The 54,794-nt window shown below is 67.9% G+C and carries 57 protein-coding genes (2 of these 57 running past the window's edge); 19 read left to right on the forward strand and 38 right to left on the reverse strand.

The genetic code is table 11. The features are described from left to right. Together ACVCL9_RS06870 and ACVCL9_RS06875 are read left to right on the forward strand one after the other, a co-directional pair. On the forward strand, positions 1–2,053 hold the 3' portion of the coding sequence (locus tag ACVCL9_RS06870; RefSeq protein WP_447098656.1) for a transferrin receptor-like dimerization domain-containing protein. The gene continues 254 nt to the left of window position 1, outside the view; the window shows 2,053 of its 2,307 coding nt (coding positions 255–2,307); its start codon lies beyond the left edge, outside the window; its stop codon occupies positions 2,051–2,053. A gap of 79 nt (positions 2,054–2,132) precedes the next feature. Then, on the forward strand, positions 2,133–3,176 hold the full coding sequence (locus ACVCL9_RS06875) for a tellurite resistance/C4-dicarboxylate transporter family protein (RefSeq protein WP_447098655.1): 1,044 nt from the start codon (positions 2,133–2,135) through the stop codon (positions 3,174–3,176). 18 nt (positions 3,177–3,194) lie between these two features. Here the strand turns inward: ACVCL9_RS06875 and ACVCL9_RS06880 are convergent, their stop codons facing one another. The 11 genes from ACVCL9_RS06880 to ACVCL9_RS06930 form a co-directional block, all read right to left on the reverse strand. Then, positions 3,195–4,457, reverse strand: coding sequence for a glutamate-5-semialdehyde dehydrogenase (locus tag ACVCL9_RS06880; RefSeq protein ID WP_447098654.1), 1,263 nt, complete (start codon positions 4,455–4,457; stop codon positions 3,195–3,197). Further along, complete coding sequence (proB, locus tag ACVCL9_RS06885) at positions 4,454–5,641, reverse strand: glutamate 5-kinase (protein WP_447098653.1); 1,188 nt, start codon at positions 5,639–5,641, stop codon at positions 4,454–4,456. The genes ACVCL9_RS06880 and proB overlap by 4 nt, the downstream gene beginning before the upstream one ends. 15 nt (positions 5,642–5,656) lie before the next feature. Next, positions 5,657–6,952 (reverse strand): argininosuccinate lyase, encoded by a 1,296-nt coding sequence (gene argH, locus ACVCL9_RS06890; RefSeq protein WP_447098652.1) that lies wholly within the window; start codon positions 6,950–6,952, stop codon positions 5,657–5,659. A 108-nt stretch (positions 6,953–7,060) separates the two neighbouring features. After that, positions 7,061–8,023, reverse strand: a complete 963-nt coding sequence (argC, locus tag ACVCL9_RS06895; RefSeq protein WP_447098651.1) for an N-acetyl-gamma-glutamyl-phosphate reductase — start codon at positions 8,021–8,023, stop codon at positions 7,061–7,063. 3 nt (positions 8,024–8,026) lie between these two features. Further along, positions 8,027–9,346, reverse strand: coding sequence for an acetylglutamate kinase (locus ACVCL9_RS06900; RefSeq protein ID WP_447098650.1), 1,320 nt, complete (start codon positions 9,344–9,346; stop codon positions 8,027–8,029). 16 nt (positions 9,347–9,362) lie between these two features. After that, complete coding sequence (locus tag ACVCL9_RS06905; RefSeq protein ID WP_447098649.1) at positions 9,363–10,496, reverse strand: acetylornithine deacetylase; 1,134 nt, start codon at positions 10,494–10,496, stop codon at positions 9,363–9,365. Further along, on the reverse strand, positions 10,493–11,686 hold the full coding sequence (locus ACVCL9_RS06910; protein WP_447098648.1) for an argininosuccinate synthase: 1,194 nt from the start codon (positions 11,684–11,686) through the stop codon (positions 10,493–10,495). The genes ACVCL9_RS06905 and ACVCL9_RS06910 overlap by 4 nt, the downstream gene beginning before the upstream one ends. Positions 11,687–11,714: 28 nt before the next feature. Continuing rightward, positions 11,715–12,188: an OsmC family protein gene (locus tag ACVCL9_RS06915; protein ID WP_377306531.1), complete on the reverse strand. Its 474-nt coding sequence runs from the start codon at positions 12,186–12,188 to the stop codon at positions 11,715–11,717. Further along, the gene (locus ACVCL9_RS06920; protein WP_447098647.1) at positions 12,185–12,808 is read right to left on the reverse strand and encodes an FMN-binding negative transcriptional regulator; all 624 of its coding nucleotides are present in this window, start codon (positions 12,806–12,808) and stop codon (positions 12,185–12,187) included. Before ACVCL9_RS06920 ends, ACVCL9_RS06915 begins: the two co-directional genes overlap by 4 nt. Positions 12,809–12,814: 6 nt before the next feature. Beyond that, entirely contained in the window at positions 12,815–13,822 is a 1,008-nt protein-coding gene (locus ACVCL9_RS06925; RefSeq protein ID WP_447098646.1) for an N-acetylornithine carbamoyltransferase, read from the reverse strand. Between the two features lie 393 nt (positions 13,823–14,215). Continuing rightward, on the reverse strand, positions 14,216–14,740 hold the full coding sequence (locus ACVCL9_RS06930) for a glycine zipper 2TM domain-containing protein (RefSeq protein WP_395119164.1): 525 nt from the start codon (positions 14,738–14,740) through the stop codon (positions 14,216–14,218). Between the two features lie 250 nt (positions 14,741–14,990). On the opposite strand from ACVCL9_RS06930, the gene cysS reads away from it, so the two are divergent. Both cysS and ACVCL9_RS06940 read left to right on the forward strand, forming a co-directional pair. After that, complete coding sequence (cysS, locus tag ACVCL9_RS06935) at positions 14,991–16,364, forward strand: cysteine--tRNA ligase (protein ID WP_447098645.1); 1,374 nt, start codon at positions 14,991–14,993, stop codon at positions 16,362–16,364. A 55-nt stretch (positions 16,365–16,419) separates the two neighbouring features. Then, positions 16,420–16,854 carry a SufE family protein gene (locus ACVCL9_RS06940; RefSeq protein ID WP_447098644.1) on the forward strand — a complete coding sequence of 145 codons (435 nt, stop codon included), beginning with the start codon at positions 16,420–16,422 and terminating at the stop codon, positions 16,852–16,854. Positions 16,855–17,009: 155 nt separating this feature from the next. Here ACVCL9_RS06940 and dksA read toward each other — a convergent pair whose 3' ends face one another. Further along, positions 17,010–18,188 carry an RNA polymerase-binding protein DksA gene (dksA, locus tag ACVCL9_RS06945; RefSeq protein WP_447098643.1) on the reverse strand — a complete coding sequence of 393 codons (1,179 nt, stop codon included), beginning with the start codon at positions 18,186–18,188 and terminating at the stop codon, positions 17,010–17,012. 92 nt (positions 18,189–18,280) lie between these two features. Here dksA and yidD point away from each other — a divergent pair, with 92 nt between their 5' ends. After that, entirely contained in the window at positions 18,281–18,592 is a 312-nt protein-coding gene (yidD, locus tag ACVCL9_RS06950; RefSeq protein WP_447099444.1) for a membrane protein insertion efficiency factor YidD, read from the forward strand. A 12-nt stretch (positions 18,593–18,604) separates the two neighbouring features. On the opposite strand, the gene folE2 is transcribed toward yidD, so the two are convergent. The 7 genes from folE2 to efp form a co-directional block, all read right to left on the reverse strand. Next, positions 18,605–19,552: a GTP cyclohydrolase FolE2 gene (folE2, locus tag ACVCL9_RS06955; RefSeq protein WP_447098642.1), complete on the reverse strand. Its 948-nt coding sequence runs from the start codon at positions 19,550–19,552 to the stop codon at positions 18,605–18,607. A 113-nt stretch (positions 19,553–19,665) separates the two neighbouring features. Beyond that, a complete protein-coding gene (locus ACVCL9_RS06960) occupies positions 19,666–20,520 on the reverse strand; it encodes a phytoene synthase (RefSeq protein ID WP_447098641.1) in 855 nt (284 codons plus the stop codon). Further along, positions 20,517–21,200 (reverse strand): phosphoglycolate phosphatase, encoded by a 684-nt coding sequence (gene gph, locus ACVCL9_RS06965; RefSeq protein WP_447098640.1) that lies wholly within the window; start codon positions 21,198–21,200, stop codon positions 20,517–20,519. Before gph ends, ACVCL9_RS06960 begins: the two co-directional genes overlap by 4 nt. Beyond that, the gene (gene ubiG / locus ACVCL9_RS06970) at positions 21,197–21,901 is read right to left on the reverse strand and encodes a bifunctional 2-polyprenyl-6-hydroxyphenol methylase/3-demethylubiquinol 3-O-methyltransferase UbiG (RefSeq protein WP_447098639.1); all 705 of its coding nucleotides are present in this window, start codon (positions 21,899–21,901) and stop codon (positions 21,197–21,199) included. The genes gph and ubiG overlap by 4 nt, the downstream gene beginning before the upstream one ends. Positions 21,902–21,993: 92 nt before the next feature. Beyond that, positions 21,994–22,248 carry a YciI family protein gene (locus ACVCL9_RS06975; protein WP_395119180.1) on the reverse strand — a complete coding sequence of 85 codons (255 nt, stop codon included), beginning with the start codon at positions 22,246–22,248 and terminating at the stop codon, positions 21,994–21,996. Positions 22,249–22,262: 14 nt separating this feature from the next. After that, positions 22,263–23,594, reverse strand: a complete 1,332-nt coding sequence (locus ACVCL9_RS06980) for a TRZ/ATZ family hydrolase (RefSeq protein ID WP_447098638.1) — start codon at positions 23,592–23,594, stop codon at positions 22,263–22,265. A gap of 218 nt (positions 23,595–23,812) precedes the next feature. Then, positions 23,813–24,391, reverse strand: a complete 579-nt coding sequence (gene efp / locus ACVCL9_RS06985) for an elongation factor P (RefSeq protein ID WP_136258394.1) — start codon at positions 24,389–24,391, stop codon at positions 23,813–23,815. 89 nt (positions 24,392–24,480) lie between these two features. Here efp and epmB point away from each other — a divergent pair, with 89 nt between their 5' ends. Both epmB and ACVCL9_RS06995 read left to right on the forward strand, forming a co-directional pair. After that, complete coding sequence (gene epmB, locus ACVCL9_RS06990) at positions 24,481–25,491, forward strand: EF-P beta-lysylation protein EpmB (protein ID WP_395119184.1); 1,011 nt, start codon at positions 24,481–24,483, stop codon at positions 25,489–25,491. Between the two features lie 133 nt (positions 25,492–25,624). Further along, a complete protein-coding gene (locus ACVCL9_RS06995) occupies positions 25,625–27,667 on the forward strand; it encodes an EAL domain-containing protein (RefSeq protein WP_395119186.1) in 2,043 nt (680 codons plus the stop codon). 138 nt (positions 27,668–27,805) lie between these two features. On the opposite strand, the gene rplS is transcribed toward ACVCL9_RS06995, so the two are convergent. From rplS to ffh, 5 genes are all read right to left on the reverse strand, one after another. Then, entirely contained in the window at positions 27,806–28,201 is a 396-nt protein-coding gene (gene rplS / locus ACVCL9_RS07000; protein ID WP_395119188.1) for a 50S ribosomal protein L19, read from the reverse strand. Between the two features lie 44 nt (positions 28,202–28,245). After that, the gene (gene trmD / locus ACVCL9_RS07005; protein WP_447098637.1) at positions 28,246–29,019 is read right to left on the reverse strand and encodes a tRNA (guanosine(37)-N1)-methyltransferase TrmD; all 774 of its coding nucleotides are present in this window, start codon (positions 29,017–29,019) and stop codon (positions 28,246–28,248) included. Positions 29,020–29,052: 33 nt separating this feature from the next. Then, positions 29,053–29,568 carry a ribosome maturation factor RimM gene (gene rimM / locus ACVCL9_RS07010; protein WP_447098636.1) on the reverse strand — a complete coding sequence of 172 codons (516 nt, stop codon included), beginning with the start codon at positions 29,566–29,568 and terminating at the stop codon, positions 29,053–29,055. A 2-nt stretch (positions 29,569–29,570) separates the two neighbouring features. Next, complete coding sequence (gene rpsP, locus ACVCL9_RS07015) at positions 29,571–29,828, reverse strand: 30S ribosomal protein S16 (protein WP_395119195.1); 258 nt, start codon at positions 29,826–29,828, stop codon at positions 29,571–29,573. A gap of 195 nt (positions 29,829–30,023) precedes the next feature. Next, the gene (ffh, locus tag ACVCL9_RS07020) at positions 30,024–31,403 is read right to left on the reverse strand and encodes a signal recognition particle protein (RefSeq protein ID WP_395121407.1); all 1,380 of its coding nucleotides are present in this window, start codon (positions 31,401–31,403) and stop codon (positions 30,024–30,026) included. A gap of 96 nt (positions 31,404–31,499) precedes the next feature. On the opposite strand from ffh, the gene ACVCL9_RS07025 reads away from it, so the two are divergent. Further along, entirely contained in the window at positions 31,500–32,300 is an 801-nt protein-coding gene (locus tag ACVCL9_RS07025; RefSeq protein WP_395119197.1) for a cytochrome C assembly family protein, read from the forward strand. 18 nt (positions 32,301–32,318) lie between these two features. On the opposite strand, the gene radA is transcribed toward ACVCL9_RS07025, so the two are convergent. From radA to ACVCL9_RS07060, 7 genes are all read right to left on the reverse strand, one after another. Then, complete coding sequence (gene radA, locus ACVCL9_RS07030; RefSeq protein WP_447098635.1) at positions 32,319–33,704, reverse strand: DNA repair protein RadA; 1,386 nt, start codon at positions 33,702–33,704, stop codon at positions 32,319–32,321. Between the two features lie 87 nt (positions 33,705–33,791). Further along, the gene (gene alr / locus ACVCL9_RS07035; protein WP_447098634.1) at positions 33,792–34,880 is read right to left on the reverse strand and encodes an alanine racemase; all 1,089 of its coding nucleotides are present in this window, start codon (positions 34,878–34,880) and stop codon (positions 33,792–33,794) included. A 158-nt stretch (positions 34,881–35,038) separates the two neighbouring features. Then, positions 35,039–36,433, reverse strand: a complete 1,395-nt coding sequence (locus tag ACVCL9_RS07040) for a replicative DNA helicase (protein WP_395119203.1) — start codon at positions 36,431–36,433, stop codon at positions 35,039–35,041. A 278-nt stretch (positions 36,434–36,711) separates the two neighbouring features. Then, a complete protein-coding gene (rplI, locus tag ACVCL9_RS07045) occupies positions 36,712–37,161 on the reverse strand; it encodes a 50S ribosomal protein L9 (RefSeq protein ID WP_395119205.1) in 450 nt (149 codons plus the stop codon). A 162-nt stretch (positions 37,162–37,323) separates the two neighbouring features. Then, a complete protein-coding gene (rpsR, locus tag ACVCL9_RS07050; protein WP_007081973.1) occupies positions 37,324–37,554 on the reverse strand; it encodes a 30S ribosomal protein S18 in 231 nt (76 codons plus the stop codon). 15 nt (positions 37,555–37,569) lie between these two features. Beyond that, positions 37,570–37,995, reverse strand: coding sequence for a 30S ribosomal protein S6 (gene rpsF / locus ACVCL9_RS07055; protein ID WP_395119207.1), 426 nt, complete (start codon positions 37,993–37,995; stop codon positions 37,570–37,572). A 171-nt stretch (positions 37,996–38,166) separates the two neighbouring features. Further along, complete coding sequence (locus ACVCL9_RS07060) at positions 38,167–38,493, reverse strand: HesB/IscA family protein (RefSeq protein WP_136258380.1); 327 nt, start codon at positions 38,491–38,493, stop codon at positions 38,167–38,169. A 148-nt stretch (positions 38,494–38,641) separates the two neighbouring features. Here ACVCL9_RS07060 and asnS point away from each other — a divergent pair, with 148 nt between their 5' ends. The 7 genes from asnS to ACVCL9_RS07095 all read left to right on the forward strand — a co-directional run bounded on the left by asnS (position 38,642) and on the right by ACVCL9_RS07095 (position 44,699). Further along, on the forward strand, positions 38,642–40,042 hold the full coding sequence (asnS, locus tag ACVCL9_RS07065; RefSeq protein ID WP_395119211.1) for an asparagine--tRNA ligase: 1,401 nt from the start codon (positions 38,642–38,644) through the stop codon (positions 40,040–40,042). 5 nt (positions 40,043–40,047) lie between these two features. After that, the gene (locus tag ACVCL9_RS07070; RefSeq protein WP_395119213.1) at positions 40,048–40,848 is read left to right on the forward strand and encodes a hypothetical protein; all 801 of its coding nucleotides are present in this window, start codon (positions 40,048–40,050) and stop codon (positions 40,846–40,848) included. After that, the gene (locus tag ACVCL9_RS07075; RefSeq protein ID WP_395119215.1) at positions 40,845–41,156 is read left to right on the forward strand and encodes a hypothetical protein; all 312 of its coding nucleotides are present in this window, start codon (positions 40,845–40,847) and stop codon (positions 41,154–41,156) included. Before ACVCL9_RS07070 ends, ACVCL9_RS07075 begins: the two co-directional genes overlap by 4 nt. Positions 41,157–41,178: 22 nt before the next feature. Continuing rightward, a complete protein-coding gene (locus ACVCL9_RS07080) occupies positions 41,179–41,967 on the forward strand; it encodes an SDR family oxidoreductase (protein WP_447098633.1) in 789 nt (262 codons plus the stop codon). A gap of 113 nt (positions 41,968–42,080) precedes the next feature. Beyond that, the gene (locus ACVCL9_RS07085) at positions 42,081–43,559 is read left to right on the forward strand and encodes an aldehyde dehydrogenase (RefSeq protein WP_447098632.1); all 1,479 of its coding nucleotides are present in this window, start codon (positions 42,081–42,083) and stop codon (positions 43,557–43,559) included. Between the two features lie 37 nt (positions 43,560–43,596). Then, on the forward strand, positions 43,597–44,262 hold the full coding sequence (gene can, locus ACVCL9_RS07090; RefSeq protein ID WP_395119221.1) for a carbonate dehydratase: 666 nt from the start codon (positions 43,597–43,599) through the stop codon (positions 44,260–44,262). Then, complete coding sequence (locus tag ACVCL9_RS07095) at positions 44,259–44,699, forward strand: RidA family protein (protein WP_395119223.1); 441 nt, start codon at positions 44,259–44,261, stop codon at positions 44,697–44,699. Before can ends, ACVCL9_RS07095 begins: the two co-directional genes overlap by 4 nt. A gap of 45 nt (positions 44,700–44,744) precedes the next feature. On the opposite strand, the gene ACVCL9_RS07100 is transcribed toward ACVCL9_RS07095, so the two are convergent. From ACVCL9_RS07100 to ACVCL9_RS07115, 4 genes are all read right to left on the reverse strand, one after another. After that, the gene (locus tag ACVCL9_RS07100) at positions 44,745–44,987 is read right to left on the reverse strand and encodes a hypothetical protein (RefSeq protein ID WP_447098631.1); all 243 of its coding nucleotides are present in this window, start codon (positions 44,985–44,987) and stop codon (positions 44,745–44,747) included. 187 nt (positions 44,988–45,174) lie between these two features. Further along, positions 45,175–45,954 (reverse strand): N-formylglutamate deformylase, encoded by a 780-nt coding sequence (hutG, locus tag ACVCL9_RS07105; RefSeq protein WP_447098630.1) that lies wholly within the window; start codon positions 45,952–45,954, stop codon positions 45,175–45,177. A 96-nt stretch (positions 45,955–46,050) separates the two neighbouring features. Next, positions 46,051–47,400 carry a glutathione-disulfide reductase gene (gorA, locus tag ACVCL9_RS07110; protein WP_447098629.1) on the reverse strand — a complete coding sequence of 450 codons (1,350 nt, stop codon included), beginning with the start codon at positions 47,398–47,400 and terminating at the stop codon, positions 46,051–46,053. Positions 47,401–47,451: 51 nt separating this feature from the next. Next, complete coding sequence (locus ACVCL9_RS07115; protein ID WP_447098628.1) at positions 47,452–48,711, reverse strand: NAD(P)/FAD-dependent oxidoreductase; 1,260 nt, start codon at positions 48,709–48,711, stop codon at positions 47,452–47,454. Positions 48,712–48,883: 172 nt separating this feature from the next. Here ACVCL9_RS07115 and ACVCL9_RS07120 point away from each other — a divergent pair, with 172 nt between their 5' ends. After that, positions 48,884–49,408 (forward strand): C40 family peptidase, encoded by a 525-nt coding sequence (locus tag ACVCL9_RS07120; RefSeq protein WP_395121408.1) that lies wholly within the window; start codon positions 48,884–48,886, stop codon positions 49,406–49,408. 249 nt (positions 49,409–49,657) lie between these two features. Here ACVCL9_RS07120 and ACVCL9_RS07125 read toward each other — a convergent pair whose 3' ends face one another. Together ACVCL9_RS07125 and ACVCL9_RS07130 are read right to left on the reverse strand one after the other, a co-directional pair. After that, complete coding sequence (locus ACVCL9_RS07125; RefSeq protein WP_395121409.1) at positions 49,658–50,143, reverse strand: FKBP-type peptidyl-prolyl cis-trans isomerase; 486 nt, start codon at positions 50,141–50,143, stop codon at positions 49,658–49,660. A 37-nt stretch (positions 50,144–50,180) separates the two neighbouring features. Beyond that, positions 50,181–51,413, reverse strand: coding sequence for an MFS transporter (locus ACVCL9_RS07130; protein WP_447098627.1), 1,233 nt, complete (start codon positions 51,411–51,413; stop codon positions 50,181–50,183). A gap of 129 nt (positions 51,414–51,542) precedes the next feature. Between ACVCL9_RS07130 and ACVCL9_RS07135 the strand changes: the two genes are divergently transcribed. After that, a complete protein-coding gene (locus tag ACVCL9_RS07135) occupies positions 51,543–52,199 on the forward strand; it encodes a class I SAM-dependent methyltransferase (protein ID WP_447098626.1) in 657 nt (218 codons plus the stop codon). Positions 52,200–52,345: 146 nt separating this feature from the next. Then, positions 52,346–53,674 carry a DEAD/DEAH box helicase gene (locus ACVCL9_RS07140; protein WP_395119237.1) on the forward strand — a complete coding sequence of 443 codons (1,329 nt, stop codon included), beginning with the start codon at positions 52,346–52,348 and terminating at the stop codon, positions 53,672–53,674. Positions 53,675–53,776: 102 nt separating this feature from the next. On the opposite strand, the gene fghA is transcribed toward ACVCL9_RS07140, so the two are convergent. Continuing rightward, the gene (gene fghA, locus ACVCL9_RS07145) at positions 53,777–54,622 is read right to left on the reverse strand and encodes an S-formylglutathione hydrolase (RefSeq protein WP_447098625.1); all 846 of its coding nucleotides are present in this window, start codon (positions 54,620–54,622) and stop codon (positions 53,777–53,779) included. 158 nt (positions 54,623–54,780) lie between these two features. Here fghA and ACVCL9_RS07150 point away from each other — a divergent pair, with 158 nt between their 5' ends. Continuing rightward, positions 54,781–54,794, forward strand: the 5' end (the start) of a protein-coding gene (locus ACVCL9_RS07150; protein ID WP_447098624.1) for a DEAD/DEAH box helicase. It continues 1,852 nt past the right edge of the window; 14 of the gene's 1,866 nt are visible here — the first part of the coding sequence; the start codon lies at positions 54,781–54,783; the stop codon falls past the right edge of the window.

Genomic DNA, 54,794 nt, shown 5'->3' on the forward strand with positions numbered 1-54,794 from the left:
GTTCATGCTGGAGAAGTTCCGCGCCTGGGGCTGGGATGCGCACATCGAGACGTTCGAGGTGTTGTATCCGACGCCGAAGAAAGTCGCGCTGGAACTGCTCGGGCCGCAGCCGTTCACCGCCACCCTGCACGAGCCGCCGGTCGCCGGCGATGCCACTTCGGCGCTGCCCGGCGCGCTGCCGCCATACAACGTCTACGGCGGCGACGGCGATGTCACCGCACCACTGGTCTACGCCAACTACGGCATGCCGGACGACTACAAGGAGCTGGTGCGCCGCGGCATCGACGTGCGCGGCAAGATCGTTATCACCCGCTACGGCGGCGGCTGGCGCGGGCTCAAGCCGAAGCTGGCGCAGGAGCATGGCGCGGTCGGCTGCCTGATCTACTCCGACCCGCACGATGACGGCTACGCCCAGGGCGACACCTGGCCCGAAGGCGGCTGGCGCCCGCCCGAAGGCGTGCAGCGCGGCTCGGTCGCCGACATGCAGCAATATCCCGGCGATCCGCTGACCCCCGGCATCGGCTCCACGCCCGGCGCCAAGCGGCTGGCGATCAAGGACGCGAAGACCCTGCTGAAGATTCCGGTGCTGCCGATCTCCTACGCCGACGCCACGCCGCTGCTGAAGTCGCTGGGCGGCCCGGTGGCACCCGCAGCCTGGCGCGGCGCACTGCCGCTGACCTACCACGTGGGCCCGAGCACGGCCAAGGCGCACCTGACCGTGCTGTCGGACTGGAACCGCAAGCCGATCTACGACGTGATCGCGAAGATCGAGGGCGCCCGCGCGCCGGACCAGTGGATCATCCGCGGCAACCACCACGACGGCTGGGTGTTCGGCGCATGGGACCCGCTGGCCGGCAACGTAGCCCTGATGGCCGAGGCCAAGGCCATCGGCGGCCTGCTCAAGCAGGGTTGGCGGCCGCAGCGCACCCTGGTCTACGCCAGCTGGGACGGCGAGGAACCGGGCCTGCTCGGTTCCACCGAATGGGCCGAGGCGCACGCGAAGGAGCTGCAGGCCAAGGCCGTGCTCTACATCAACTCGGATACCAACGGCCGCGGCTTCCTCGGCGCCGGCGGCAGCCATTCGCTGCAGCATCTGGTCAACCAGGTCGCCGACGGCGTGACCGATCCGGAAACCCGCGTGAGCGTGGGCAAGCGCTGGCGGGCGCACCTGATGATCGAAGGCAGCGATCCCAAGGCGAAACCCGAAGCCAAGGCCAATGCCAAGGCGGCAGCCAGCGGCGGCGATTTGCCGATCGAGGCACTGGGCTCCGGCTCCGATTACAGCCCGTTCCTGGAACATCTCGGCATCGCCTCGCTCGACCTGGGCTTCGGCGGCGAGGACGACAATGCCGGCATCTATCACTCGCGCTACGACTCGTTCGACCATTACGCCCGCTTCGGCGATCCCACCTTCGAGTACGGCGTGGCGCTGGCCAAGGTGGCCGGCCACATCGTGTTGCGCAGCGCCGATGCCGATGTGCTGCCGCTGCGCTTCGGCGATTTCAGCCAGACCCTGGGCCGCTACGTCGGCGAACTGCACAAGCTGATCGAGAAGACGCGCAAGGCAACGGCGCAACAGCACCAGTTGCTCGACGCGCATGCCTACGCGCTGGACAGCGACCCGACCCGGCCGCTGCTGCCGCCGGCGCGCGACTCCGATGTGCCGGCGATCGAGCTGGCCCCGCTGGACCGCGCCGCCAGCCAGCTGGAGCAGAGCGCGCAGGCGTTCCAGGCCGCCTACGCGCGGCAGGCCGCCGACGGCTTTGCCCTGCCCGCCGCGCGGCTGCGCCAGATCAACCGGCAGATGGGCCGGATGGAACAGGCGCTGACCGATGCCGACGGCCTGCCCGGCCGGCCGTGGTTCCGGCACTTCATCTACGCCCCAGGCATGCTCACCGGCTACGGCGTCAAGACGGTTCCCGGCGTGCGTGAGGCGATCGAGGCACGGCGCTGGGACGAGGCGAACCGCTATGCAACGATCACTGCGCAGGTGCTTGACCACTACCGCGCCCAACTCGACCAGCTGACCCGTTTGCTGACCCCGTCGAGCTGACCGGCGCAAACCACGGCGAATCCAAGGATGGATCGCCCGCCGGCCGTCACCCGGACGGCCGCTCGCCGGAGCCAGGACGATGATGCCGAGCCGCACCCTTCCATCGAGCATCCGCAAGCTGGACCCCGGCGCGTTCGCGCTGGTGATGGCCACCGGCATCGTCTCCATCGATGCCGGCCAGCACGGCATGCCCGTGCTGGCACGTGCGCTGTTCGTGCTGAACGCGGTGGCCTTCGTGCTGCTGCTGGCGCTGAACGCGCTGCGCCTCGTGCATGCCCGGCGCGAGGTGCTGGACGACTTCACCAACCCGGCGCGGGGCGCGGGCTTTCTCACCTTCGTCGCGGCCAGCGGTGTGCTGGCCAGCCAGTGCGTGCTGGTGGTTCCGCTGCCGCATTGGGCCGTCGCGTTGACCGTGCTCGGCGCGGTCGGCTGGGGCTGCCTGTCGTACTTGCTGCTGCTCGCCGTGATCACCGGCCAGCGCAAGCCCGGCTTCCGGCGCAGCATCAATGGCGGCTGGCTGGTGGCGGTGGTGTCGACGCAGGCGCTGGCAGTGGCGCTCACCCTGCTGGTGGCGCACGGTCATGCGGCGCCCATGCTCGGCTGGCTGTTCGCCGCGCTGTGCCTGTACCTGGTCGGTGCGGCGCTGTACCTGATCCTGATCACGCTGATCTTCTACCGCCTGCTGTTCCTGCCGCTGCCGGCCAGCGGCTTCACGCCGCCGTACTGGATCAACATGGGCGCGCTGGCGATCACCACGCTGGCCGGCAGCCTGCTGGTGCTGCATGCGCCGGCGCAACCGTCGCTCGGTGCGCTGGTGCCCTTCGTCAAGGGCTTCACCCTGTTCTTCTGGGCCAGCGCCACCTGGTGGATTCCGCTGCTGGCGATCCTCGAGCTGTGGCGCCACGGCATGCGCCACGTGCGCCTGCGCTACGCGGTGGACGACTGGGACATCGTGTTTCCGCTGGGCATGTACACGGTCGGCACGAATGCGCTGGCACAGGCACTGGACCTGGATCTGCTGCAGCCGGTGTCCGACCTCGGCGTCTACATCAGCCTGCTGGCCTGGCTGCTGGTGGCGGCCGGTGCACTGCGGCACTGGCGGCGCGCCTTCGTGCGGGGCTGAGGCGCACGATGCGCGCCTTCACCGGCGGCTTTCGGCGTGCCGCACCTGGCCGTCGCCGCGCAGCACGAAGCGTTCGATGGTCAGCGCCTCGGCGCCCATCGGCCCGTAGGCGTGTAGCCGCGTGGTGGAGATGCCGATCTCGGCGCCGAGGCCGAGTTCACCGCCGTCGCTGAAACGGGAGGAGGCGTTGACCATCACCACGGCGGAACGGATCGCCTGCACGAAGCGTTGCGCGGCGGTTTCGTCGGCGGTGGCGATGACTTCGGTGTGGTCGGAGCCGTAGCGGCGGATGTGGGCGATGGCGTCGTCGAGGTCGTCCACCACGCGCACGGCGAGGATCAGGTCGAGGAACTCGGCGGCGTAGTCGTCGTCGGTCGCCGCGCGCATGTCGGGCACCAGGGCGCGGCTGCGCTCGTCGCCGCGCAGCTCGACGCCGCGCTCGCACAGTGCCTGCGTTGCGCGTGGCAAGAACGCTTCGGCGACGTCGCGATGCACCAGCAACGTCTCCAGCGCGTTGCACACGCCGGGGCGCGAGGTCTTGCCGTCGAGCAGCAGGTCCAACGCCAGGTCGAGGTCGGCGGCGCGATCCACGTACAGGTGACAGACGCCCTTGTAGTGCTTGATCACCGGCACGCGCGCGTGTTCGGCGACGAAACGGATCAGGCCTTCGCCGCCGCGCGGGATGGCCAGGTCGACGATGTCGACCAGCTGCAGCAGTTCGACCATCGTCTCGCGGCGCAGGTCGTCGACGAGGGTCACGGCGGCGGTCGGCACGCCGTGCGCCTCCAGTGCCGACTTCAGCGCCGCGGCGATCGCGGTGTTGGAATGGATCGCCTCGGAGCCGCCGCGCAGGATCACCGCGTTGCCGGCCATCAGGCACAGCGCGGCGGCGTCGGCGGTGACGTTCGGACGCGCCTCGTAGATCATCGCGATCACGCCGAGCGGGATGCGCACGCGCTCCACCGACAGCCCGTTCGGCCGTGTCTCGCGGCGCGTCGTCACGCCGACCGGATCGGGCAGCTCGGCGACGTCGCGCAGCGCGTTGGCGATGCCGGCCACGCGTGCCTGGTCCAGCCGCAGGCGGTCGAGCATGGCGCCCTGCACGCCTTTCGCCGCGGTCTGGCGCATGTCTTCGGCGTTGGCGGCCAGCACCGCGGCGGACTGCGCTTCCAGCGCCGCAGCCATGTCGCGCAGCAGCGCGCGCTTCGCCTCGCTGCCCAGCGCCGCAACGACTTGGGCGGCGTCACGGCAAGCCAGGGCCTGTTCGCGGATCGTGCTCATGTGCTGATCTCCTGCCCGGACGCAACCGGGCGACTCATGCCGACGAGGTCGTCGCGATGCACCACCTCGTCGCCGTAGCTGTAGCCGAGCACGCCGTCGATCTCGCGGCTGTGCCGGCCGGCCAGACGGCGCACTTCGGCGGCGCCGTACTGGCTGAGTCCGCGCGCGACGGCGGCACCGTCCGCGTCGACGATCTCCACCAGGTCGCCGCGGTGGAACTCGCCGTCGGCGCCAAGCACGCCACCCGGCAGCAGCGAGACGCGCCCGCCGGCCAGCGCCTTCACCGCACCGGCGTCGATACGGATGCGGCCCGGCGCGGCGGGTGCGTGGCGCAGCCAGTACTTGCGCGCCTGCAGTCGCGTTGAAGCCGCGGCGATCAGCGTGCCGCGCAACTGCCCGCGCTGCAGTGCCTGCACGGTGGCCGCCTCGCGCCCGCTGAACAAGGCCGTGGGGATGCCGGCGGCGGCAGCTTTCGCCGCGGCCTGCAGCTTGGTGCGCATGCCGCCGGTGCCGGCCGCGCTGCCGCTGTCGCCGGCCATCGCGACGATCTCCGGGGTCAGCGCGGCCACCTGCGCGATCGGCACGGCCGCGGGATCGCGCCGCGGGTCGGCGCTGTACAGCGCATCGACGTCGGAGGCGATCAGCAGCAGGTCGGCGTCGACCAGCGCGGCCACGATGGCGGCAAGGTTGTCGTTGTCGCCGAGCTTCAGTTCATCCACCGACACGGTGTCGTTCTCGTTGACCACCGGCAGCACGCCGAGCTGCAGCAACTCGCGCAACGTGGCGCGCGCGTTGAGGTAGCGGCGGCGGTTGCGCAGGTCGTCGTGGGTCAGCAGCACCTGCGCCACCGGCCGCGCGGACAGCGATTGCCACAGCGCGACCATCGGCGCCTGCCCCAGCGCGGCCAGCGCCTGCCGCGCGGCGAGGCCGCCGATGTCGCGCGCATGCTGGCGCAGCAGCGCGCGCCCGGCCGCCACCGCGCCGGAGGACACCAGTACCACTTCTCGGCCTTCGGCATGGCTGGCGGCAACGAAACCGGCCAGCGCTTCGGCATGACGCGGGGTGAGGCCGCCGCCGTCGGCGGCAAGCAGGTTGCTGCCCACTTTCAGCACGGCGCGGCGCCAGGAGGGCAATGCCTGCGCGGGCAGGCCGGTGTGCGTGTTCCCCGTGTCGATCGCCGCCATGCCCGTGCCTCCGCTTCAGTCGTCGAGCGCACGCAATCGCGCGTGCAGTTCATCCAGTCGCAGGTCGTTGCCGGCGCCCGGCGAGACGCGCGCGGCGAGGCTGCCTTCGGGCGTGCGCCCCTGCCCCGCGGATGCCGCGGTTTCCGCCGCCGCGCGATACGCGTCGCGGAACGGCACGCCGGCGGCGGCCTGCTCGATCGCCACGTCGGTGGCGTACATCGCCGGCTCGATCGCCGCGCGCATCGCGGCTTCGTTCCACGCGAACCGCGCCAGCAGGTCGGGTACCAGTTCCAGCGCCATCAGGCCATGGCGCACGCCATGGAAGATCGAGCCCTTGGAGAACTGCAGGTCGCGCTGGTAGCCGGACGGCAGCGACAGCAGCTGTTCGATCTCGGTGCGCGCGGCGGCCACGCTGGCGTAGCTGGCGCGCAGCAGTTCGATCACGTCGGGGTTGCGCTTGTTCGGCATGATCGAGCTGCCGGTGGTGTACTCGGCCGGCAATTTGACGAAGTCGAATTCGGCGGTGGTGAACAGCGACAGGTCCCACGCCATCCTTCGCAGGTCGAGCAGCGCACCGCCGATCGCCTCCAGCGCGGCCATCTCGAACTTGCCGCGCGACAGCTGCGCGTAGATCGGCGATATCTGCATGCGCGCGAAGCCGAGCGCCCGGGTGGTGTACTCGCGATCGAGTTTCATGTTCACGCCGTAGCCGGCGGCGGTGCCGAGCGGGTTCGCGTCGATCAGCGTCATCGTCTGCCGCGCGCGCAGCGCATTGTCGATGAAGCCCTCGGCGAAGCCGGCAAACCACATCGCGGTGGACGACACCACCGCACGCTGCAGGTGGGTGTAGCCGGGCATCGGCACGGCTTCTTGCGACGCGCGCTCAAGGCAGGCCTCGGCGATCGCACGGCAATGCGCCTCCAGCGCGGCCAGCTTGTCCTTCAGCCACAGCCGGGTGGCGACCAGGATCTGGTCGTTGCGGCTGCGCCCGGTGTGCACGCGGCGGCCGGCGTCGCCGAGGCGTTCGGTGAGGCGGGCCTCGATCGCCGAATGGCCGTCCTCGTAGCGCTCGTCCAGCACAAAGGCGCCGCTGGTGAAGTCACCGGCCAGCGCATCCAGTTCGCGCTTCAGCGCGGCGGCTTCGTCGGCGTTGACCACGCCGATGTTGGCCAGCCCTTCCACGTGCGCCTTGCTGGCGGCGATGTCGTGCAGGAAGAACTCGCGGTCCAGCAGCACGTCGTCGCCGGCGAGGAACTGCATGATCTTCGCGTCGATCCGGATGCCGGCTTTTTGCCAGAGGGGTTGGGTCATGGGAGCCAGAAGTGAGTTGAGAGGAGTGAGGAGTGAGAGAGATCAAGAGCAGAGGGGGCGGGAGCGCCGGGAGTGTGAGCTTTTCTCTCACTCCTCACTCCTCTTCCCTCACTCCTGCTCCACTGGAATCGCGGTGTATTCGTCCACGCCGAGCGCGCGGTTGATGTTCTGCATCGCCTGCGTCGCGGCGCCTTTCAGCAGGTTGTCCAGCGTGGCCACGATCACCACGCGCTTGCCGTCGGCCGATACCGCGAAGCCGCCGACCTCGGCATGGTGGCGGTGCGCGATGCGGCTGACCCACGGCGCCTCGTCGGTCACGACGGCCAGCTTCTCGCTGTCGTAGGCGGCATGGAAACGCTGCAGCACGTCATCGCGTTTCAGCGGGCGGGTGAGATACAGGTTGGTGGTGACGGTGAGCCCGCGGAAGTGCGGCGCCACGTGCGGCATGAACTCCACTGGCACGCCGAGCCGGAACGAGGCTTCCTTCTCGTGCATGTGGCCGGTGAGCGCGTACGGCATCAGGTTGTCGCGCAGCTTGCCCGGATCGTTCTTGTCCGACGGCGTGGTACCGGCGCCGGAGTAGCCGGAGACGCCGAAGCACACCGGTGGCGCGGCCAGCAGGTCCTTCAGCGGCGCGATGGAGAGCTGCATGGCTGTGGCGTAACAGCCGGGGTTGCTGATGCGCTTCTCGCCCCGCCACTTGTCGCGGGTGAGTTCCGGCAGGCCGTAGTACCACGACGGATCGAAGCGGTAGTCGGCGGAAAGGTCGAGGATCAACGTGTCCGGCTTCGCCGCGTCGATCGCCTCGACGAACGGCGCCGCCTTGCCGTTCGGCAGCGCCAGGATCACCACGTCGGCGCCCTGCGCCACCACCGCGGCCGGGTCCAGGCTGGCGTAGCGCAGTTCGCCGGCGAAACCGTCGACGTGATCGGCCACTCGCTGGCCGTCCAGCTCACGCGAGGAAACGAAGGCCAGTTGCAGAAGCGGGTGCGCCGCGATCAAGCGGATCAGTTCCATGCCGGTGTGGCCACGCGCGCCGACGATGCCTACCGTTTTCCTGTTCGTGTCCATGACTCAATCCACCAGTGTCGGCCGGCGTTGCGCGCAATGCGCCACGCAGCGGGAAATCGTGTCGAGATTGTCGATGCCGTACCAGAACACCTTCCAGCGCGGCTGTTTGATGCAGCCGTCCGACTCGGCGTAGTAGAAGATGTTGACCTGATTGTGGTGGCGCGAACGCCAGAACAGCCGCGGATTCTCTTCGCGCATCACCTGCCACACCGCGCGGCCGAGACCTTCGCCCTGCGCGTCGTCGAGCACGGCGAACTTGTCGAGATACGGCAAGCCGACCTCCTCGACCAGGATCATGGCGGCACGGTAGTTCTCGCTGACGTAGATGCGGAACGGCCGCGTGCGCTCGAAGTAGTCCGGCACCAGGCGGCGGCCGAAGCTGGACTCGATCAGCGTGCGCATGCGCGCGCGGTCCACGCCGTCCCAGGAGTCGAAGCGCAGCACCTTCTCGCCGCGTCGCACGAGGGTGCCGGAACCCTTGTGGGTGAACAGCTCCTTGGCCAGTTCGGACGGGCGGGTGATCGACACCGACGAGGTCAGCGGCAGGTCGGCCAGCAGGTCGGCGATCTGCTCGATCTTCAGGCGCATGCCACCGTTGATCCAAGGCTGCGCCATCAAGTGATCGAACTCGGTGCTCAGATTGATCGAATCGATCACTTTGCCGTGCTCGTCGAGCAGGCCTCCCGTGCCGGTGAGGAACACGATCTTGTACGGCTGCAGCACGCGCACCAGTTCGTTCGCGGCGAAGTCGGCGTTGACGTTGAGGATCTGCCCTTCGTCGGTTTCGCCCAGGCTGGCGATCACCGGGATGGAGTTCGCGCGCAGGCTGGCCTCGATCGGCGCCAGGTTGATGCTGCGGACCTTGCCGACCAGACCGTAGGTATCGCGGTCCAGGTAGTCGGCCATGAACACGCCCGTCGCCACCGAGGTGGCGCGCGTATCCATCGACTGCAGTGCCTCGACCAGTTTCAGGTTCTGCTGCTGGAACACGCGGCGCACGATGCCGAGCGCCTTGGGCGAGGTCACGCGCAGACCGTCGATGGTGTGCTTCTCGATGCCGGCGGCAGCCAGTTCCTCGTCCAACTGCGGACCGGCGCCGTGCAGCACGATCGGGGTCAACCCCACCTGCTGCAGGAAAGTCAGCGACGAGGCCAGATCGGCCAGCTCGTCGCGCAGCACCGCGCCGCCGACCTTCACCACGGCAAAGCGCTTGGCGTCCACCTCGGAGAAGCGCTTCAGGTACTGTTGGATTTCCTTCGCGCTGCCCATGCTGGAGAGCAGGCGCACGATGGTCTTGCGGGTGTTGTGCCTAGCCGTGTCCATTGTTTGTTCCTTGCGCTCATCCATGATCGCGGGGGTCAAAAACCGGCCGTCCCTGGCCGGACTTCTCAACGATTCGATAAACCGTTTGCGCATAGTGTTCGAGTTGATCCAGCGCGACCCACTCGTCGGCGCTGTGCGCCTGGGCGATGTCGCCGGGGCCGTAGACGAAGGCGGTATAGCCTGCGGCGGAGAACAGCGCCGCTTCGGTCCAGAAGTCCACCGCGTTGCCAACCGGGATGCCCAGCTCGTCGGCCACGTCGCGCGCGACCAGCCGGTTCGCCTCGGCGTTGGCGGTATCGCCGGCCGGCAGCGAGGCGCCACGAAAAGTCTCGGCGAACTCCACCGGCGGCGGTTCCACCAGATTGCGGAATCGGATCAGCAGGTGATCCGGATTCATCGTGGGCAAGGCGCGAAAGCCGAAGCGCACTTCCGCCGTCGGCGCGATCATGTTCGCCTTGATGCCGCCCTCGATGCGGCCAATGTTGAAACGCAGGCCGGTGAGGCCGCCGAAGCGCTCGTGCGACTGCGCCGCCACGAAATCCAGCGCCGCGTTGCCCCAGCGCACGGCTTGGTGCAGCGCGCTGTCGCCCGGCTTCTGCTCGCCCGAGGCATGCCCGGCCTGGCCGGCGAAGCGCATCAGCACCGACTGGATGCCGCGATGCGCCAGCACCGCCTCGCCCTTCGTGGGTTCGGCCACGATCACCGCGTCGTAGGCATGCGGTTCGCGCAGGAAGCCGGCGATGCAGCGCGCGTCGTTCGCCTCCTCGTCGGTGGTGAACAGCAGAGCCAGGTCGCCGTGACTGGCATTCGCCACCGCCAGCAGCGCCGCCGCCGCCCCCTTGATGTCGCACGCGCCCAGGCCGATCGCGCGATCGGCAGTGACCCGCAACGCGTGCGGATCGGCCGTCCACGCCGGCGAGTCCGGCACGGTGTCCAGGTGCACGTTGAACAGGACCTTCGGCTCGCCGCGCACCGCGTGCAGGGCCACCGCGCCGGCACCGAAGTCGTTCACCGTCACGTCGAAGCCGGGCAGCTGCGCGCGCAGGTAGTCGAAGATGCCGCCGGTATCGATCGCGCGCGGCGGGTTGCGCGTGTCGAAACCGACCAGCGCCGCCAGGTGCTTCAGCGTGGCATCGAGCAAGGCGCTCATCCGCGATTGACCTCGGCCCACAGCGTGCTGCTCATGCCGAACAGCTTGATGAAACCCTCGGCCTCCTCCACGCCCCAGTCGGCCGACTGCGCATAGGTGGCGCCCTTGGCGTTGAGGATGTGATTCGACTCCACCGCCACCGCGCCGACGCTGCCGCCGTTCGTCTCCAGCGTCACCGTGCCGTTGACGGTGGACTGGCTGGACGCCAGGAACGCCTCCAGGTCGGTCTTCAGCGGGTCGTGGAAGAAGCCCTCGTAGACCAGCTCCACCCACTTGCGCGCCACTTCCGGCTTGAAGCGGTTCTGCTGCTTGCTGAGCACGGCTTCCTCCAGCGCGCGGTGCGCGGCGAGCAGCGCGGTCAGGCCCGGCGCCTCGAAGATGATGCGGCCCTTCAGGCCGATCGTGGTGTCGCCGGTGTACAGGCCGCGGCCCACGCCGTACTGCGCAAACAGGCCGTTGAGCTTCGCCAGCATGGCGTGCCCTGCAATCGCCTCGCCGTCCAGCGTCACCGCCTCGCCGTTGACGAAGCCGATCTTCACCCGCAGCGGTTTGGACGGCCATTCGGCGCGCGGCTTGCACCAGCCCACCGCGCCGGCGCCGGGCGCCTGCCACCGGTCGATCTCGCCGCCGGACATGGTCAGGCCGAGCAGGTTCTCGTTGATGGTGTACGCCTGCTGCTTGGCGCGCACGCCGAAGCCGCGGTCTTCCAGGTACTTCTGCTCGTAGGCGCGCGTCTGCGTGTGTTCCTTCTGGATCTCGCGGATCGGCGCCACGATCTGGTAGTCGCCCAGCGCCTTCACCGCCAGGTCGAAACGCACCTGGTCGTTGCCCATGCCGGTGCAGCCATGCGCGATCGCCTTCGTGCCCAGTTCGGCGGCGCGCTTCAGCGCGGCCTCGACGATCAGGTAGCGGTCGGACACCAGCAGCGGGTACTGGCCCTGGTAACCCTCGCCCGCCCACACGAACGGCTTGACGAAGCCCGCCCAGATCGCCGGGCCGCCATCGACCGTGACGTGGCTGGCCACGCCCAGCTCCTTCGCGCGGTTCTCGATGAAGGCGCGCTCTTCGGCGTCGACACCACCGGTATCGGCAAACACGGTGTGCACGGCCCAGCCACGCTCCTGCAGGTAAGGCACGCAGAAGCTGGTGTCGAGGCCGCCGGAAAAGGCGAGGACGATGTCTTTGCTCATGGCTTGCAGATCCTGGAAAGAAGGGTGGTCAGGCGGATTCGACGACGACGCGCGGCTCGCAGCGCACCGGGAAATTCACGGAATTGGCGATGAAGCAGGCGTGATGCGCCGCCTCGTGCGCGGCCTCGGCCTTGGCCGGGTCGCTGGCGGCAGTGATGGTCACCGTGGGGCGCAGCACCACTTCGACGAAACGGCCGCCATCGCCTTCGGTGGCCATCGTGCCTTCGGCAGCGTCGCTGTACGCCGTCACCACCACGCCGGCCACGGTGGCCATGTGCAGATACGACAGCATGTGGCAGGTCGACAATGCCGTGACCAGCATGTCCTCGGGATTGTGCTTCGCGGCATCGCCGCGGAAGGTGGGGTCGGACGAACCGGCGATCGCCGGCTTGCCGTCGATGCGGATGACGTGGTCGCGGCTGTAGTTGCGGTAGCCGTCCGTGCCGCTGCCGAGGTTGCCCGTCCATTCCACGGCAACGCGATAGTGATGCTGATGGTTCACGGTTTCGATTCCTCTTGTCGGGACATCCATGCGGCCAGTTCCGCGTCGCTATCGCCGTCGCGCTCGCGCAGCCCGGCGATCACGCCCGCACGGTTGCGCGCGGGATGGTTCTGGCTCAGCTTGAACTTGCCTTCGATGCGATCGATCGAGACTTCGAGGCCGACGATCGCGCGCAGCGAGGTCTCGATATGGTCGTCCGGCGCGTCGCTGATCTTCCATGGCTGCGGCTGGCCCGCTTCATGGTGATCGGTCAAGGTTTCCAGCAGACGACGCAGCCACGTCGCGTCGTCGATCACGCGCAGCCGGCCGTGCACGTGCACCACCGCGTAGTTCCAGGTCGGCACCTCGCGCCCGGTCTCGTGCTTGCTGGGATACCAGTTCGGGCTGATGTAGCCGTCCGGACCCTGGAACACCAGCAGCACCTCGGCGCCGTCCAGTCGCGCCAACTCGTTGCCGCGGGCGACATGGCCGTGCAGCACCTCGCCGACGAGTTCGAACGGCAGGTGATTGGCCGTCAATCCGTCGGCCGCGCGGGTCACCAGCGTGGCGAACGGGTATGCGCGAATCAGCCCGTGCAGGGATTCGACGCGGCTTTCCACAAAATGCTTCGGCGTATACATGGCGGCTCAACCCTGGCCGATCAACGACGCCATCACCGCCTTCTGCACGTGCAGGCGGTTCTCGGCCTCGTCGATGGCGATGCAGGCGGGCGAATCCATCACCGCGTCGGTGGCCTTGATGTTCCGGCGCAGCGGCAGGCAGTGGCTGAACAGGCCGTGGTTGGTGAGCGCCATCTTCGCCTCGTCGACGATGAAGTGCCTGTTCGCTTCGCGCACAGGCTTCTCCTCTTCCCAGCGACCGAAGAACGGCAGCGCGCCCCAGCTCTTGGCGTAGACCACGTCGGCCCCGGTGTAGGCTTCCTCGATGTCATGGCTGACCTTCAGCGAGCCGCCGTTCTGTTCGGCGTTCAGACGGCCAAACGCCATGTAGCGCTCGTCCAGCACGTAGTCGGGCGTCGGGCAAAGCAGGGTCACGTCCATGCCCAGCTTGGTCGCGATCAGCAGCGCCGAATTCGCCACCGCGGTGTTCAGCGGCTTCGGGTGATAGGTCCAGGTCAGCACGTACTTCCTGTTCTGCAGGTCGCCCAGGTGCTCCTTCAGCGCAAGCGCGTGGGCCAGTTCTTGGCAGGGATGGGTGATCGTCTCCATGTTGATCACCGGCACCGTGGCGTAGTGCGCAAACGCCTTGATCACCTTGTTCTGGCGATCCACCGCCCAGTCCTGGAATTTCGGGAACGCGCGCACCGCGATCAGGTCGACGTAACGCGACAGCACCCGCGCCACCTCGGCGATGTGCTCCTCGGTATCGCCGTCCATCACGCTGCCAACCTCGAACTCGATCGGCCACGCGTCCTTGCCCGGCGCCAGCACGATCGCGTGGCCACCCAACTGGAACGCGCCCAGCTCGAAGCTGGTGCGGGTGCGCATCGAGGGATTGAAGAACAGCAATGCGATCGACTTGCCGGCGAGCTGCTGGCCGCGCGGCGAGCGCTTGAACGCGGAGGCCTGTTCCAGCAGCGCGTCGATCTCGGCGCGGCTGTAATCCTGGGTGGTCAAGAAATGCCGAATGGTCATGAAGTCGATGCCTTATTGAAGAGTCCGGCCATGGATGGCCGGGGTGTTGCGGATGGATCCGCGTGAAATAAACACAAAAAACCCGGCACAAGGGCCGGGTTTGTCGTCGATGCACAAGAAACGCGTGCGACTGCCTACCCGGCCGGATGTCGAGTCATCGGTCGGCGCGCACGCGACGTCATGCCAGCGGCCGCGCGGGCGCTGGTAAGTACGGTGGCGGTATAGACGGCTGAAGACATGCGATGTTCCGGGTGGTCGGCGGCTATCATGGCGAGAATTTCGCTGCCATGCAACAAAAATCTGCGCCAGGTCAGTGCCTGTCCGGCAAGTATCGGCGTCTGAAAAAAATCGCCGCCCGAGAGGGGCGGCGGGATGGATGAGCGGAAGTCGGGATCAATCCACCGGGGTGACGGAAACCCGCACGCGCAGGCGCTCGCCCGGATCGTAGTCCAGCCGCGACATGTAGACCTCGCCGCGATAGCGATATTCCACGTCGTAGCCGATGATCCGGCGCTGCTCGCTGACCGTGTTCACCTCGCGGCACTGGGTCTGCGTGCTCTCGTAATCGCGACCGCGCGTGCTGCGGTTGCCGATCGCGCCACCGGCCACGGCACCGGCGACCGTCGCCGCCTTGCGCCCGTCGCCCTTGCCCACGGTGTTGCCCAGCACGCCACCGATCACCGCGCCCAGCACCGTGCCGGCGGTGCTGTTGCCGCCCTCGTGGCGCACCACCTGCTGGTCGTAGCACTCCTGCCGCGGCACGTTGGTGCGCGTCACGCCATGCACCGGGTCGGCGCGCAGCACGTCGGCCCAGCCGTAGTGGGCATTGCCGTCATCGTTGGGGTACGGCGCATTCTGCGCGTGCGCGCCGGCTGCCATCATGGCCAGCACCAACGCGGAAACCCATAGCTTGACCATGACCTGCTCCCGTGATGCACGTTCCACGCCACGCGCGGACTGGCAGCATTGCAGCAAATTCACTATGAATACACGCTTAGGCCGGACCGGCCTGTTCAGCCGTGGCGACCGTTTGCCGCAAGGCCGACGGCATCACGGATCGCCGGGTCCGGCCAGGAGCGGGCGATCCGCCGGGCACGAGCGGCATCGTCGCTTGTTAAGATGCGCAACCTGCCCCGCCCGACCGCCGACTCCCTCGCGGATGTGACCGATGCCGATTTCGCTCTACAACAGCCTGACGCGCCGCACCGAACCGTTTGTTCCGCTGGATCCCGCGCGCGTCACGATGTACCTGTGCGGACCGACGGTCTACAACTACGTGCACATCGGCAACGCGCGCGGGCCGGTGGTGTTCGACGTGCTGGCGCGGCTGCTGCGGCGGCACTACCCGCAGGTGGTGTATGCCCGCAACATCACCGACGTCGAGGACAAGATCAATGCCGCGGCATTGGCCGAAGGCGTGCCGATCTCGATCATCACCGAGCGCTACGCGCGCGCCTATCGCGAGGACATGGCCGGGCTGGGCATTGCGCCGCCAGACCTGGAGCCGCACGCCACCGCGCACATCGGCGCGATCATCGCCATGAACGAGGCGCTGATCGCCGGCGGCCACGCGTACGCGGCCGAAGGCCATGTACTGTTCGACGTCGGCTCGTACCCCGACTACGGCGCGCTCTCCGGCCGCGACACCGAAGAGTTGATCGCCGGCGCACGCGTGGAAATCGCGCCATACAAGAAGAACCCCACCGATTTCGTGCTGTGGAAGCCCTCCACGCCCGAACTGGCCGGCTGGGACAGCCCGTGGGGGCGCGGTCGCCCCGGCTGGCACATCGAGTGCTCGGCGATGTGCGCCGCGCAACTGGGCGAGACCATCGACATCCACGCCGGCGGCGTCGACCTGCTGTTCCCGCATCACGAGAACGAGATCGCGCAATCCACCTGCGCGCACGGCGGCAAGACCTTCGCGCGCTGGTGGATGCACAACGGCATGCTCACCTTCGACGGCCGCAAGATGTCCAAGTCGCTGGGCAACGTGCTGCTGGTGCACGAGCTGCTGAAACTCCACCCGCCCGAGGCGCTGCGCCTGCGCCTGCTCAGCGGCCACTACCGGCAGCCGCTGGACTGGTCCGACGGCGCCATCCAGCAGTCGGTCAGCACGCTGGACGGCTGGTACCGGGTGCTGCGCGACCTTGCCGACGTGGCGATCGACGCATCGCGGCTGCCCGTGCCGGCCGCCGTCGAGGCGGCGCTTTGCGACGACCTCAACACGCCCCTGGCGCTGGCCGAACTGGCCGTGCTTGCAGACGCCGCGCGTCAATACGGCACGCCCGCGGCCAAGGCCGATCTGCTCGGCGGCGGCGCCCTGCTCGGCCTGCTGCAGCAGGACCCGGAAGCATGGTTCAAGCACTCCGGCGGCGTGCACGTGGATGCCGCGCAAGTCGAGGCCTTGCTGGAAGCGCGTCGCGTCGCCCGCAGCGCCCGCGATTTCGCCCGCGCCGACGCGATCCGCGACGAGCTTGCTGCGATGGGCGTGGTGATCGAGGATGGTGCACAGGGCACGCGGTGGAGCATCGCCAAGGCCTGACGGCCATGCCGGAGCGGGTTTCATTTCCCGCCCTGCTACGCGCGATAATGGCCGCATGAATATCGCCGCCAGCAGCACCGACCAGGCCCAGCAGGAAATCGCCGAAGAGTTCGCCTTTCTCGGCGACTGGAGCGAGCGCTATCAGTACCTGATCGACCTCGGGCGGCAATTGCCGCCGTTTCCCGAGGAGTGCAAGACCGAAGCTTGGCGCGTGCACGGCTGCCAGTCGATGGTGTGGCTGGTGCCCAGTGGCGATGCGTCTTGCATGCACTTCGAAGCCACCAGCGACTCCGCCATCGTCTCGGGCCTGATCGCGCTGGTGCTGCGCGTCTACTCCGACCGCCCGGCCGCGGAGATCGTGGCCACCGAACCCGGCTTCGTCGGCACGATCGGCCTGGCCAAGCACCTTTCACCCACCCGCTCGAACGGCCTGACGGCGATGCTGGCGAAGTTGAAGGGATACGCCGCGGCAGCGGCGGGACAAAAGTGAGCAAGGAAGGGAAGCGAGCAAAGAGAAGCGAGGAATGAGAGAAGGCAACGGCGTGTCGCGCTCCGGCTCCTCTCCCACTCATCTTCACTCGCTCCTCGCAAAAAGCCCCGCTCGAAGCGGGGCTTTTTGCTGCATCGCGAAGCGGCGCGCCTTGCTCAGTCCCCCATCTGCTTCTGCAGATGTTCGCGGCGTTCCTGGGCGTCGAGCGAGAGCGTGGCGATCGGGCGCGCGTCGAGGCGGTCGACGCCGATCTCCTCGTCGGTCTCCTCGCAGAAGCCGTAGCTGCCTTCCTCGATCCGGCGCAGCGCCTTGTCGATCTTGGAGATCAGCTTGCGATAGCGGTCGCGGGTACGCAGCTCCAGCGAGTTCTCGGTTTCGCGGGTGGCGCGTTCGGCTTCGTCGCCGACGTCCCGCACTTCCTCGCGCAGGTTGTCCATGGTCTGGCGCGACTCTTCCACCAGCTGGTCGCGCCATTCACGCAACTTGTTGCGGAAGTAGGCCAGGTGTCGCGGGTTCATGTACTCCTCGTCGCTGCTCGGGCGATAACCCTTGGGCAAGGAGATCGTGCTGGTGGAGGGCAAGGCGTATCGCCCGTCTTCACGGGTGACGCCGCTGTCTAGAGTTTTTGTTGCCAGTTTATTCATTGGGGACGACGAATTCTTCGATTTCTTGTGGGAGGAAGCATGATTCCCGGGAGCGCTGACCATGGCCGTGGCGCTTGCCACCTTGCCCTTGAAGAGCCTGCTCGCGGGTGAAGGAGAATGGTGGATGGTCGCCGCGACCGGCTCCGGTCGTGCCGCGTGGGTTGCCGGCGCCTTGGCTGCCGGTGCCGCCGGTTTGGCGGCCTTGCCGTGCACCGGCCGGGGCGCCGGCTTCTTCGCCGCGGGCTTCGCCGCGACCTTGCTGGCCGGTGCCTTGCCCGCTGCAGCCTTCCCGGGCGATACCTTCTTCGCGGGAGCCTTCTTCACTGCGGGATGCTTCACGACGGGATGTTTCGTCACGGCCTTTTTGGCAACGACCTTCTTCGCCGGCGCTTTCTTCACCGCGGCCTTGCTCGCCGGCGTCCTGCCCTTGGCGGCCTTGCTGCCCGCCGCGGCCTTCTTGGCCGGTGCGTGGGCAGTCGGCCTGGAGGCCTTGGTGTGCGGCGCAGCCTTCTTCGGGGTGGCCTTGCTGGCGGGTTTCGCGACGGCCCGTGCGGGGGACTTCGCGGCGACCTTGGCAGCCTGCCCCTTGCCTGCCACCGGCTTCGACTTGACGGCCTTGGTGCCAGCCTTGTTGGGCGTCTTGCCCTTGTGCGCCTTGGCGGCGGTCGAACTCGCTTTGGTCTTCGCCATATCCCTTCACCCTGATTGGCCTTGGGGGCCGCGTGTTATAGCCGATGCATTCAACACCGGCAAGCCTGCTTCTGGAATACTTGTACCACTACATGGCGCACGCCGCTTCGGTATCCGTGAACATCCTCTCCCGATTCATACTGTGGTTGCTTGGTTTGTACAAGCGCTGGCTCAGCCCCCTGCTTGGCCCTCGCTGCCGCTTCCACCCCAGTTGTTCCGATTATGCACGGATTGCGGTCATCCGCTTCGGTCCGTGGCGGGGCAGCCTGCTGGCCGCATGGCGACTGCTGCGCTGCCAGCCGCTGTGTCCCGGCGGAGAAGATCCGGTGCCGGAACATTTTCATTTTGCGAGTTGCCGCGACCACGACGCGCCGCGTGATTCGGATGTGCCGCACTCCCGCTGACGATCGCGCGGCCTAACCGATGGAACCGTAGCCGCCTTCCACGCCCTTGCTGGCATAGGCAACGGCGTCGTGCGGATGCAGGCTCTCCTGGTGTTCCACCCGGATGTGGAAATCGCCGAGGCGGTCGTCGGCATCGAGTGCCTTCTGGATGCGCCGGGCGGCGTCCTCGCAGAACATCAGGTTGCCGCCGTTGGCCAAGGCGAAGGCTTGTTCGTCCTCGCGCTTTACCGCGGTCTGCACCGGCGTGCCGAGCGCGCTTTCGACCCGATCGATCAGCCCGACCAGATGGAAGCCGGCGTCGGCCGCCGGGCGAACGCGCAGGCGCGCCACGCTGCGCTGCGCATGGGCGGCGGCCACGATGCCCTTCTCGCTGCCCAGCCACGCCAGCACGGCGGCATGATCGAGCGCCTCGCCGGGCGCAAAATCGTGAATGAACTGGTCCTGGATCAGCTGCCGCGACAGCGCCGCCGAGGCCGGGCAAGTCGACGAATAGACCACCTCGGTGCCGAACTCCAGCAGGAACTGGTCGCCAACCAGACTGGCCTCGATGCACACCGGATAGGCGCGCCAGCCGCTGTTCGCGCTTTTCAGTGCCGGCCGGCGCACGAGGTGTTCGAAGCGGATGCTGAGGCAGGCGCGGTCGGACAGATCCTGGTGCGAGTCGAGGAAGCCGCGCAGCAGCGAGCGCAGCATGTCGGCGCTCAGGGTCTGCGTGCTCAACGCCTGCTCCACCTGCAGGTACAGCCGCGACATGTGGATGCCGCGCTTGTCCGGTCGCTTGAGATTGACGAAGGCACCGACGCGGGCACTGGAGCGCTGCGTTTGTCCATCGCCCGCGTCGAACAATACCGGCACCTGGATCTCGGCCATGCCGACCCAATCCAGCGCACCGGCAAGATGCGGCTGTGCGTGGACGGCCACGTCGGGGAGCAAGCGGGCGGTGTTTTCCTGGCTGGGCATGGAGGAGATCCTGGCATCGGCGCGACGAGCCGCCGCGAAACCGCCAATCTTGGGGCAAGGCGGCCACCTCACAATGGTGTCGCCACGGAAACGCTGCGTCCGCTCGCGCAAAACTACTGTGTCTGGCGCCGCCATGCACGGGCGGCCTGCCACGCCCGCCACGGCGTCGACCACGGCGTGCGCGACCAGTCGGCCTGCAACACGGCCAGTGCCTCGTCGGCATGCAGCGCGCGGCGCGCCAGCGCGCAGGCCTGACGCGACTCGAGTGCACGAAACACGCTGAGTGGCCCGCCCAGCGCATCGGCAGCGCGCCAGTCGCCGAGCAAATCCTGCAACTGCGCCCGGATCGCCTGCTGCCGCGGTGCGCAAGGCTTGCGCAGTTGCGCGCGATCCAGCCCGTGGCGTGCCAGCCGGGCCATCGGCAGTGGCAGGCGGTCGCGTTCGGCGTCTGCGTCCAGGTGCAACAAGGCATGCAACAAGTGATTGAGCACGGCCACCCGGGTCGCGCGCTCGGGCGAGGCCGCGGCGCCATACCACCATGCCGTCTCCAGTGCGGCCAGCGCACCGTGCAGCGGCATCGCCGCCTGCAGTTGGTCGGCGTAATCGGCCGCCGTGCCCTGCTCCAGCTGCGCCATCGCCGCCAATACCGGCGCCAGCCACAGCTCCGTGGCGATCGCGTGAGCGCGTTCGTCATCGAACAGCACCTGGGTGAGCGGATGCCGCCCGCCGCTGGCCGCCGCACCGGCCAGTTCCTCCGCCCACCAGCCGAGCTTGGCGGCGGCCACCTGCGGCTCGCGGATGCCGTAAGCCGCGCTCAGCAGCTCCTGCTCCAGCGCGGCCAGCGCCACGTGGCCCGGATGGCGGCGGCCGTCGACGAAGGCCAGCGCCACGCGCTGCTGCGGCTGCGCGGCCAGCCATTTGTCGATGAAGCCCTGCAACACCGCGTTCTGCCCGGCTGGTTCGCTCATGCCGTCGCCGACTCCAGTCGCAGCAACTCGGCCAGGGCGGCGGGCCGATCCAGCACGACATCGGCGCCCCAGGCGTGCGGATCGCCGCCGTCGAGGTAGCCCCAGCTCGCGGCCACGGTGAACACGCCCGCCGCTGCGCCGGCCTGCACGTCGCGGCGATCGTCACCGACGAACAGGCACTGGCCCGGCACCAGTCCTGCGCGTTCGCAGGCCAGCAGCACGGGTGCCGGATCGGGCTTTTTCACCGGCAAGGTGTCGCCGCACACCACGGCGGCGGCGCGCGTCGACCAGCCGATCCGGCGCAACAGTTCGTCGGTCAGGAATGCCGCCTTGTTGGTGACGATGCCCCAACGCAGGCCTCGCGCTTCCAGCCGCGCCAGCAGGTCGTCGACCCCGTCGAAGGCGCGCGTGTCGCGGGCCATCACCTGCTCGTACAACTGCAGGTAGCGCGGCACCAGCGCCTCGATCACCGCCTCGCCGCGCGAGGCGAACGCGCAACGCAGCACCGCGCGGGCACCGCGCGAGACCACCTCGCGCACGGGCGCGTAGGCGGGCGATGCCACGCCCTCCTCGGCGCACTGCGCCTGCAGCGCGGCGTACAGATCGGGCGCGCTGTCCAGCAAGGTGCCATCGAGATCGAACAGGACGCCGGCGACGGATGGAGGCAGCGGCTTGCTCATGCCGGCTTCTGCGCGCAAAGCACGTAATTGACTGCCGTGAGACGGCTCAGGCGTGCCTCGCGGCGGAACGGGTTGTAGGCCAGGCCGCTGACGTCTTCCAGCTCCAGCCCCGCGCCGCGCAGCAATCGCGACAATTCGGAGGGCTTGAGGAATTGCGCGTAGTGGTGTGTCCCGCGCGGCAGCATGCGCAGCAGGTATTCGGCGCCCAGGATCGCCGCACCGAACGCCGCCGGCGTGCGATTGATGGTGGACATGAACAACCGTCCGCCGGGCTTGAGCATCGCGGCCAGGTCGGTGACCAGCGCCGCCGGATCGGGCACGTGCTCGATCAGCTCCATGCAACACACCACGTCGAACGACGCCGCTTCGGCAGCCGCCAGCTCGGCGGAGGATTGCACCCGGTAATCGACCTGCAGGTTCGACTCGTGCAGGTGCAAGCGGGCGATGTCGATCACCTTCTCGCCCAGATCGATGCCGGTGACGTGCGCACCGGCACGGGCCAGCGATTCGCTGAGCAGGCCGCCGCCGCACCCGACATCGGCCACGCGGGCACCGCGCAGTTCCGCGCGTGCCGCGATGTAGGCCGTGCGCACCGGATTGAGGTCGTGCAGCGGTCGCGATTCGCCGTCGGGGTCCCACCAGCGGGACGCCAGCTGGTCGAAGCGGGCGATTTCGGCGGGGCTGACATTGGCGGCGGTCATGTTCGAGTCCACGTTGAATCCACGAATTTATTGAAAAGTGCGGCCATGGATGGCCGCCTCTTGATTTTCACGCTTATGGATGAGCGCAAAAGTCAAGACGCCTGCCATTCGTGCACCGTGATGTCCCAGCCGCCACTGACATGCGCGGGGTCGCGCTGCACCAGCGCCGTTGCCTCGGCGAGGTCGGCCGCGTGCAGCAGGTAGGCACCGCCGGACTTGTCGCCGAAGCCGCCGGACAGCTCCACCTTGCCCTCGCCGCGCAACTGGTCCAGATAGGCCAGATGCTGCGGCACCACGGCCGCGTCGAACTGCGGCCGGCGGATCAGCAAAACCAGGTAACGATTCATCGGAAAACTCCCACTCAAGTTGCGGCGATCCGCTCGCGCCAGGCGCGCGCTCGCGCCAGGATCGCCGCGGTGTCCATGTCGATCAGCTCGCGCGCGGCCAGCTTGCGGTGCCCGGCGATCCACACGTCGGTGACCTGCTGGCGGCTGCACGCATACACCAGTTGCGAGGCGACGTGGAACAGCGGCTGGGTCTCCAGGTCGCTCAGGCGCACGGCAGCCAGGTCGGCCTGCTTGCCGGGTTCGATCGAGCCGATGCGCGCTTCCAGCCCGATCGCCCGCGCGCCGTTGAGCGTCGCCGCACGCAGCGCAAAGGCGGCGTCGAAGGCGGCGGCGTCCTGCGCCACCGCCTTGGCCAGCTGCGCCGCCGTGCGCATCTCGCCGAACATGTCCAGGTCGTTGTTGGAGGCGCAACCGTCGGTGCCGATCGCCAGGTTCGCGCCGGCGCGCCGGAACTGCTCCGCCGGGCAGAAGCCGGAGGCGAGCTTGAGGTTGGATTCCGGGCAATGCACCATCGAGACACCGGCGCTCGCGCAGGCGGCGATCTCGCCCTCGGTGACCTGGGTCATGTGCACCGCGATCAGGCGGTCGTTGACCAGGCCCAGGCGCTGCAGGCGCTGGAACGGGCGCAGGCCGCTCTTTTTCTTCTCTTCCTCGATCTCGTGCGCGGTCTCATGCAGGTGCAGGTGCACCGGGATGTCGAGCTGGTCGGACTGCAGCCGGATGCGCTCGAAGCTCTCGTCGGAGACGGTGTACGGCGCATGCGGCGCGAACGCGGTGCTGACCAGCGGATCGCCGCGGAAGCTGTCATGCACCTCGCCGGCGCGCGCGAAATACTCGTCCTGGCTGTTCGCCCAGGCGGTGGGGAACTGGATTACCGGCAGGCCGACCACCGCGCGGAAGCCCAGCTTGCGATAGGTCGCGCCGATCACGTCGGGGAAGAAATAGTTCTCGTTGGCGCAGGTGGTGCCACCGCGCAGCATCTCGGCCACGGCCAGTTCCACGCCGTCGCGCACGAACTCCGGGCCGATCACCCTGGCCTCGGCCGGCCAGATGTGCTGCTGCAGCCAGACCATCAGCGGCAGGTCGTCGGCGAGGCCGCGCAGCAGGGTCATCGGGTTGTGCGTGTGGCTGTTGACCAGGCCGGGGATCAGCGCGTGCTCGCCCAGTTCGACGCGCTCGCGCGGCGCATAGGCGGCGCGGGCCTCGTCGATCGGCAACAGCGCCACGATGCGCTCGCCGTCGATGGCCACGGCGTGGTTTTCCAGCACCACCGCATGCGGCTCGACGGGCACCACCCAGCGCGCCTCGATCAGCAGGTCGATGGATTGCGGGGTGGTCTGGGTCATCGTTCACTCACTTGCAAGGGGTGGATGCGAGAAGGGGCGGCACACCCCTCGATGGTGCCCGCCCCGTGTTCGTCATCCCGGCCAAAGCCCGGATCCCATGTTGCTGCGGTTGCTTGTGCGCAGGATGAGGCGTGCTGCGCACGAGTGTTTCACTGGACCCTGCCTGCGCAGGGATGACGAACCGGCAAAGGCGCGGGCATGGCCCGCGCGCCGCTTCGTCACTTGACGCGGCTGTCGTATTCGCCGGTGCGGGTGTCGACCTTGATGACTTCATCCTGGCCGACGAACAGCGGCACGCGCACCACCGCACCGGTCTCCAGCGTGGCCGGCTTGCCACCGCCGCCGGAGGTGTCGCCGCGCACGCCCGGGTCAGTCTCGACGATCTTCAGCTCGACGAACTTCGGCGCCTGCACCGCCACGATGTTGCCGTTGAACAGGGTGACCACGCACTCCTCTTCGCCCTTGAGCCACTTCCACGCATCGCCCATCGCGGCCTGCGTGGCCGGCACCATCTCGAACGTCTCCATGTTCATGAAGTGCCACAGGCGGTCCTTGCCGATGCCGTCGATGAAGGACAGCTGCATGTCGGTGTCGGTGACGTCGGCCTCCTCGAACGAGTCGCTGGACTTCAGCGTCTGCTCGGTGGTGCGGCCGTCCTTCAGGTTGCGGATGCGGATGCGGGTGAACGCCTGGCCCTTGCCCGGCTTGATGAAGTCGGCCTCGGTGATGATCCAGGGATCGCCGTTGTGGAGGATCTTCTTGCCCGTCTTGACGTCGTTGAGGCCGAGGGTCGCCATGCGCTGTCTGCTCCAAAGGTAAAACCGCCCCGCAGGACGGCTAAAATGGGTATCTTTTCACGGGCCAAGAGGCCCGCCGAAGGCTCTCCATGATAACCGCAAGCCCCAGTGCCCGCCTATCGTCGCCTGCAACCGACTGGCGCGAGCTCTGGCGCAACGCCATCACCGACCCTGCCGAACTGCTGCAGGCGGTGGGCCTGGGCGACCGCACCGACCTGCTGCCGCCGGACGACGCCGGCTTCGCCCTGCGCGTGCCGCGCGGTTTTGTCGCACGGATGCGCCGCGGCGATCCGCGCGATCCGCTGCTGCTGCAGGTGCTGCCCCAGCGCACCGAACATGACCGGGTCGCCGGCTTCACCCTCGACGCCGTGGGCGACCTCTCGGCCAAGGCCGGCCACGGCATGCTGCACAAGTACGACGGGCGCGCGCTGCTGATCGCCAGCGGCAGCTGTGCGGTGAACTGCCGCTACTGCTTCCGCCGGCACTTCCCCTACGGCGAGGAAATCGCCGCCGCCTCGCACTGGCGCGAGGCGCTGGAGCGGCTGCGCGCCGACCCGTCGATCCGCGAACTGATCCTCTCCGGCGGCGATCCGCTGTCGCTGGCCACGTCCAAGCTGGAGGAGCTGACCCGCGGCCTGGCCGAGCTGCCGCAGGTGATCCGCCTGCGCATCCACACGCGTCTGCCGGTCGTTCTGCCCGAGCGGGTCGATGACTCCCTGCTGGCCTGGCTGGCCGGCCTCCCGCTGCAGAAGGTGGTGGTGCTGCATGCCAACCATGCCAACGAACTCGACGCCGGCGTCGACGCGGCCTGCGCCGCCTTGCGCGAGACCGGTGCGACGTTGCTGAACCAGTCGGTGCTGCTGCGCGGCGTCAACGATGATGCCGACGCGCTCGCCAACCTTTCCGAACGCCTGTTCGCCGCCGGCGTGCTGCCCTATTACCTGCACCAGCTGGATCGGGTCCACGGCACCGCCCATTTCGAGGTGGCCGACGACACCGCGCTCGCGCTGCTGGACACCCTGCGCGCGCGCCTGCCCGGCTACCTGGTGCCGCGACTGGTACGCGAGGTGGCGGGCGACCCGGCCAAGCGGCCGCTGTGAGCCGCCACCGGCCAGGTCCGGGGCTGCCGCACCGGTGGCGAGCGACAACGGAATCCGCTACAAACACTCATTGCCATCGACCATGCGGACCCGTCAAGGGCGCCCGCCCTGCCCGGAACCCACGCCCCGCCCCATGAAAAAAGACTTCGTCATCAAGATCCTGTTCGTCGAGAACTCCCTGGAGGAGGCCGAACAGATCATCAGCCTGATGCGCAACAGCGGCATCGCGGTGCGACCGGCGCGGGCCACCAACATCGAGCAGATCCGCTCGGCGGTGGGCGAGCTTGAGCCTGACGTGGTGATGTTCGACCCCTCGGTCACCGACGTCAGCCTGGACGAAACCATGGGCGTGATGGAGGCCTCCGGCCGCGATTTCGCGCTAGTAGGCCTGGTCAGCAACATGGACAACGAACTGGTCGCCGACCTGTTCGTGCATGGCGCCCGCGGCGTGGCCTCGCGCACCCACCCCAAGCAGCTCATCGCGGTGCTGAAGCGCGAATTCGAATCCCTGCACACGCGCCGCCAGGTGCGCTGGCTGCACACCGCGCTGCGCGAAACCGAGCGCCGCTGCGACGCCCTGCTCGACTCCTCCACGGACGCGATCGCCTACGTGCACGAGGGCATGCACGTGCGCGCCAACCAGGCCTACCTGGACACCTTCGGCTACGAGAGTTTCGACGACCTGCTGGGCATGCCGCTGCTGGACATGATCGACTCGGCCAATGCCGATGAGATGAAGGCGCTGCTGCGCGGCCAGGCCCACCAGGGCAAGTTCCCGGCCCAGTTGCCGCTGCGCGCGCGCCGCGCCGACGACAGCCGCTTTGATGCCACCGTGGAGTTCGCCCCGGCGACCTTCGAGGGCGAGCGCTGCCTGCAGATCGTGTTCCGCCGCCAGGTCGTCGACCCGGCCGTGCTGGAACAGCTGCAACGCGACCCGGTCACCGGCCTGTACAACCGCCAGCACATGCTGGCATGCATCGACGATGCGGTGACCGAGGCAGCCAAGGGCAAGAAGGGCCAGTCGCTGCTGCTGATCGAACCGGACAACTGGGCCTCGCTGGTCAGCGGCATCGGCCTGGGCAAGACCGATGAACTGCTGGCCGGCTTCGCCGGGCGCATCCGCATGCTGCTGGGCGCCACCGACATCGCCGGCATGCTCGCCGAGCACACTTTCGGCGTGGCCCTCGACTCGCGTTCGGACGAGGCGATCCGCGAGTGGATCGCCAAGCTGCAGCACAGCGTCGGCAGCGAGATCTTCGATGCCGGCACACGTTCGCTGACGGTCACCGCCAGCGTCGGCGGCAGTCTGCTCGGCGAGAAGAACGCCAACAGCGAGCTGCTCCTCAACCAGGCCAGCCACGCCTTGCGCACCGCGCAGAACCTGGGCGGCAGCCAGGTCGAACTGCACGACCCGGCGGCGCGGGAGAAGGCCGACGAGGAGCGCGAGCGCTACTGGCTGGACCTGCTGCAGCAGGCGCTGGCCAATAACGGTCTGGTGCTGTATCACCAGCAGACGATCAGCCTGCAGGACGCCGAGGGCGAGTTCTCCGAGATTCTGCTGCGCATGAACGGACCGCAGGGCGAGGTGCTGCCGGGCTTCTTCATGCCGATCGCCGAGAAGCACAACCTCACCGGGGCGGTCGACCGCTGGGTGCTCGACCAGGCCATCCGCATCCTGCAGGCGCGCGAGCCGCAGGGACAGCCGACCACGTTCTTCATCAAGCTCACCGCCGCCTCGCTGCAGGACGACAGCCTGTTGCCATGGCTGAAGGAGCGCCTGGGCAAGGCCGGGCTGAAACACGGTCGCCTGGTGCTGGAGATGACCGAAAGCAAGGTGATGACCCTGCTGCGACCCGCGCAGGAGTTCGTCAACGCGTGGAAGAAGATGGGTGGCGGCTTTGCGCTGGAGCAGTTCGGCTCGGGCCTGAACTCGTTCCAGCTGCTGAACCACATCGACGCCGACTACCTCAAGATCGACCGCAGCCACATGGCCGACCTGCCGCAGCACGCCGACAGCCAGAAGAAGGTCGCCGAGATCTGCCAGCAGGCACACGAACTGAAGCGCCTGACCATCGCCGAGTGGGTCGAGGACGCCACCAGCACGTCGCTGCTGTTCGCCTGCGGCGTCGACTTCGTGCAGGGCAACTTCCTGCAGGTGCCGCAGCGGCTGGAATGAATGCTGCCTCGGGACCCGGGGTTCGGGATCCGATCGCAGGAGCATCAGGCGGTATTCGCCGAATGGCCGGCATCACACAGAAAAAACCCCCGGGGAGCGATCCGCGGGGGTCTTTTCATGCAGCCTTCGCAGCGAGGATTACTCGGCAGCGGCAGCCGCCTTGGCGTTCGCCTTGGCGGCGGCAGCGGCGGCGATGTCTTCCTTGATGCGGGCGGCCTTGCCTTCCAGGCCACGCAGGTAATACAGCTTGGCGCCGCGCACCTTGCCCTTGCGCTTCACCGAGACCGAGTCGATGGTCGGGCTGTGCGCCTGGAACACGCGCTCCACGCCGGTGCCGTGCGAGATCTTGCGCACGGTGAAGGCCGAATGCAGGCCGCGGTTGCGCTTGGCGATGACGATGCCCTCGAACGCCTGCACGCGCTCGCGGTTGCCTTCCTTCACCTTCACGTTGACCACCACGGTGTCGCCGGGGCCGAAGTCCGGCAGCTGGCGGGTGATCTGCTCGGATTCGAACTGTTCAATGATCTTGTTCATGGCGCACCTGTCGGTTCACTTTTGCGATATCAAGGCTGCGGCCGTCACTCGACCGCATCGTCTTGCCGTGTCGACTGCCCAGAGGCATGTTCACGGCGAAATTCATCCAGCAAGGCCCGGGATGCCGCATCCAGGCCACGCTGCGACAACAAGTCCGGGCGGCGCAGCCAGGTGCGACCCAACGATTGCTTGAGGCGCCAGCGGGCAATTGCCGCATGGTCGCCGGACAGCAACACCGCCGGTACCTCACCCAGCGCATCCTGCACCGGTTTTCCGTAATGCGGACAATCCAGCAGGCCATCGGAGAATGAATCCTGCTCGGCCGACTGCGCGTCGTTCAACGCGCCATCCTGCAAGCGCCCCACCGCGTCGATGACCACCGCCGCGGCAAGCTCACCGCCGGACAGCACATAATCGCCGATGGAGAGCTCCTCGTCGACCTCGTGCGCCAGCAGGCGCTCGTCCACACCTTCGTAACGTCCGCAGAGCAGGCCGATGCGCGGCAGCTTCGCCAGCGCCTCCACCCTGCCCTGCGTCAGCCGCGCTCCCTGCGGACTGAGATAAACCAGATGCACCGGTTCCGGTGCCGCCTCGCGCATCACTTTCAAGGTGGTGCGCAAGGGCTCGATCATCATCACCATGCCCGGACCGCCGCCATACGAGCTGCTGTCCACGCTGCGATGCTTGTCGGTGGCGTAGTCGCGCGGGTTCCAGGCTTCCACCTGCAGCAGCTCGCGTTGCTGCGCGCGTCCCACCACACCGACGGCGGCGCACTGGCGCACGAAGTCGGGAAACAGGCTGACGACATCGATGCGCATGACCCTTGATCCTCTGCCCACAAGCCGGCGACGTCAGAATTCGGGATCCCAGTCCACCACCATGCGCCCTGCGGACAAGTCCACCGAACGCACATACGACCCCTGGACAAAGGGGATCAGCCGCTCGCGCGTACCGTCCCTGACCACCACGACATCGTTGGCGCCGGTGGCGAACAGGTGGCTGACCCGCCCCAGCTCCACGTTGTCTGTGGTGACGACATCGAGTCCTTCGAGGTCGACCCAGTAATACTCGCCCTTCGCCGGAGGAGGCAGCTGTTCGCGGGCGACATGGATGTCGGTACCGATCAACGCTGCCGCCTGGTCCCGATCGTCCACCCCGGGCAACTGGGCCACCATGCCCTTGCCCTGCGGTCGACCTTTCACGCCGGAGACCTCTCTTTCCGTGCCTGGCGCTGCACCGAGCAGCCACGGCTGGTAATCGAAGATCCGCATGCGCGGCTCGGCGAAGGATTCGATCTTCAGCCAGCCCTGCACGCCATACAGCCCGACGATGCGCCCGATCAGGACGCGCCGACCGGCTGTCGTCATGCTCAGGCGGCCGGCTGCTGCTTGCCGGCTTCCTTGACGAGGGCGGCGACCTTGTCGCTCATCTGCGCACCCTTGCCGACCCACTCCTGCACGCGCGCCACGTTCAGCTCCAGACGCTTGTCCTTGCCGGAGGCGACCGGATTGTAGAAGCCGACGTTCTCGATGTTGCGGCCGTCGCGCTTGCTGCGCTGATCGGTCACCACGACGTGGTAGAACGGACGGCCCTTTGCGCCACCGCGCGAAAGACGAATCTTGACCATGGTAAAACTCCGGAAATTGCCGAATCAGCGGCAGGCGCACGAGAGTCGTGCGCGGGAAACGGGGCATTTTAGCGGATTTTCGGGAAAAGGGAAGGCTTGGGAAGGCAGGAGTGAGTGGAGAGGAGTGGGAAACGAGAGAAAGCCAGCTCGGCGCTCCACTCTCGTTTCTCGCTCCTCTCCGCTCGTTTCTCGCCTTCAGCGCATCGGCGGCAGCCCGCCCATGCCACCCATGCCCTTCATCGCGCCGCGCATCTGCCGCATCAGGCCCTTGCTGCCGCCCTTGCCCAGCTTGGACATCATCTTTTCCATCTGCATGTACTGCTTGAGCACCCGGTTAACGTCGGCCGGCTGGGTGCCGGAGCCCCGCGCCACGCGGGCACGGCGCGAGCCGTTGAGCAGGTCCGGGTGGCGGCGCTCCTTGCCGGTCATCGAGTTGATGATCGCGATCATCTTCTTCATTTCGCCGTCGTTGACCTTCGACTTCACGCTGTCAGGCAGGCTGGAGACGCCGGGCAGCTTGTCCAGCAGGCCGGCCAGGCCGCCCATGTTGCCCATCTGCTCCAGCTGATCCTTCATGTCGTTGAGGTCGAAGCGCTTGCCCTTCATCACCTTCTGGGCCAGCTTCTGCGCCTTGTCCTGGTCGACCTTGCGCTCGACCTCCTCGACCAGGCTCAGCACGTCACCCATGCCGAGGATGCGCTGGGCCAGGCGGTCGGGATGGAATGGTTCAAGCGCGTCGGTTTTCTCGCCGGCACCGAGGAACTTGATCGGCTTGCCGGTAACGTAGCGCACCGACAGCGCCGCGCCACCACGGGCGTCGCCGTCGCTCTTGGTCAGGATCACGCCGGTCAGCGGCAGCGCCTCGTCGAACGCCTTGGCCGTGTTGGCCGCATCCTGGCCGGTCATAGAATCGACCACGAACAGGGTTTCGATCGGCGTGATCGCGGCGTGCAAGGCCTTGATCTCGGCCATCATCGCCTCGTCCACATGCAGGCGGCCGGCGGTGTCGACGATCAGCACGTCGACCAGCTCGCGCCGCGCGGCGGCGATGGCGTCCCTGGCGATGCGCACCGGGTCCTGGCCCACCTCGGAGGGGAAGAACTTCACCCCGACCTGCCCGGCCAGCGTGCGCAGTTGCTCGATGGCGGCCGGACGATAGACATCGCAGCTGACCACCATCACTTTCTTCTTCTTGCGCTCGGTCAGCAGCCGCGCCAGCTTGGCGACCGTGGTGGTCTTGCCCGCGCCTTGCAGGCCAGCCATCAGCACCACCGCGGGCGGCTGCTGGGCCAGGTTCAATTCGGTGTTGGCGATGCCCATCACCATGGTCAGCTCATCGCTGACCACCTTCACCAGCGCCTGACCGGGCGACAGGCTGCGCGCCACTTCCTGGCCGACCGCGCGCACCTTGATGCGCTGGATCAGCGCCTGCACGACCGGCAAGGCCACATCCGCCTCCAGCAGCGCGATGCGCACTTCGCGCAGCGCTTCGCGGATGTTCTCGTCGGTCAGCCGGCCGCGACCGCGCAGTCGGTTGACGGTGGTGGCAAGGCGTTGGCTGAGCGACTCGAACATGGCGAAACCGGCGAACAGGAAAAGGATGATTATAGCGGACGGATCGATCGGCTCCCGCATGCAACCCGGCCGGGCCCTGTGCGACACTTCACCGTCATGCCGCTGACTCTTCCTTCCATTCTCGCCATCGCCCTCTACGCCGGCGGCGCCGCCTTGCTGGCTGCTCCGCTGACGGGTTGTCCGCGCTCGCCGCGGCGGCTCGGCCTGGCGACGGCAACGGTGGCGGTCCTGCTGCACGCAGCGGTCCTGCTGGGAGCGCATGGCGGCCGGCTCGACCTGCACTTCTTCGCCGCGCTGTCGCTGGTGGCCTGCGTGGTGGCTGCGCTGACCCTGCTGGTGAACCTGTCGCGACCGGTCGCCGGGCTGGGCGTGATCGTGTTTCCGCTGGCTGCACTGTTGCTGGCGCTGGACGTGTTCCTGGCGCCGCCGACCGTGCCCAGGCCCATGGACTGGCAGATCCAGTTGCACGTGGTGATCGCGCTGCTTGCCTACAGCGTGCTGTCCATCGCCGCGGTACTCGCCCTGCTGCTGGCGGTGCAGGAGCGCGCGCTGCGCGCGCGCCGGCCAGGCATGCTGGTTCGCGCCCTGCCGCCGCTGACCCAGACCGAAGCCTTGCTGTTTCGCCTGATCGGCGCCGGATTCGCGCTGCTCACCCTGACCTTGCTGAGCGGCTTCCTGTTCATCGCCAATATCCGTGCGCAACACCTCGTGCACACCACGGTGCTCAGCGTCGTGGCATGGCTGATCTTCGGGGCCTTGTTGTGGGGTCGCTGGCGCCATGGCTGGCGCGGGCGTAGCGCCGTCAACCTCACCCTGATCGGCATGGCGGTGCTGGGGCTGGCGTTCTTCGGCTCGAAATTCGTGCTGGAAGTGATCCTGCAGCGCACGATGGGCTGAATCCGCCCGCGACCGGTTCTAGCGGCAGGCGTCGATCGCCTCTCCCAGCCGCTCCACACCGATCACTTCCATCTCGCCGACCCTGCCCTTCTTCGGCGCATTCGCCTTGGGCACGATCGCGCGGCGGAAGCCGTGATGGGCCGCTTCCTTGAGCCGCTCCTCGCCATTGGGCACCGGACGGATCTCGCCGGACAGGCCCACTTCGCCGAAGGTGACCATGTGCTCCGGCAGCGGGCGATCGCGCAGGCTGGACAGCACCGCCAGCAGCACCGGCAGATCGGCCGCGGTTTCCTGCACGCGGATACCGCCGACCACGTTGACGAACACGTCCTGGTCGTACGCGGCCACGCCGCCATGCCGATGCAGCACGGCAAGCAGCATGGCGAGCCGGTTCTGCTCCAGGCCCAGGGTGACCCGGCGCGGATTGCCCAGCGAGGACTGGTCCACCAGCGCCTGCACCTCGACCAGCAACGGGCGGGTGCCCTCGCGAGTCACCATCACCGCACTGCCGGAAGTCGGGCCGCTGTGCGAGGAAAGGAAGATCGCCGACGGATTCGGCACCTCGCGCAGGCCCTTGTCGCTCATCGCGAACACGCCCAGTTCGTTGACCGCGCCGAAGCGGTTCTTGAACGCGCGCAACACGCGAAAACGGCTGCCCGATTCGCCCTCGAAATACAGCACCGCATCGACCATGTGCTCGAGCACGCGCGGGCCGGCGATGCCGCCCTCCTTGGTCACGTGGCCGACCAGGAACACCGCCGTGCCGGTCTCCTTGGCGAAGCGGGTGAGCTTGGCGGCCGACTCGCGCACCTGCGACACCGAACCGGGCGCGGCGGCCAGCAATTCCGTCCAGATGGTCTGGATCGAGTCGATCACCAGCACCTTCGGCCGCGTGGCCATGGCCTGTTCGAGAATCCGTTCGATGCAGGTCTCGGCCAGCGCCTGCAGCGGCTCCAGCGCCAGGCCCAGGCGCTGCGCACGCGCGGCCACCTGCGAAAGCGACTCCTCGCCGGTGACGTAGACGCTGGGCAGCTGCAGACCCAGCGTGCCAAGCACCTGCAACAGCAGGGTCGACTTGCCGATGCCCGGATCGCCGCCGATCAGCACCACCGAACCCTGCACCAGACCGCCGCCCAGCACGCGGTCCAGCTCGCCGATGCCGGTCAGCGTGCGCGCGTCGGCGGTCAGCATCACTTCGGTAAGCGGCGTGATCTTCGGCGCGCCCGCAGCGGCGCCGGCATAGCTGGAACGCTGTGCACCTGCCGACGCCTTGCCCGCCGTGGCCGGCTCCAGCACGATCGCGCTGAGCGTGTTCCACACCCCGCACTCGACGCACTGTCCCTGCCACTTGCTGTGCTCGGCGCCGCATTCGGTGCAGACGTAGGCGGTCCTGGCTTTGGCCATGCGGATTTCCCGAGTGAAGCGACAGAGGACAACGAGTTTAGTGCGCGACCATCGCAGGCGGCGAGACGCGCGCGGCGCGCAACGATGTCAGCCTTCGTCCTCGACGAACAGCACACGGCGGGTCATGCCGCAAGTGAGGTCGTAGGAGATCGTGCCGGCCGCGGCGGCGATCGTTTCGACCGGAAGCTGCGGCCCCCACAGCGTCACCCGGTCGCCGATCGTCGCGTCGGGTGCGCCGCGCAGGTCGAGCGTGATCAGGTCCATCGAGACCCGGCCGATCAATGCCACGCGGCGATCGCCGACGAGCACCGGCGTGCCGGCGGCGGCACTGCGCGGGTAGCCGTCACCGTAGCCGACCGCGGCCACACCGACCGGCATGTCCTCGGGACAGGTCCAGGTGCCGTTGTAGCCGATGCGCTCGCCTCGGCCGATGCGGTTGATCGCGATCAGCCGGGTGGACAGCGTCATCGCCGGGCGGAAGCCGAAATCGCCACCATGCCTGCCCTCGACGACCGACAAGCCGTACAGCAATCCGCCGGTGCGCACCCAGTCGCCGCGCGCGTCGGGCCAGCCGAGCACCGCGGCGGAATTGGACAGCGAGCGCGGGCCGGCGAACGAGTCCGTCACCGCCGCGAAACGGGCGATCTGCGCCGGCGTCTGCGGGCCGTCGAACACCTCCGAATCGGAAAAATGCGTAAGCAGGCCTATCTCGGGATCGACGCCGGCCATCGCGGCCAGCTGCGCATGCACCGCCGCGATACGCCCGGGCGCGAAGCCCAGCCGGTGCATGCCGCTGTCGACCTTCAGCCACACCCGCAGCCGCCCGCGCACCGGCGCCATCGCGGCCAGCCATGGCAACTGCGCCTCGTGGTGGATGGTCGCTTCCAGCTGCAGCCGCTGCATCTCGGCGAGGTCGCCCGGCTTGTCCGGCCCGGACAACACCACGATGCGCTGCCGATGCCCCGCCGCGCGCAGGCGCAGGCCATCGCCCAACGCCGCCACCGCAAAGCACTCGGCCTCGCCATCCAGCGCACGCGCCACCCGCTCCAGCCCATGCCCGTAGGCATCGGCCTTGACCACCGCCATCACCTTCGCCGGCGCCGCCATGGCCTTGAGCCGCGCCAGATTGTGGCGCAGCGCACCGAGATGGATGGTGGCGACGGTGGTGCGGCTCATGGGGCTTCGCCAGGGAATCGGGAATGGGGAATAGGGAATGGGAACAGCACGTGGCCTCGAGACATGCCCTGATGTTCCGGACCTGGCAAACACACCGGAATGCCCCGGAGATTGCAGGCGCTTCTCGATTCCCTATTCCCCATTCCCGATTCCCTGCCTCAATCAAACCCGCCCACGAACGAGTCCGGTGCGTAGTTCACGAACTTGGTGTAGTGGCCGAGGAAGGTCAGTTTGCAGGTGTCGGTGGGGCCGTTGCGCTGCTTGCCGATGATGATTTCGGCGATGCCCTTGTCCTGCGATTCCTTGTTGTAGTACTCGTCGCGGTAGATGAACATGATCACGTCGGCGTCCTGCTCGATGGCGCCGGACTCGCGCAGGTCGGACATCATCGGGCGCTTGTCGGCGCGCTGTTCCAGCGAGCGGTTCAACTGCGACAGGGCGATCACCGGCACGTTCAGCTCCTTGGCAAGCCCCTTCAGTGAACGCGAGATTTCTGAAATTTCGGTGGCGCGATTCTCCGTGTTGCCGGGCACCTGCATCAGCTGCAGGTAGTCGATCACGATCAGGCCGAGACCGCCGTGCTCGCGATGCAGCCGGCGCGCGCGCGAACGCAACTCCACCGGCGACAGGCTGGGCGTGTCGTCGATGAATATCTTGGCGTCGGACAGCAGCGCGATGGCATTGGAGACGCGCGGCCAGTCCTCCTCCTCCAGCGTGCCGTTGCGCAGATGCTGCTGGTGGATGCGGCCCACCGAGGAGATCAGGCGGAATGCAAGCTGCGAGGAGGACATCTCCATCGAGAACACCACCACCGCCTTCTTGCTGCCCAGCGCCGCAGTCTCGGCGATGTTCAATGCGAAGGCCGTCTTGCCCATCGAGGGGCGCGCGGCCACGATGATCAGGTCCGACGGCTGCAGGCCGGAGGTGAGCTCGTCCAGGTCGGTGAAGCCGGTGCTGACGCCGGTAAGCTGGCCGCGGTTCTGGTAGCGCTCGGTGAGCAGCTTGAAGGCATCCTTCACCGCCTCGCGCATCGAGACGGAATCCTTCTTGCCGCGGGCGCCGGATTCGGCGATGTGGAACACGCGCTGCTCGGCGCTTTCCAGCACCTCGTGCACGCTCTTGCCTTCGGGCCGGTAGCCGTCCTCGGTGATCGAGGTGCCGGCGTCGATCAGCTGGCGCAGTACCGACTTCTCGCGCACGATCTCGGCATAGGCGGCAATGTTCGCCGCGCTGGGCGTGCTGTTGGCCAGCTCGATCAGGTAGCCGGCCCCGCCGACCATCTCGGCCAGGCCATTGCTCTCGAACCAGTCGCCCAGGGTCACCGCGTCGCACGGCATGCCCTTGTTGGCCAGCTCGTTGATCGCGCGCCAGATCAGCCGGTGATCCTTGCGGTAGAAATCGTCCTCGGCCAGCCGGTCGGCGACGTTGTCCAGCGCGCCGGGGGCCAGCATCAACCCGCCCAGCACCGCCTGCTCCGCGTCGATGGAATGCGGCGGCACCCGCAACGCCTCGATCGCCGCGGAGGAGGATTTGCGCTCTGGGACGAAGGACATCGGATTACCTCGGGAACGACCCCGCCACCGGCGCCGCAGGCGCCGACCGCAGGTGGGCGGACATGTCGACACATCATGCGCGGCCGCGTCTCACGCGTCGAGACAACAACTCTGTGGATATGTTGGGGATGGCTGGGGATAAAGCCGGGAATGGGGAATCGGGAGTGGTGAATCGAAGGCAGCGACCAGGCCGTTTCCGATGCCCTGTTCCCCATTCCCGGCCCTCGAAAAACAAACGGGCGCCTCGCGGCGCCCGGACGTTTCCGATGGACCGGAACTTACTTGTCGCTGACCACGATCACCTTGACGGTGGTGTGCACGTCGGCGTGCAGGTGCACGGCAACCTCGAACTCGCCGGTGGTGCGCAGCGGGCCTTCGCCCAGGATCACTTCGCCCTTGTGGACGGCGTGACCTTCGGCGGCCAGGGCCTCGGCGATGTCGCGCGGGCCGACCGAACCGAACAGCTTGCCCTCGGCACTGGCATGTGCCGGGATCGTCACCGCCACGTCGGCGAGCTTGGCCTTGCGCGCTTCGGCGTCGGCCAGCACGGAGTTGGCCTTGGCCTCGTACTCGGCGCGACGCTGCTCGAATGCGGCCAGGTTGGCGGCATTGGCGCGCGCGGCCTTGCCCTGCGGCAGCAGGTAGTTGCGGCCGTAACCCGGCTTCACGGTGACCTTGTCACCCAGGTTGCCGAGATTGCGGACTTTCTGCAGAAGAATGAGTTCCATGATGCTTTCCTGTTCGTTAGCGCCGGTGTGGCCCGACGCAGCCAGAGGACGGTTGTCCGAATTGAGGGAATAGGGAATAGGGAATGGAGAATAGGAAATAGGAAAAGCGGAGCTACGGAGCAACCGATTCCCTATTCCCTACTCCCTATTCCCTCGACGCCCTCAGACGTCGTGGTTGTCGGTATACGGCAGCAGCGAGAGGAAGCGCGCGCGCTTGATCGCGGTGGCCAGCTGGCGCTGGTAGCGCGCCTTGGTGCCGGTGATGCGGCTGGGCACGATCTTGCCGTTCTCGGTGACGTACTGGCGCAGGGTGTTGAGATCCTTGTAGTCGATCTCCTTCACGTCTTCGGCAGTGAAGCGGCAGAACTTGCGGCGGCGGAAAAACTTGGACATGTGGGTGCTCCCTGATCAGTCGTCGCTGTCGCGATCGTTGTCGGCGTGGCCATGGCCACGGCTCTCGCCATCGTTGTCGTCGTCGCGGCGACGGCTGGACTTGGCGTCGTCCTTTTCCTTCGACTTCAGGATGAAGGACGGCTCGATGTCGGCCTCGTCACGACGGATCACCAGGTGGCGCAGCACGGCGTCGTTGAAACGGAAGCCGGACTCCAGCTCGTTCAGCGCGTTCTGGCTCACTTCGATGTTGAGCAGCACGTAGTGTGCCTTGGCCAGGTTGACGATCGGGTAAGCCAGCTGGCGCCGGCCCCAGTCTTCCAGGCGGTGGATCTTGCCGCCGTCGGCCTCGATCAGCGACTTGTAGCGCTCGAGCATGGCGGGAACCTGCTCGCTCTGGTCCGGATGGACCATGAATACGACTTCGTAATGACGCAGGGTCATCGTGGGTTGACTCCTTGTGGATGCGGCCAAAGCGGCCTGGCAGCCTCCCGTCAGTGCGGTGAGGCAAGTGTCCCGCCCGTGCCCTTTCGGGTGCAGACAGAAGCGGAATTGTACGATGACGCACAACGGCCACGCAAGTCATTGAAAAGCCTGCGCGCCGGGCAGAGGCGCTCAGCTGACGGTGAAGCTCTCGCCGCAGCCGCACTCGCCGGTGGAGTTCGGGTTGTGGAACACGAAGCTGGCGTTGAGCCCGTGGCGCTGGAAGTCGATGACGGTGCCGTCGACCAGGGCCAGGCTCTTGTCGCTGACGATCAGCGGCACGCCGTCCACCTCCAGCAGCCGGTCACCCTCGTCCATCGACTCGGCCAGGTCGACCACGTAGGCAAACCCCGAACAGCCGGTGCGCTTGACCCCGAAGCGCACGCCTGCCGCCGCGGGCGTCGAGGCGAGGAAGTGGCGCATGCGTTCGTTGGCAGCGGGGGTGATGCTGATGCTCATGGCAGGCGGATTCGATCTCGTGAAATGGGCGGCAGGTGTCGCGACCCGGGCAAGCCCTACATTATCATGCGGGTTTGGCTCCGCGCGCCGCGCGGGTGCCCACCATCCAGCGCACCGACCGGTGCGCAAGCAGCAGGAGTTCCAATCCATGGCCGTGGTCAGTGTGAAGCAGGCGTTGTCGGGCAGCATCGATGCCGGCAGCCAGGTGACCGTGCGCGGCTGGGTGCGCACGCGCCGCGATTCCAAGGCCGGCCTGTCCTTCGTCAACGTCACCGACGGCTCCTGCTTCGACCCGATCCAGGCGGTAGTGCCGGCCACCCTGGCCAATTACGAGAGCGAGGTGAAGCACCTCACCGCCGGCGCGGGCGTGATCGTCACGGGCACCTTGGTGCCCTCGCAGGGCAAGGGTCAGCGTTTCGAGATCCAGGCCGGCGAGGTGATCGTCACCGGCCTGGTCGACGACCCGGAGACCTACCCGATCCAGCCCAAGCAGCACTCGATGGAGTTCCTGCGCGAGGTCGCCCACCTGCGCCCGCGCACCAATCTGTTCGGCGCGGTGACGCGCGTGCGGCACACGATGATGACGGCGATCCATCGCCACCTCACCGAGCAGGGCTTCTTCTGGATCAACACGCCGATCATCACCACGTCGGATGCGGAAGGCGCCGGCGACATGTTCCGGCTGTCCACGCTGGACCTGGCCAACCTGCCGCGCCTGCCCGACGGCAAGATCGACTTCCGCAAGGACTTCTTCGGCCGCGAGGCGTTCCTCACCGTGTCCGGCCAGCTCAACGTCGAGGCCTATTGCCTGGCGATGAGCAAGGTGTACACCTTCGGTCCCACTTTCCGCGCCGAGAATTCCAACACGGCGCGCCACCTGGCCGAGTTCTGGATGTGCGAGCCGGAGATCGCCTTCGCCGACCTGGCCGCCAATGCCGACTGCGCCGAGGGCTTCCTCAAGGCGATCTTCAAGGCCGTGCTGGACGAACGCCCCGACGACATGGCGTTCTTCGCCGAACGCGTGCAACCGGATGCGATCAGCCGGATGGAGGCATTCATCGCCAAGCCGTTCGAGCGCATCGACTACACCGACGCGATCGAGATCCTGAAGAAGTCCGGCGAGAAGTTCGAATACCCGGTCGCCTGGGGCATCGACCTGCAGACCGAACACGAACGCTACCTCGCCGAGAAACATGTCGGCCGCCCCGTGGTCGTGATGAACTACCCCGAGGCGATCAAGGCGTTCTACATGCGCTTGAACGATGACGAGAAGACCGTGGCCGCGATGGACGTACTCGCGCCCGGCATCGGCGAGATCATCGGCGGCAGCCAGCGCGAGGAACGGCTGGATCATCTGGACCGCCGCATGATCCAGTTCGGCCTCGATCCGGCCAGCTATGGCTGGTACCGTGACCTGCGTCGCTACGGCACGGTGCCGCACGCCGGGTTCGGCCTCGGCTTCGAGCGCCTGCTGGTCTACATCTGCGGCCTGTCCAACATCCGCGACGCCATCCCCTACCCGCGTGCCGCCGGCACCGCCGAGTTCTGACGCCCATGTCGTACCGCTTCGCCGCCCTTGCCGCCGTGTTCACCGCCGCCCTCGCGCTGACCGGCTGCCATGCCGCCAAGGCGTTGCTGCCGCCCAACCTGCGGCCGCCCGCGGAGGACCCCGGCGATCCGCTGAAGATCGCCCAACTGCATCTGCAGCAGGCCACGCCCTGCTGCAGCAGCTTCGCCGATTTCTCCTACCGCAGCCTGCTGCCGTGGCAGCCGCAGAAGTTCACCCTGGGCAGCGGCAGCATGGTCGCCAACCTCAACGGCACCAAGAGCTATTTCCTCGCCTTCCGCCTGCCCACCGGCATGAAGCTGCCGTACCGGGTGGCGCTGAAATCGGAATTGAACGGACGCTGGCTGCATGCCAGCTACCTGTTCGCGCCCACCATCGTGCTGCTCGACGACGGCTTCCAGCCGATCCGCTTCGACGACATCCGCCTGTGCGAACACATGGGCTGGAGCGACGAAACCAGCGGGGCCTTCGGCAGTTTCAAGATCGACAGCGACAAGGCCCACTACCTGCTGGTCTACAGCTCGGCCGACCAGCAGTCGGGCAAGACCTACTGGGAGCAGTCGCCGGCCTCGCTCTCCAACGCCACCACTGCGGCCACCCTGAAGATGAACTCCAGCGGCAGCTTCAGCATCCCGCACGGGCCGGACGGGTCGCTGTGGATCGGCATGATGAACTCCGTCTACCAGAAAGCCATCGACAACGCGGTGTGCGGCGAAGCACCCCACGGCGACGGCCTGCTGAACGAGTTGCCGCTGCCCTGGAGCGGGAAACGCGGCAGTTCGTCGTGATCGTGCTGTACTTGGCGTTGCTGGTCGCCGGGGTGGGCCTGTTTGTGCTGTCGTTCGTGGCGCAATACCGATTGGCCACGCTGTTGCGACGGCGTTATCCGCAACACTGGCAAATCATCGCGGCAGCCGACCACGCGCGGCCCTCCGCCTGGCGCCGCTGGGCGCGAATGCAGCAGGTGCTGCGCTCGCCGGCACTGCCGGCGCTGGGCGACCGCTCGATCGACCGCTGGCGCCACCTGTGGCGACTGGGTCCCTGGCTAGGCTGGCTGTGCTGGCTGGGCGCGCTGGCCACGCGTCTCTCCTCCTGACCCCTCACCGAGGAAGAACTCCATGCAACTGGATCTGAGTGGACGTCATGCGCTGGTCTGCGGCGCTTCCCAGGGCATCGGCCGTGCCTGCGCGATCGAGCTGGCCCTGCTCGGCGCCAACGTCACCGTGCTTGCGCGTCGCGCCGAAGTGCTGGCCGAGGTGGTCGGCAGCCTGCCGCGCACCGACGGCGCGCAGCACCACGACCTGCTGGTCGCCGATGCGAGCGACACCGGCAGCCTGCGCGAGCGGGTCGAAGCCCTGGTCGCGGCGGCGCCGGTGCACATCCTGGTCAACAACAGCGGCGGACCGCCGCCGGGCAGCATCCTCGACGCCACGCCGCCGCAATTCCTCGATGCCTTCGGCCAGCACCTGCTGGCCAATCACACGCTGGCGCAGGTGGTGATCCCCGGCATGCGCGACGCCGGCTGGGGCCGCATCGTCAACATCATCTCCACCTCGGTGAAGGAGCCGCTCTCCGGCATCGGCGTCTCCAACACCACCCGCGGCGCGGTGGCGAGCTGGGCCAAGACCCTGGCTGGCGAACTGGCGCCGCTGGGCATCACCGTCAACAACGTGCTGCCGGGCTCCACCCACACGCCGCGGATCGAACAGATCGTGCGGGTACGGGCGCAGAAGTCGGGGCGCAGCGAAGTGGAAGTCGCGCGCGAGATGGCCGCGGAGATTCCGATGGGCCGCTTCGCCGATCCCGCGGAAACCGCCGCCGCCGTCGCCTTCCTCGCCTCCCCGGCGGCCAGCTACATCACCGGCACGAGCCTGCCGGTCGACGGTGGGCGCATGCGCTCGCTCTGAGCGACCAGACCCGCCAGCCGCCCGACTGAAGCCCGGCCCATCCAGCGCGTCGCGCGCCCTGCGTACGGTCGCGTTCGGTGCAATTGTCGCGTGCTGGACTTAAGATGACGCGGATGTCCACTCCGCGCCTAGCCAACCTGATCGACGGCCGCCTGCGGGCGCCTATTAGCGACAGCTGGCTCGACGTGCACGAACCCGCCACGGCGGGCGTGCTGACCCAATGCCCGGATTCCGATGCCGCCGATGTCGGGGCCGCCGTGGCCGCCGCCAGTCGCGCAGCAACCGCCTGGGCGGCCACGCCGATCGAGCAACGGGCGCACTTGCTGCACCGCCTGGCCGACCTGATCGAGGCGCGGCTGGAGGAGTTCGCTGCGCTGGAATCGCGCGACAGCGGCAAGCCGCTCGCCCTCGCGCGCCGCCTCGACATCCCGCGCGCGGTGAGCAACCTGCGCTACTTCGCCGCCGCGATCACCGGCTGGGGCAGCGAATCGCATGCGATGGAAACGGGCACGCCGGGCGCCGGCGCCATCAACTACACCTTGCACCAGCCGCTCGGCGTGGTCGGTTGCATAAGTCCGTGGAACCTGCCGCTGTACCTGTTCACCTGGAAGATCGCGCCGGCACTGGCGGCCGGCAACACGGTGGTGGCAAAACCCTCGGAGATCACGCCGTGCACTGCCGCCCTGCTGGGCGAGCTGAGCATCGAGGCCGGCTTTCCGCCGGGCGTGCTGAACATCGTGCACGGGCTGGGGCCACAGGTCGGCGAAGCCATCGTGGCGCATCCGGCGGTCAAGGCGGTGTCGTTCACCGGCTCCACGCGCACTGGCGCGGCCATCGCTGCCGTCGCGGCACCGGCGTTCAAGAAAGTCTCGCTGGAGATGGGCGGAAAGAATCCGGCGATCGTGTTCGCCGATGCGGATCTTTCCGACGCCAACCTCGACACCATCGTGCGCTCGGGCTTCGCCAACCAGGGCGAGATCTGCCTGTGCGGCTCGCGCTTGCTGGTGCAGCGCTCCATCTACGACGCGTTCCGCGAACGCTATCTTGCGCGCGTGCAGGCGCTGCGCGTGGGCGATCCGGACGACGCACGCAGCGACCTCGGCGCCATGGTGTCGCGGGCGCACTACGACAAGGTGCTCGGCTGCATCGCACAGGCCCGCGCCGAGGGCGGACGCGTGCTGTGTGGCGGCGCGGCGGTTGCCGTGCCGGGCCGCTGCGCCGGCGGCTGGTTCATCGCGCCGACCGTGATCGAAGGGCTGCCCTCTTCGGCGCAGACCAACCAGCAGGAAATCTTCGGCCCGGTAGTCGCGCTGATCCCGTTCGAGGACGAAGCCGAGGCGCTGGCGATCGCCAACGACAGCCACTACGGACTGGCCGCGTCGCTGTGGACGCAGGATCTTTCCCGCGCGCACCGGCTGGCCGGGCAACTCGAATTCGGCATCGTGTGGATCAACTGCTGGTTGCTGCGCGACCTGCGCACGCCGTTCGGCGGCGCCAAGCAATCGGGCGTCGGCCGCGAGGGTGGTGCCGAGGCGCTGCATTTCTTCACCGAACCGAAAAACGTCTGCATCGCGTACGGTGCCAGCCCCTGATACGCCGCGCCACCCGTCCGAAACGCCTGGAACCTCGATGAACTCACTGAACGATCTGCTTGCCAACAACCGCCGCTGGGCCGATCAGGTCACCACGCAGGACCCGACCTTTTTCGAGAAGTTGTCGCAGCAGCAGGCGCCGCAGTATCTGTGGATCGGCTGCTCGGATTCGCGCGTTCCGGCCACCCAGATCGTCGACCTGCCGCCGGGCGAGATCTTCGTGCATCGCAACGTCGCCAACGTGGTGGTGCACACCGACCTCAACGCGCTCAGCACGATCCAGTTCGCGGTCGACGTGCTCAAGGTCAAGCACATCCTGGTCGTCGGCCACTACGGCTGCGGCGGCGTCGGCGCGGTGTTGAAGGAGAGCCGCCTCGGCCTGATCGACAACTGGCTGCGGCACATCACCGACATTGCCCTGAAGCACTCGGACAAGCTCGACCCGAACCAGTCGTTCGCCCTGCGCCACGCCCACCTGTGCGAGTTGAACGCGCTGGAACAGGCGCTCAACGTCTGCCACACCACGGTGGTGCGTGAAGCCTGGGAGCGTGGCCAGCAACTGGCCGTGCACGCGTGGATCTACGGCCTGGACAACGGTCACATGCACGACCTGGGGCTGGACGTGCGCGGCCGCGAACAGTTGCCCGAAGCCTATGAGCAGGCGGTGGCCCAGCTGACCCGCCGCTGGACCGGCGGCGCATGAGCGGCGCGGGTATCCGCACCGACGCCGCGCCGCAACCGGTGGGCGCCTATCCGCACGCGCGGCGGGTCGGAGATTTGCTGTTCCTGTCCGGCGTCGGCCCGCGTCAACCGGGCAGCAATGCCATTCCCGGCAACGTCCACGACGCGGATGGCCGTCTGCTCGACTACGACATCGAGGCGCAATGCCGACAGGTGTTCGCCAACGTGCGCGCCGTGCTGGAAGCCAGCGGTGCGCAGTGGACCGATCTCATCGACGTCACCGTGTTCCTGACCGACATGGCGCGCGACTTTGCGACCTACAACCGCCTCTACGCGGAATATTTCGCCGGCGTCGACGCCTGCCGCACTACGCTGGGCATCCACAGCCTGCCCACGCCGATCGCGATCGAGCTCAAGTGCATTGCCGCGCTGCCGGCACAAAAAAACCCGCCGACCTGAGTCGGCGGGGCACTGAAGCCAGAACCTTTCCAGGCCGGCGCGGGATCAGCCCGCGGCCGGCGTGGCGGCGGCCTTCTTGTGGCTCTTGTGATGCTTGTGGGTCTTGTGGTGCGTCGTCGTGTGCGCAGCGGCTTTCGGCGCAGCTTCGGTCGCCGGGGCGGCCTTGGTTGCCACGGCAGCCTGCGCCGCGGGGGCGGCGGCCTGCGGGGCAGCAGCCTGGGCCAGCACGGAGCCGGAAAGCGCCACGCCCGCAACCAGCAGGGAGGCAATCAGAACATTACGCATCATGGTGACAAACCTCGGAGAAGAAATGCCGCGAGCCCGGCCGGAACCCGGCGCCTCGGGTGGCGCGACGGCAAGACAATGCGGCGCACAGGACATACGGCTGCTGAATGCAGCAGGCCATTTCGGTGCGCCGGATCGCGCCGGATCTTGACAGTCGAAAAACGCTCCGGCCGCCGGCAATTTCTTGCGTTCAGTCCAGACAGGTGCGCAACAAGGATTCGATCAACGCCTGCACCTGCGACGCCTTCGACGCGTCATAGGCAAAGCTCGCCTCGTCCATGTAGTTGAGCTGCACCAGCTCCAGTTGCACCGCCTGCACGCCGGCGTCCGGGCGACCGTAATGACGGGTGATGTAACCGCCCTTGAAACGCCCGTTGATCGCAACGCTGAAGCGCGACTGCGCCTGCAGGCCATCGGCCAGGCGCATCTGCAGGGCGGCATCGCAGCTCGCCCCGTTTGCCGTACCGAGGTTGAAATCCGGCAGCCTGCCCTCGAACAGCATCGGCACGCGACTGCGGATCGAATGGCCTTCCCACAGCACCACGCGGCCGTGTTCGGCCCGCAACCGCGCAAGTTCCTGCGCCAATGCATCGTGGTAAGGCTGCCAGTAATCGTTTATCCGCCGTTGAACTTCGGCCGCGTCGGGCGCATCGCCGTCGCGGTACAAGGGCTCGCCATCGAAGCCGATCAACGGCACCAGGCCGGTCTCGCGCTGGCCCGGATACAGCGCATGGCCATCGGCAGGCCGATTGAGGTCGACCACGTAACGCGAGGCGGCAGGTTTCAGCACGCTGGCGCCCAGCGCCTCGGCCAGCGGCTCGTACAACCGCGCCACGTGCCAATCCGTATCGGGCGAGCGCCGCGCGGCCGGGGGCATGCGCGCGGCGATGTCGGCGGGAATGAAGCTGCCATCGTGCGGCAGGCTGATCAGCAGGGGTACGCGGCCCCGGTGCAAGGTGAACGTGTCCATGGGGGTAGTCTAAGGGCCGGGATCAGGGTTGGGGAGTCGAAAGCCAAAGCCCGCATGCGGCCGCTCCCCCGAATCCCGAGTCTTCGATCGCGACCACTAATCCATCAACACCAGTTCTTCCGCCGAGGTCGGGTGGATCGCCACCGTGGCATCGAGATCGCGCTTGCGGATGCCGCGCTTCAGGGCTACCGCGAACCCTTGCAGCATCTCGTCGGCACTCGCGCCCAGCAGATGAATGCCGACGACGCGTTCGTCCTCGCCAACGCACACCAGTTTCATCAGGCTCTGCTCACGCTTGCCCACCAGCGCCCAGGCCATGGGCGTGAAGCGGCTGCAGTGGATGCGCACCGCGTCGCCGTGGCGCTCGCGGGCCTCTTCCTCGGTAAGGCCGACGCGACCCAGCGGTGGCTTGGAGAACACCACGCTGGGGATGTTGCGGTAATCCAGCCGCGACTCGTCCTGCCCGCCGAACAGGCGGTCGGCGAGCGCGCGCCCGGCGGCCACCGCCACCGGGGTCAGCGCATGCCGGCCGGTGACGTCGCCCACCGCGTGGATGCCCGCGACGTTGGTGTCCTGCCAGGCATCGGTCGTGACGTGGCCCTTGTCGTCCCGCTTCACGCGGACAGTATCCAGACCCAGCGATTCGGTGTTCGGCACGCGCCCCACCGCCCACAGCACCGCGTCGTAGGGACCTCGCGTGCCGGCAACGGCAGCGTCGTCCAGCACGATGCCATCGTCGGTGCGACGTGCGCCGCGCACGTCGGTGTCCAGCTGCACGGCGATGCCCTGGCCATGCATGTGTTCGCGCAGGGCGCGCACCAGTTCCGCGTCGAACCCGCCGAGCAGGCGCTCGCGCGCCAGCATCTCGACGCTGCAGCCGAGCGCCCGCAGCAAGCCGGCGAACTCCGACGCCACGTAACCGCCGCCGACGATCGCCACGCGCGCGGGCGCGGCGTCGAGCGCGAAGATGTCGTCCGACACCAGACCCAGATCGAAGCCGGGGAGATCCAGCCGACGCGGCCGTGCGCCGGTGGCGATCACCACGTGCGGCGCCTGCGCACGGTGGCCATCGGCCAGCTCCACCGTGTCCGTCGCGACGAATCGCGCGGCTTGCCGCACAAGCTCGACACCGGCCTGCTCCAGCCGTTCGGCATAGCGACGGTCGATGCCTCCGATGTAGGCCACGCGCACCTCGCGAAAGTGCCGCCAGTCCAGCGGCCCGGGCTGTGCATCGAACCCCAGCGCTGTCGCCCAGCGCTGCTCCTGCGCCCATTGCGCGGCGATCCACATGGCCTTCTTCGGCACGCAGCCGCGATGGACGCACGTGCCGCCCAGTTCTCGCGGCTCGACCAGGGCCACGCGGGCACCATGCCTGGCTGCGCGAAAGGCCGTGGCCAGGCCGCCGGAACCGGCGCCCAGCACGATCAGGTCATGGCTTGCCGTCATCGCATGCTCCTCGGCGTTCGTGGAAGGCGCCGACGGATGGCGCCGCGATCGCTACAGCCCGAAACGCGAGGGTGCGTAGGGGGTGGCGTCGAGCAGCGCCGGCGTGCCGGCCAGCAGCGACGCCACCAGTTCACCGGTGGCCGCCGACATGCTCACCCCCAGCATGCCATGGCCGGTGGCCAGGCACAGATTGGTCCAGCGCGTGCTGGGGCCGATGATCGGCACTTCGTCGACGCTCATCGGTCGCCAACCCCACCATTCCTCCAACAGCCGGCCACCGGCCGGTTCGCGCAGGTTCGCGGCGGCGCCGCGGCGCAACGCGTCCAGACGGGTGCGATTGAGCCCGGTGCGGTAGCCGGAGAACTCCATCGTGCTGCCCAACCGGAAACCGTCGCTCCAGCAAGTGACGCAGACGGAAGGTTCGCGCAGGCTCAGCGCACGGCGCGGCGCCAGCGCGGGACGATCCCAGGTGATCGAATAACCCTTGCCCGGCTGCATCGGCAGGCGCAGCTCCAGTTGTCGTGCCAGCAGCGGCGACCACGCGCCCAGCGCCATCACGATGCGCTCGCCGCGGAACGCTCCGCGAGAAGTGCGCACGCCGGTGATCCGCGTACCGTCGGTGATGAAGCCCTCGATGCACGCACCGCTCTCGATCGTGCCGCCGCATTCGAGCACGCGGCGCGCCAGCTCGGCCGCGTAGCGGTCCGGCCGCAGCGAGGCATCCTGCGGATGCAGCACGCCGCCGGCCACGCCCGGTTTCAAGGCCGGCTCCATCGCCTCGACCTCGGCGCCGTCCAGGCGCTGCACCGTCACGCCGAGTTTTTCGAGCAGCGCCGCATGCCCCTTCTCGTCCGCCTGGCGCAGCCGGTCCGTGCGGTAGACATGCAAGGTACCCTGCTCGCTGAACTCGCAGTCGAGCCCTTCGTCACGCACCAGCTCGCCGAGCAACCGGCGCGAGCGCTGCAGGATCGCCAGCCGCGCATGGGTCGCCGCATGGAAGTCGCTCCAGTTGCAATGGCGCGCGAAACCCAGCAGCCAGCGCAGCCGCGGCCCGTCCAGGCGCGGGTCGAGATACAGCGGCGCGTCCGCGTGGACGATCGACCGCAACGCGACGCCGATCATTCCCGGCATGGCCAGCGACGCCGCATGGCTGGGCGTGATGGTGCCGCAGTTGCCGTGCGAACTGCCGCAACCGGGCGTGCCCTGCTCCAGCACGCGCACGCTGGCACCGGCCTTGCGCAGTTGCAGCGCACAAGCCAGCCCGATGACGCCGCCACCAAGGATCAACACATCGTCGCGATCCGAATCCATCGACGGATTGTAACCAGCTGCGCCGATACCGCGGCATGGCCACAACTGCACCAACTTGTGAGAACTTTCTTCCAACCCATTGATTTGATAACCTCAGCCCGACTCAAGCCGGGACCCCGCCATGCGCATGGACCGAACACGCCGCGTCACGTCGATCGCCGCCGCCCGGCGCATGACGCACGCCTTGCTGCTCGGCGCCATGCTCGCGTTGCTGGCCGCTTGCGCCAGCGCGCCGCACCATCGCGAGCCGACCTACAGGACTTCGCATTCCGCGCTGGCCGACCTGCCGCCACGCGCACCGTCAGCCGCCAGCGCGGGCGAAGCCAACGACATCCTGTTCCGCGCGATCGGCCTGGTGGGCACGCCTTATCGCTGGGGCGGCAACACGCCGGCCGGCGGCTTCGACTGCAGCGGGCTGGTCGATTACATCTACCGCACGGCGGCCGGCATCGCCCTGCCACGCACCTCGCACGCCATGGCCTCGATGCGCGCGCACAAGGTGAAGCGCATGACCCAGTTGGCCAGCGGCGACCTGGTGTTCTTCGACATCGGCGGCAGCATCAGCCACGTCGGCGTGTACGTCGGCAAGGGGCGTTTCGTGCATGCGCCGAACAGCGGTGGCACGGTGCGGCTGGACGACATCGACGGGCCGTACTGGGGCGATCATTTCGCGTACGGGAAGCGGGTGCTGGATTGAGGGGCCACACGGGCCGGAACCCTGCAGGAGCGCACCTTGTGCACGATGCCTTTCGTTACGCGGCGAAGATCGTCGCGCACAGGGTGCGCCGCTGCACGAATTGCCGGCCCTCATCCGGACCTTTCACCCGCAGTGGGACTTCCGCGGGTCGCCCGGGCTACCCCTCTCCAACGCTCCCGTGGAAGGGAGAGGGCCAACGAATGACGGCGCCCGAGGGCGCCGTCATTGCCTTGATTCGATATCCCCTGCTCAGTGCTCCGCACTGCCCGGCGGATGGGCATGGCCGTGCTGGAGTTCTTCCTCGGTGGCCTCGCGCACCTCGCCGATGGCGACATCGAAATGCAGGTCCTTGCCGGCCATCGGATGGTTGAGATCCACGTCGATCGTGCTCATGCCGACCTTGTGCACGGTGACGGCGCGCTGGCCGCCCTGCTTCAGCTGCAGCACGGTGACCATGCCGGGCTTGAGTCGGCTGGCCTGCGGGAAGTACTTCTTGGACATGCGCTGGATCTGGCCTTCCTGGCGCTCGCCGTAGGCGTCCACGGCGGCCACGTCCACCGCGAGATTCTCGCCGGCTTCGTGGCCTTCCAGGGCGGCTTCCAGACCGGGAATCAGCTGGCCGTGGCCAAGCAGCACCCACAACGGCTCGTCGCGGTCGTGCGAGCTTTCGACCTTGTCGCCGGCCACCGTCAGCGTGTAGTGCAGGGAAACCACCTTGTCCTTTCCAGCTTTCATCATGTGTCTCGCAAGAGGGCGCAAACCGGCGATTCTATCAGGAGTGCGACCTGCCAAAGCGCGTACCGCGCACCTCCGGCCCCAGCCAGGCCAGCAGCGCCAGCGCGACGGCGACCACGGCCATCCACCCCGCCATCACCAGCGCATAGTTGCCGCCGCTGCGGTCGGCCAGCCACGATTGCGCGGTGGCCGTGCTCGCGGCCAGAAGATTGCCCAGCTGGTAGGCGAAGCCGGGCAAGGTGCCGCGCACGTCGTCGGGCGACAACTCGTTGAGGTAGGCCGGCACGATGCCCCAGGCCCCCTGCACCATCACCTGGATGAGGAACGCGCCCAACCCGAGCAGCACCAGCGAGCCGCCATGCGTCCACAGCGGAATGCACGGCAAGGCCAGCAGCGCCGCCACGATCATTGCCCGCCGCCGACCGATGCGTTCGGACCAGGCGCCGAAGCTCAGACCACCGAGGATGGCGCCTGCGTTGAGCAGCATCGTCAGCACGGTCACCGCGCCGACCTGCAGGTGCAACTGCGATTTGAGGAAGGTCGGATACATGTCCTGCGAGCCATGGCTGAACATGTTGAACGCCATCATCAGCAACATCATGTACAGCAGTCGCTTCCATTGCCCGCGCATCGAATCGCGCAGGCTCCGCCGCTGCCTGCCCACCTGTCCCGCCTGCCACACCGGCGACTCGGGCACCTTGCTGCGCAGATACAGCACCAGCAACGCCGGCAGCACGCCAACGACGAACATCGCGCGCCAGCCCAGGCCCAGCACGTCGAATACCACCCAGTAGGCGATCGCGCCGAGAAAGTAGCCGCACGGGTAGCCGCTCTGCAGCAGCCCGGAAACCATGCCGCGGGAACGCGCCGGGATGCTCTCCAGCGCCAGCGAAGCGCCGATGCCCCACTCGCCGCCCATCGCGATGCCGAAGGCGAAGCGCAGCACCAGCAACACGGTCAGCGTCGGCGCGAAGGCGCAGGCGAGTTCCAGCAACGAGAACAGCAGCACGTCGAACATCAGCACCGGCCGGCGCCCGTAGCGATCGGCCAGCCTGCCGAACAGCAGAGCGCCGAGCGGGCGGGCCGCCAGGGTCAGCAAAATGCCCAGCGTCACCTCGGTCTTGTGCACGTGGAAATCGTCGGCGATGTCGCCCAGCACGAACACCAGCAGAAAGAAGTCGAACGCATCCAGCGTCCAGCCCAGGAAGCTCGCCGCCACCGTATGCCGCTGGGTGACATCGAGTTGGCGCAGGGGTGCAAACCATGACATCGCGGAACTCCAGGGAGCGGCCGTCGGCCAGCGCTGCGCACGGTATGCACGAGGCCGGCCCGCCACGCAACCCCGCACCGTCCCGGCAAGCTTGCTAGGCTGGCCGCATCTTCGGCACGCGGGACGCGCATGGACCGTCACACCCGGCAACGCATCGCCCGGCTCTATCAGGGCAGCCTGCAGCGTGGCTATGTGCGCGGCAAGCTGGCCAGCGACCCGGTCTACGCGGCCGTGGCGGCGCGGATCGACGGCACCGCATTGCCGCTGCTGGACATCGGTTGCGGCATCGGCCTGCTGGGCCAGTACCTGCACGCGCAAGGCCACCACCAGCCCTACCTCGGGCTGGACCACGACTCGCGCAAGATCTTGGCGGGCCAACGTGCGGTGCAACGCGCGGGACTCGATGCCATGATGCGGCTGCAACAGGCCGACGCCGCCGAACTGCCCGCGCAGCAGGGCCATGTCGCCCTGCTCGACGTACTGCACTATCTGCCCGCCGTGCGCCAGCCGGCCCTGCTGCGGGACGCCGCCCGGCACCTGTCGCCGCAGGGCTGCCTGATCATCCGCAACGTACTGCGCGAGGCCAACTGGCGCTTCCACGCCACCCGCGTGGAGGAGTTCTTTCTGCATGCCTCCGGCTGGATTTCCGGCGGTGCGCAGCATTATCCGAGTGCCGACGAATTGCGCGAGCCAATCGAGCAGGCGGGGCTGGAGGTGCGCATCGAGCCGTTGCGTGGGCGCACCCCGTTCAACAGCTACCTGGTGGTGGCGCACCACCCGCGCTGACTCCTGCCCGAAGGGGCAGACGCCGGCGCGTCGAATCCGCTATACTTGTCGGGCCGTCGTCTTCACGATGGCAGCGGCACCTGCCGCCCCCCTTCCCTTTGCTTCGCAACACGGTATGAACACTCCGGGTTGCCCAGGAGTGTTTCATGTCCTTCGATTCGCTGGGCCTTGCGCCCGCGTTGTTGCGTGCGCTCGCCGATTACGGCTACGCCAATCCCACCCCGATCCAGGCCGCGGCGATCCCGCCGGCGCTGGAAGGTCACGACCTGCTCGCCGCCGCCCAGACCGGCACCGGCAAGACCGCCGCGTTCGCCCTGCCCCTGCTGCAGAAACTGTCGACCAGCGGGCAGACCATGACCCGCCGCCCGCGCGCACTGATCCTCACCCCCACCCGCGAGCTGGCCGCGCAGATCCACGAGAACATGCGCGACTACGGCAAGCACATCCACGTCAGCGCCACCACCATCTTCGGCGGCGTCGGCATGGGTCCGCAGATCAATGCGCTGCGCCGCGGCGTGGACATCGTCATTGCCACCCCGGGCCGGTTGATCGACCACCTGCAGCAGCGCACGCTCGACCTCTCCGCGGTGGAAACGCTGGTGCTGGACGAAGCCGACCGCATGCTCGACATGGGCTTCCTGCCGGCGCTGAAGCGCATCCTGCAGGTGGTGCCGAAGAAGCGCCAGACCCTGCTGTTCTCGGCCACCTTCGCACCGGCGATCAAGACGCTGGCGATGGAGTTCATGCACAACCCGCGCGAGATCTCGGTCTCGGCGCCGAACACCGTGACCGCCCTGGTCAGCCACCAGGTGCACCCGGTGGACGCCTCGCGCAAGCGCGACCTGCTGCTGCACGTGCTGTCGCAGGACAGCCGCCGCCAGAGCCTGGTGTTCAGCCGCACCAAGCACGGCGCCGACAAGCTGGTCACCTACCTCAACGCCTCGGGCCTGCGCAGCGCCGCGATCCACGGCAACAAGAGCCAGAACGCGCGCACGCGCGCCCTCAGCGATTTCAAGAGCGGCCGCGTCACCGTGCTGGTCGCCACCGACATCGCCGCGCGCGGCATCGACATCGAGCAGTTGCCGATCGTGATCAACTTCGACCTGCCGTCGGTGGCCGAAGACTACGTGCACCGGATCGGCCGTACCGGCCGCGCCGGCATGGAAGGCCTGGCGCTGTCGCTGGTCAGCCATGACGAATCCGGCTTGTTGTTCGACATCCGCAAATTGCTCAAGCAGGACATCGCGATCACCGCCGTGGCCGGTTACGAGCCGTCCGCCCCGCTGCGACTGGATGCCGGCGCGCCGCGTCCGAAGCAGGGTGGCGGCGGTCAGCGCCAGCAGTCGCGGGCACCGCGCCAGGGCAAGCCCGCCGGCGCGGCACGGCCGAACGGCTACGCGCCGCAGGGCCGCGGCGATCACGCCGCCGGCAACCAGCGCCGCCGCAACAACCGGCGCCCGGCGGCCAAGGCCTGAGCAAGCCGACACGCGCCGAGTCTCCCGCGGCAGGAGCCCGCTTGCGGGCGATGCTCTTTTCCTCGCGGCTCCGGGGCAACGGTATCGCCCGCGAGGGGGCTCCTACAGCAAGCCCAGCGCCCCGGCGTGGTGCCGCAGGTGGTCGTCGATGAAGCTGGTGATGAACCAGTAGCTGTGGTCGTAGCCGGCGTGCCGGCGCAGCAGCAGGGCCTGTCCGGATTCGGCGCAGGCCTGGTCGAACAGTTCCGGTTTCAGCTGCGCTTCGAGGAAGCCGTCGGCCTCGCCCTGGTCGATCAGGATGGTGCCGGGAAAGGTCTGCCGCCGCACCAGTTCGCAGGCATCGTGCGCGACCCAGGCCGCCGGGTCGTCGCCCAGGTAACGCGGCAGCGCCTTGCGCCCCCACGGCACCTGGCTGGGGGCCACGATCGGGGCGAAGGCCGACACCGAGCGATAGCGTGCAGGATTGTTCAAGGCCAGGGTCAGCGCGCCGTGGCCACCCATCGAATGGCCGCAGATGCCGCTGCGCGCGAGGTCGGCCGGGAAATGGGTGCCGATCAACGCGGGCAGTTCGTCGACGACGTAGCTGGCCATGCGGAAGCGCGTCGACCACGGTGCCTCGGTGGCGTCGAGGTAGAAGCCGGCGCCTTCGCCGAACTCCCAGTCGCCGGTGGCGCCGTCGAAGCCGGTATCCCGCGGGCTGGTATCGGGCATCACCAGGATCAGGCCCAGTTCGGCGGCCAGCCGCTGGGCGCCGGCCTTGATCGTGGCGGTTTCCTCGGTGCAGGTGAGGCCGGCCAGGAAATACAGCACCGGACACTGCTGCCGCGCCGCCTGCGGCGGCTGGTAGACGGCAAAGCGCATGGGGCCGGCACAGGCATGCGATTCATGCCGATAGAAGCCCTGCACGCCCGCATGCAGGCGCTGTTCGGAAATCGTTTCGATGGCCATGGCTTTGTACTGTCCTGGTCGCGCGAACCGCCAGCATACTTGGCCGCCACGATGGCAGCCCGTTCAGGCTTGCCGGCCACGCGCGTCGGCAGAGACTGGTAGAATCCGCCCCTTGCGCGTCTCATTCACGGCGCTGCGTTCCGCTCCGAGGTTTCCCCATGTCATCCCCCAC

This window comes from Rhodanobacter sp. UC4438_H5 (assembly GCF_052978405.1).

What these genes read in the sequence shown, in the direction of transcription:
- radA (WP_447098635.1), bottom strand. Translation starts at nt 33,704, where the DNA reads ATGGCCAAAGCCAGGACCGCCTACGTCTGCACCGAATGCGGCGCCGAG.
- ubiG (WP_447098639.1), bottom strand. Translation starts at nt 21,901, where the DNA reads ATGACCGCCGCCAATGTCAGCCCCGCCGAAATCGCCCGCTTCGACCAG.
- ACVCL9_RS06940 (WP_447098644.1), top strand. Translation starts at nt 16,420, where the DNA reads ATGAATATCGCCGCCAGCAGCACCGACCAGGCCCAGCAGGAAATCGCC.
- ACVCL9_RS06995 (WP_395119186.1), top strand. Translation starts at nt 25,625, where the DNA reads ATGAAAAAAGACTTCGTCATCAAGATCCTGTTCGTCGAGAACTCCCTG.
- rplI (WP_395119205.1), bottom strand. Translation starts at nt 37,161, where the DNA reads ATGGAACTCATTCTTCTGCAGAAAGTCCGCAATCTCGGCAACCTGGGT.
- rpsP (WP_395119195.1), bottom strand. Translation starts at nt 29,828, where the DNA reads ATGGTCAAGATTCGTCTTTCGCGCGGTGGCGCAAAGGGCCGTCCGTTC.
- ACVCL9_RS07085 (WP_447098632.1), top strand. Translation starts at nt 42,081, where the DNA reads ATGTCCACTCCGCGCCTAGCCAACCTGATCGACGGCCGCCTGCGGGCG.
- rpsR (WP_007081973.1), bottom strand. Translation starts at nt 37,554, where the DNA reads ATGTCCAAGTTTTTCCGCCGCCGCAAGTTCTGCCGCTTCACTGCCGAA.
- can (WP_395119221.1), top strand. Translation starts at nt 43,597, where the DNA reads ATGAACTCACTGAACGATCTGCTTGCCAACAACCGCCGCTGGGCCGAT.
- dksA (WP_447098643.1), bottom strand. Translation starts at nt 18,188, where the DNA reads ATGGCGAAGACCAAAGCGAGTTCGACCGCCGCCAAGGCGCACAAGGGC.
- argH (WP_447098652.1), bottom strand. Translation starts at nt 6,952, where the DNA reads ATGACCCAACCCCTCTGGCAAAAAGCCGGCATCCGGATCGACGCGAAG.
- epmB (WP_395119184.1), top strand. Translation starts at nt 24,481, where the DNA reads ATGATAACCGCAAGCCCCAGTGCCCGCCTATCGTCGCCTGCAACCGAC.
- efp (WP_136258394.1), bottom strand. Translation starts at nt 24,391, where the DNA reads ATGGCGACCCTCGGCCTCAACGACGTCAAGACGGGCAAGAAGATCCTC.
- ACVCL9_RS07100 (WP_447098631.1), bottom strand. Translation starts at nt 44,987, where the DNA reads ATGATGCGTAATGTTCTGATTGCCTCCCTGCTGGTTGCGGGCGTGGCG.
- ACVCL9_RS07080 (WP_447098633.1), top strand. Translation starts at nt 41,179, where the DNA reads ATGCAACTGGATCTGAGTGGACGTCATGCGCTGGTCTGCGGCGCTTCC.
- proB (WP_447098653.1), bottom strand. Translation starts at nt 5,641, where the DNA reads ATGGCGGCGATCGACACGGGGAACACGCACACCGGCCTGCCCGCGCAG.
- ACVCL9_RS06980 (WP_447098638.1), bottom strand. Translation starts at nt 23,594, where the DNA reads ATGACCCAGACCACCCCGCAATCCATCGACCTGCTGATCGAGGCGCGC.
- folE2 (WP_447098642.1), bottom strand. Translation starts at nt 19,552, where the DNA reads ATGCCCAGCCAGGAAAACACCGCCCGCTTGCTCCCCGACGTGGCCGTC.
- ACVCL9_RS06975 (WP_395119180.1), bottom strand. Translation starts at nt 22,248, where the DNA reads ATGAATCGTTACCTGGTTTTGCTGATCCGCCGGCCGCAGTTCGACGCG.
- ACVCL9_RS06930 (WP_395119164.1), bottom strand. Translation starts at nt 14,740, where the DNA reads ATGGTCAAGCTATGGGTTTCCGCGTTGGTGCTGGCCATGATGGCAGCC.
- alr (WP_447098634.1), bottom strand. Translation starts at nt 34,880, where the DNA reads ATGAGCCGCACCACCGTCGCCACCATCCATCTCGGTGCGCTGCGCCAC.
- fghA (WP_447098625.1), bottom strand. Translation starts at nt 54,622, where the DNA reads ATGGCCATCGAAACGATTTCCGAACAGCGCCTGCATGCGGGCGTGCAG.
- trmD (WP_447098637.1), bottom strand. Translation starts at nt 29,019, where the DNA reads ATGCGCATCGATGTCGTCAGCCTGTTTCCCGACTTCGTGCGCCAGTGC.
- argC (WP_447098651.1), bottom strand. Translation starts at nt 8,023, where the DNA reads ATGGACACGAACAGGAAAACGGTAGGCATCGTCGGCGCGCGTGGCCAC.
- ACVCL9_RS06880 (WP_447098654.1), bottom strand. Translation starts at nt 4,457, where the DNA reads ATGAGCACGATCCGCGAACAGGCCCTGGCTTGCCGTGACGCCGCCCAA.
- ACVCL9_RS07040 (WP_395119203.1), bottom strand. Translation starts at nt 36,433, where the DNA reads ATGTCCTTCGTCCCAGAGCGCAAATCCTCCTCCGCGGCGATCGAGGCG.
- ACVCL9_RS07115 (WP_447098628.1), bottom strand. Translation starts at nt 48,711, where the DNA reads ATGGATTCGGATCGCGACGATGTGTTGATCCTTGGTGGCGGCGTCATC.
- ACVCL9_RS07070 (WP_395119213.1), top strand. Translation starts at nt 40,048, where the DNA reads ATGTCGTACCGCTTCGCCGCCCTTGCCGCCGTGTTCACCGCCGCCCTC.
- ACVCL9_RS06960 (WP_447098641.1), bottom strand. Translation starts at nt 20,520, where the DNA reads ATGAGCGAACCAGCCGGGCAGAACGCGGTGTTGCAGGGCTTCATCGAC.
- cysS (WP_447098645.1), top strand. Translation starts at nt 14,991, where the DNA reads ATGCCGATTTCGCTCTACAACAGCCTGACGCGCCGCACCGAACCGTTT.
- gph (WP_447098640.1), bottom strand. Translation starts at nt 21,200, where the DNA reads ATGAGCAAGCCGCTGCCTCCATCCGTCGCCGGCGTCCTGTTCGATCTC.
- rpsF (WP_395119207.1), bottom strand. Translation starts at nt 37,995, where the DNA reads ATGACCCTGCGTCATTACGAAGTCGTATTCATGGTCCATCCGGACCAG.
- rimM (WP_447098636.1), bottom strand. Translation starts at nt 29,568, where the DNA reads ATGACGACAGCCGGTCGGCGCGTCCTGATCGGGCGCATCGTCGGGCTG.
- gorA (WP_447098629.1), bottom strand. Translation starts at nt 47,400, where the DNA reads ATGACGGCAAGCCATGACCTGATCGTGCTGGGCGCCGGTTCCGGCGGC.
- rplS (WP_395119188.1), bottom strand. Translation starts at nt 28,201, where the DNA reads ATGAACAAGATCATTGAACAGTTCGAATCCGAGCAGATCACCCGCCAG.
- ffh (WP_395121407.1), bottom strand. Translation starts at nt 31,403, where the DNA reads ATGTTCGAGTCGCTCAGCCAACGCCTTGCCACCACCGTCAACCGACTG.
- ACVCL9_RS06905 (WP_447098649.1), bottom strand. Translation starts at nt 10,496, where the DNA reads ATGAGCGCCTTGCTCGATGCCACGCTGAAGCACCTGGCGGCGCTGGTC.
- ACVCL9_RS07130 (WP_447098627.1), bottom strand. Translation starts at nt 51,413, where the DNA reads ATGTCATGGTTTGCACCCCTGCGCCAACTCGATGTCACCCAGCGGCAT.
- ACVCL9_RS07125 (WP_395121409.1), bottom strand. Translation starts at nt 50,143, where the DNA reads ATGAAAGCTGGAAAGGACAAGGTGGTTTCCCTGCACTACACGCTGACG.
- ACVCL9_RS07135 (WP_447098626.1), top strand. Translation starts at nt 51,543, where the DNA reads ATGGACCGTCACACCCGGCAACGCATCGCCCGGCTCTATCAGGGCAGC.
- ACVCL9_RS07095 (WP_395119223.1), top strand. Translation starts at nt 44,259, where the DNA reads ATGAGCGGCGCGGGTATCCGCACCGACGCCGCGCCGCAACCGGTGGGC.
- asnS (WP_395119211.1), top strand. Translation starts at nt 38,642, where the DNA reads ATGGCCGTGGTCAGTGTGAAGCAGGCGTTGTCGGGCAGCATCGATGCC.
- ACVCL9_RS07120 (WP_395121408.1), top strand. Translation starts at nt 48,884, where the DNA reads ATGACGCACGCCTTGCTGCTCGGCGCCATGCTCGCGTTGCTGGCCGCT.
- hutG (WP_447098630.1), bottom strand. Translation starts at nt 45,954, where the DNA reads ATGGACACGTTCACCTTGCACCGGGGCCGCGTACCCCTGCTGATCAGC.
- ACVCL9_RS06910 (WP_447098648.1), bottom strand. Translation starts at nt 11,686, where the DNA reads ATGAGCAAAGACATCGTCCTCGCCTTTTCCGGCGGCCTCGACACCAGC.
- ACVCL9_RS06925 (WP_447098646.1), bottom strand. Translation starts at nt 13,822, where the DNA reads ATGACCATTCGGCATTTCTTGACCACCCAGGATTACAGCCGCGCCGAG.
- yidD (WP_447099444.1), top strand. Translation starts at nt 18,281, where the DNA reads ATGGCGCACGCCGCTTCGGTATCCGTGAACATCCTCTCCCGATTCATA.
- ACVCL9_RS07140 (WP_395119237.1), top strand. Translation starts at nt 52,346, where the DNA reads ATGTCCTTCGATTCGCTGGGCCTTGCGCCCGCGTTGTTGCGTGCGCTC.
- ACVCL9_RS06875 (WP_447098655.1), top strand. Translation starts at nt 2,133, where the DNA reads ATGATGCCGAGCCGCACCCTTCCATCGAGCATCCGCAAGCTGGACCCC.
- ACVCL9_RS07025 (WP_395119197.1), top strand. Translation starts at nt 31,500, where the DNA reads ATGCCGCTGACTCTTCCTTCCATTCTCGCCATCGCCCTCTACGCCGGC.
- ACVCL9_RS06920 (WP_447098647.1), bottom strand. Translation starts at nt 12,808, where the DNA reads ATGTATACGCCGAAGCATTTTGTGGAAAGCCGCGTCGAATCCCTGCAC.
- ACVCL9_RS06900 (WP_447098650.1), bottom strand. Translation starts at nt 9,346, where the DNA reads ATGGACACGGCTAGGCACAACACCCGCAAGACCATCGTGCGCCTGCTC.
- ACVCL9_RS07060 (WP_136258380.1), bottom strand. Translation starts at nt 38,493, where the DNA reads ATGAGCATCAGCATCACCCCCGCTGCCAACGAACGCATGCGCCACTTC.